We start from the raw sequence: 55,824 nt of genomic DNA, 5'->3' as shown, positions 1-55,824 counted from the left end.
GCTTTTGTTGATCAGCCGACGACTTTGGGGTCTCATCGCGACGATTGCGGTTTTGGTTGGCCCAGTCGCGTTGGCTGCAGACCCGAGCTTTGCGGCATCGACATGCGGGAAATTCCTGCAGGCGACCGACAGCTGCCCGGAGGCGAACGGGGCGATCAACAACGGCGGAGTGGATCTTTCTGCGGGGTACGAGACCGGCGGGGGACAGGGTTCCGGTAACGGGGCCGGTAACGGGGCCGGTGGCGGAGCGGGATCCGGCGCGGGAGAGTCAGGCGGCGACGAAGGAAGCGGGCCGGGTGCGGCACCCGTCGTCGATCCGCTGGCGTTCGTGCGCGACGACTTCACCGTGAACTGCATACCGGGCTCGCCGTGCGATCCGAACCTCGTGGTCCGGGTCAGTGACCTGGTCAACTTCCAGCCTGCGGCGCCGTCCCAGACGATGGAACCGGGCGGCTGGAGCGTCGCCGGATTGCCTGCCAACTTCATCGCGTCGGCATCCGTGCACAGCCGCACCGGTGCGCTGCTCGGGTATCCGGCTGAGGTTCGTTTCACCCCGGTCGGCTACCGCTGGACCTACGGCGACGGGGCCCAGGCGATCACCGATTCTGGCGGCGCCACCTGGGCGGCACTGGGTCTGCCGGAATTTTCACGCACCGCCACCAGCCACACGTTCGCCAGGCCGGGGAGCTACGCCGTGGTCGTCGCGGTGGTGTACTCAGCCGTGTACCGCTTCGCGGGCCTTGCCTGGCGCCCGGTCGAGGGTACGTTGGCAATTTCGGCCAGCCCGCTCGGCGTGATCGTGGGAGACGCCCAGACGGTGCTCGTCAACCGGGAGTGTACAGCGCATCCGGCTGGGCCGGGCTGCTGACCGAGAGGATCGAACCCGGCCCGAACAAGTCACGGCGTCGTCATTGAATGCTCCCAGCCTGCACATATCATTCGTTCAGGTTCAGGAGTCAAGGTGGGATTGCTTGGAAGGAGCACATCATGACCGACAACCCGCAGGTATCCGGCACCACTCCCGATCCCGACGACGCAGTACCATTCCAGGTGAATGCGGCCGGCGAGGCGTCGGCCCCGGCGCAGCCCGCGGCGGCCGGTTCCTCTCCGACCACCTCCGGTGACGAGCAGTCGACCGAGGTCATCCCCGACACCGTCAACGCCTCCGAGCAGCAGGCGCCGACCCAGCCCAGCGCGGCCCAGCCCACTCTCGCCTCCGCGACGGATGCTTTCGGCCGCCCGGTCGAGGGCGGCGCCACCCCCAATCCTTACGCTCCGAACACCCAGTCGCCGTCCTACGCCCAGCAGAACGGGTACGCCCCCGGCCGGCCCGGCGGCCCGACCAAGCAGCCCCGGCGCTCGGGAAATATCGCCCTGATCGCGGCGCTCGCCATCGGCGCCCTCGTCGGCGGAGCATCCGGTGCCGGTGTCACGGCGTTCGTGCTCACCAACCAGACCAGCGGCGTGCCGGCCAGCCAGGCCGAAGGCCCCAGCACGGTCGTGGTCAACAACACCGACAGCGTCAGCCAGATCACGGCGGTCGCCGCCAAGGCCACCCCCAGCGTGGTCACCATTGACGCGTCCGACGGCAGCTCCGGTGGAACCGGTTCCGGCGTCATCCTCAGCGAAGACGGCTACGTCCTCACGAACACGCACGTCGTCACCCTCGACGGCGCCGCCGCCGACGCCCGCATTCAGGTCACCGCCAGCGACGGCAAGCTCTACTCCGCCACCATCGTCGGTACCGACCCGATCTCCGACCTTGCCGTGATCAAGCTCGAGGGCGTGAGCGGCCTGACGCCGATCAAGTGGGCCGATTCCGGCAAGCTCAACGTCGGCGACAGTGCCATCGCGATCGGCGCACCTCTCGGTTTGTCGAGCAGCGTCACCGACGGCATTGTCAGCGCACTCAACCGCAGCATCTCCATCGCCTCCTCGGCCGCCCCGTCGACACCCGACAACGCCGCGCCCGACGAGGACCAGAGCCCGTTCTTCTTCGACCTTCCCGACCAGAACGGCGGCCCCGCGCAGGCTCCGTCCACCGGCAGCATCTCGCTCTCGGTCATCCAGACGGATGCCGCGATCAACCCCGGCAACTCAGGCGGAGCCCTGCTCAACGCCAAGGGTGAGCTGATCGGTATCAACGTCGCCATCGCCAGCGCCGGTGGCGACTCGGCGGCGGCCGGCAGCATCGGTGTTGGCTTCTCCATCCCGTCGAACCTGGCCAAGCGCGTCTCCGACGAACTGATCGCCACCGGCACGGCCAGCCACGGTCTGCTCGGTGCCAGCGTCACCAGTGCGGCCGGCAGCCCCGAGAGCACCACCGTCGGCGCCCTGATCAGCGAGGTATCACCGGGCGGCGCGGCCGAAAAGGCCGGACTCCGAAAAGGAGACATCGTCACCAACCTCAACGACCTGCCCATCACCGACGCCAACGACCTGACCGCCCAGGTTCGTGCTCTCGCCGCCGGCGACACGGCCGACCTCACCTATGTGCGCGACGGCAAGTCCGTCACGGTGTCCGTCACGGTCGGCGAGCTCTCGAGCTGACAACCCGCTCCTTCCAGGGCATGACAGCTGCGCCGCCGGTGATCCACCGGCGGCGCAGCTGTCGTTCGCCTCGCCGGTGCGGGCCCGAAAGACGCGGCTGATAGGCTCTAGCTCCCGTCCAGAAGAATGGAACTATGACCAGCCAGGATCCCTCTTCCGGAGAGAAGTCCCTGCTCGGGGTTTCCTACGTGATGCCGGTGCTGAATGACGTGACACATGTGCGTGCCGCCGTGACCAGCCTGCTCCGCCAGGACTATATGGGGCCCTTCGAAGTCACCCTGGCGCTCGGCCCGAGCATCGACGGCACGACCGAACTGGTCGAGGAGATGGCCGCGGTCGATCCGCGCATCCGCATCGTCGCGAACGAGATCGGTTCCACTCCGGCAGGCCTCAACGCCGCTATCCGAGCGTCGCAGTACCCGTTCGTCATCCGCGTCGACGCCCACTCGGTGCTGCCCCCGGACTATGCCCGCATCGCCGTGGAGACCCTCGAGCGCACCGGCGCCGACAATGTCGGCGGCGTCATGGACGCCCAGGGGGCAAGCCCGTTTCAGAAGGCCGTGGCCCGCGCCTACGGCACGAAGATCGGCCTCGGCGGAACGCCCCTGCACATCGGCGGCCCGGAAGGCCCCGCGGAAACCGTCTACCTGGGCTGCTTCCGTCTGGACAGCATCGTGCGCGTGGGCCTCTTCGACGAGGGCATCAAGCGAGGCCAGGACTGGGAACTCAACCGCCGCCTGCGCGACCAGGGCGGCACCGTCTGGTTCACTCCCCGGCTCCGGGTCGTCTACCGGCCCCGGCCGAGCCTGGCCCGGCTGGCCCGGCAGATGGTGTCCACCGGACTCTGGCGCGGGGAACTCGCCCGCCGGTATCCCGAGGACAACGGCATCCGTTACTTCGCCCCGCCCGTCATGGTCCTGGGTGTCCTGGGCGGAACCCTGGCCGGACTGGCCGGTCTGGTGCAGCTGTTCACCGCAGCGACCCCGTGGCTGCTGCTCGGATTCTTGATTCCCGCCGCTTACCTACTCCTCGTCGCCCTGGCCACGGCCCTGGTGACGCGTCCGGACGGGTTTCGTGCCGGGCTGTGGTTTCTCGTAGTCTTGCCCTGCATCCACTTCTGCTGGGGGATCGGCTTCCTGCTCGGCTATCTGAAGTTCACCACCAACATCACGGCCCATACCGGAAGGCACCAATGACGTCAGCGAATCCCGCGGCGACTCGACCCTCCTCAATCGCCGAGTTGCGCCGGGTGGCGCAGCCGCCGGAAGTGCGGCTGCGGGCGAACGCCGAGCACTGGACGGCGTCCCTCTACCTGCGCGACATCTCCCCGTACCTGACCTGGATGCTGCTGAAGACCCGCATCTCGGCGAACGGCGTCACCGGGCTGATGATCCTGGTCGGTTGGTCCACGGCGGCCGCGCTGCTCATTCCCGGCGTCTGGGGCGCCCTGCTCGCGCTCCTGCTCGGGCAGCTGCAGATGCTGGTCGACTGCTCCGACGGTGAGGTCGCCCGCTGGCGCCGGCAGTCCTCCCCGGCCGGGGTGTTCCTCGACAAGGTCGGGCACTACACGACCGAGGCTCTCATCCCGATCGCGTTCGGCATACGATGCGCCTACTACCCGTTCGAGGCCCCGGCCGACTTCCTCTGGACCACACTCGCACTCCTGCTCGCCCTGATCATCGTGCTCAACAAGGCACTCAATGACATGGTGCACGTGGCCCGTGCGAACGCGGGCATGACCAAGCTCGCCGATCGCAAGCACGAGCAGACACCGACGTCGAGCCTGATCGCCCGGGCCCGCAGCCTGGCCCGGTTCCTGCCGTTCCACCGGCTGTACCACTCGGTCGAGCTGACGATGCTGATCTTCGTCGCGGCGGTCGTCGGCAGTTTTCTCGGCGAGCCGACGGTCGACCGCTTCGTGCTGGCCCTGCTCGTGCCACTGGCATTCCTCTCACTGGTGGGCCACTTCGTGGCTATCATGGCGTCCAAACGTGTCCGGTCCTGACGCGGCACCGCACGGCCTCGCCCTGCCGACCGTGGGGGTCGTGCTGCTCACCCAGGGCACCCGTCCCGACGACCTGGCTCGCGGCATCCGGAGCCTGATGGTCCAGAAGGACGTGCGCCTGGACATCGTCTGCGTGGGCAACGGCTGGCAGCCATCCGACCTTCCCGCGGCGGTGAAGACCCTCGGACTGCCCGAGAACCTGGGCATTCCGGCCGGCCGCAACCGCGGGGTCTCCCGCGTCGCGGGCGAGTTCCTCTTCTTCCTCGACGACGACGCCAGCATCCCGGACCCGCATTTTCTGCGGGATGCCGTCGGCGTGCTGCGGGCGGACCCGACCATCGGCCTCCTGCAGCCCCGCGTGGTCGACCCGGCCGGGATCGCGTCTCCCCGGCGGTGGATTCCGCGCATCCGTAAAGGCGAGGCCACTCACTCCAGCAACGTCTTCTCGGTCTGGGAGGGCGCCGTGCTGCTGCCCCGGGCCGCCTTCGACGCCACCGGAGGCTGGGCCGAGCCGTTCTTCTATGCCCATGAGGGCATCGAGCTGGCCTGGCGGGTTTGGGACCTGGGCCTGCGCGCCTGGTATGCGGGTGACCTGCAAGCCAATCACCCCGTGATCGCGCCGACCCGGCACGCCGACTACTACCGCCTGAATGCGCGCAACAGGGTCTGGCTGGCCCGCCGCAACCTCCCGGCGCCGCTGGTGCCCGTCTACGCCGGGTCCTGGCTCCTGATCCAGATACTGCGCTGGGCCCGCAATCCGAGCGCCCTCCGCGCTTGGCTCGCGGGTTTCCGCGAGGGCTGGACCACCGACCCGGGGGAGCGGCGCCCGCTCAAGGCACGCACGGTGTGGCGGATGACGCTGGCTGGCCGACCACCCATCGTCTAACGATTCCGTCGTCAAGATCCCCTTCGGGGGTCAGGGGCGCTCGGGTAAGTTGCATGGTCGGTACTCTTGACGGGTGGGTATTCAACGAGACGTGAGGCTTGGGCTCAAGCTGGTCAGGGACGTCACGGCGTCGCGCAAGGCACAGCGGCTGCTGAACGGGCGGCTGTCCAAGCGGGAGCCGCTGCCTCGGAACCACTTCAAGATCGCGGTCTACTTCGCTGACGGCGACGTCAACCTGTACCAGATGCGGCAGTGGTACAAGCCGCTGGCGAAGCTCGCCGAGACCTGGCCCGTCCTGGTGCTGAGCCGCAGCGGGGCAGGTGCCCTGCCGCTGATCGACGAGTCCCCGATCCCGGTGGCCTACGTCCGTCGGGTCGTCGACCTCGAACGGGTGCTGGCGGAGCAGGACATCCGAATCGTGTTCTATGTGAACCAGAACACCCGCAACTTCCAGATGATGCGCTACGGGCGCCGCTGGCACGTTTTCATCAACCACGGTGAGAGCGACAAGATGTACATGGTCACGAACCAGATCAAGGCCTACGACTACGCCTTCGTCGCCGGAGACGCCGCGATCGCCCGCCTCGACAAGGTGCTCTGGGACTACGACTTCGACAAGCGCGCCATCGCGATCGGGCGCCCCCAGGCCGACTATTATTCGGGCGCGACGCCGTTCGCCCGGGACGGGCGCCAGGTCGTCCTCTATGCTCCGACCTGGGAAGGTGACCGGCCGGCTGCCGCATACGGCTCGATCGCGTCCCACGGCGTCGCCCTCGTGACGGCGTTGCTCGCCTCGGGCCGGCACCGGGTGATCTACCGTCCCCACCCGCGCAGCGGAGTGGTGAGCAGCGAATACGGCGCCGCGAACAAGGCCATCATCGCGGCCATCGCGACGGCGAATGCGCGGGATGCGTCGGCCCGCCACATCTACGATGCGAGCCCCGGCCTGGGCTGGCAGCTGTCGGCGGCGGATGTCGCGATCGTCGACATCTCGGCAATGGTCTACGACCGACTGGCCTCGGGCAAGGCTCTGATGGTGACCCGTCCTGTCGACCCGGAATCCCAGATCGACTCGAGCGGTTACCTCTCCGACTGCGAGTGGCTGCACGTCGAACGGGCCGGGAGCATCCTCACGGTACTCGACGACCTCAGCCATGACAGCGAGGCTCAGGACCGGCTCAACGTCTGGGTCGAGCGCTACTTCGGCGACACCGGCCCCGGGGTCGCCACGAACCGATTCCATGCGGCCGTGGCGCACCTGATGCACGAGTGGGAACGTTTCGACGCCTCCCACCCGCAGGCCGTGAGTCTCGAGGTGGTCGAGCCGGCCATCGACGCTCCGGCGGACGAGATCACCGACGTCGAGAAGCCCTAGCCGGCACGGGGCGGTGTCGGCGGCGCCGGCTCAGGTGCGTCGGGCATCCGTCGCCGAGGTGACAGCCGACCGGGCAGTCCGGTCAGGGACAGGCGGGTGATCCCGGGGATGCGGCGGGCGCGCGTTTGCTGATTGACGATTCGTACCTGCGGGTTCAGCTCCTCGCGGAAACCGATCGGGGGCGGGCCGAACGCGAGCCGGGAGGACCGCACGACCCGCGTGCCCAGGATGTGGTTGCCGGCACCGCCGATGATGGCGCCGACGCCGAACGGCAGGGCCTTTCCGATGAAGCTGGCGCCGCCCTTGGCGACGAACTGCCGGATGAAGCTGCTCTTCAACCGATCGGTCAGCGGTCCCATGATCGCCCGGGGAATGCTGGTGGTGACGAGTTCGCCCCAGTAGGCGGTGCGCGGCACGCCGGAGCCGGAGACCTGGCCGGCCAGCTGGCGCACCAGGTCCGAGCCTTCACGACCGAGCATCATCGTCATCACGAGCGCGCGCGCCCGCTCTGGGTCCTCGACCGCGATGCCGTGCACCTCGCTGACCGACTGCGTGAACAGTGCGGTGGCTTCGAGGAACCCGGCCGTCTCCACACCGGAGAGGGCCAGCGTGATACCGGTGCCGACCCCGGGAATGACCGCCGTCGCGCCGACCGCGGCACCGCCGGTGGTGACGGCGGCGAGATAGCGGCGTTCCAAGATCTGGATGACCTCCACGGGCGAGGCCTGCGGAGAACGGTGCCGCACGGAGCGGATGTGAGCGAGCACCGCAGGCCGATGGATCGCCATCACGCGGTCGAAGCCCGTGACGATCCCGGTGGGGAGTTGACCGCCCCGCGGCAGGCCGCCCGTCTCGGAGATGATCGGCTTTGCTTTTCTGGCCATCAGAGTGCCCTCCCTCAGTGTCCCGTTGAGTTTACGTGTCCCGGCTGGGTGCCACTGGCGGAATGGACGGTGCGCGCCTATACACAGAGCATGCCTGAGCCGAAGTCAGAAGCATCCCGAATCCTCGGTGTCCGCCTGCGTCGCCGGCGGCGCCAGCTGGCCCTCAATCAGGAAGCCGTCGCCCACCTGGCCGGCCTGAACGTGTCCAACTACGCGCGCATCGACCGGGGCCTCGGCAACCCCACCTTCCACACCCTGATCCGGCTCGCGACGGTGCTCGGCCTGGAGCCAGGTGACCTGATAACCGGTTTCAATTCCGCTCACCTGCCGCCCTCCCGGGACGGCCGGCCCGACCGGATGCCGTGATCGCTTCGGCCCGTCAGGCCGGCTTGATCCCGTACTGCGAGTTGTAGAGCGCCAGCACTTCGGCGATGGGGGCATCCAGAACCAGCGCACCCTTGTCAAGGTAGAGGCCCCTGGTGCAGAACCGCTTCAGGTCCCGCTCATTGTGGGACACGAAGAACAGTGTGCGCCCGCCGGCCAGGAGCTCCTCGATCCGCCGGTAGCACTTCTCCCGAAACGCCTTGTCGCCGACCGCGAGCACCTCGTCCACGAGGAGGATGGGCTCCTCGAGCCGGGAAATCACGGCGAACGCGATCCGCACCTTCATGCCACTGGACAGGTGCTTGTAGGGAGTGTCGACGAAGTCGGCGATCTCGGCGAAGGCGATGATCTCGTCGAAACGCTCGGCGATCTGCCTCTTCGTCATACCGTGCAGGCCCGCTGTCAGGTAGACGTTCTCGCGTACCGTGAGGTCGTCCACGAAGCCACCCGTGATCTCGATCAGCGGGGCCACGCCCTCGGTCACGCGCACGGTGCCCTCATCGGGCAGCACGACGCCCGTGACCAGCTTCAACAGGGTCGACTTGCCCTGACCGTTGCGACCGACCACGCCGATCGCCTCGCCGCGCTGCACTGTGAACGACACGTTCCGCAGCGCCCAGAACTCGTTGGGTCGGATGCGCCGTCGCCGGGCGGCGAAAAGGTCCTTGAACGAGCGCCGGCCGCGTCGATTGCGGCGGAAACGGATGCCGACACCCTTCAGGGTGATCACCGGTGCCGACACTAGATCTCCTTCAGAACAGCGCGCTCGGTGCGCGTGAAGACAATCAGGCCGACGGCGAGGAAGAGGACCGACATCAGCGCGCTGATCAGCACGAGAGTCCAGTCGAGCTGCTCGGGGAAGAATGCGGCCCGGTACAGGCTGAACAGGCCGCTGAGCGGGTTGAAGCCGGCCCAGAACTGCAGTTCCGTGGGCAGGTCTGCCGTGCCGTAGATGATCGGGGATGCGTAGAAGAGGAACCGGAGGATAAGTTTCACGGCACGCTCGAGGTCACGAAAGAAGACTACGAGGGGAGCCACGATCAGCCCGATCCCCGCGGTCAAGATCGTCTGGATCAGGATGGCGAGGGGGAAGAGCGCCACCCCCGCGCTCAGTTCGGCGCCGGCGATTATCGCGAACAGCAAGAGCACCGGGATGGAGGCCACGAACTCGATGCCCTTGGACAAGACGAGCCGGTTCACCCAAATCGTACGGGGAATGCGGGTGGACCGGATCAGCTTCGCCTCGCGCAGGAACGCGCGGGTGCAGTCGGACACGGTGCCGTTGAACCACATCCACGGCAGCAGCGCCGACAGCAGGAAGACGATGTACGGCTCGTTGCCGACCGTGCGCTGGAAGACTTGGGTGAAGACGAACCAGTAGATCCCGGCCATGACCAGCGGGTCGAGAATCGACCAGAAATAGCCGAGCAGCGAGGTAGAGTAGCGCACCCGTAGGTCCCGCTGTGTGAGCAACCAGAGGGAATGACGGTACCTGGCGAAAGACGTGCGCTGCTCCGGGCGCACCTCCGCATAACTACTCACGCGCTCTATCGTAGGGGCGCGACGCGCGCCCTACGCGAACGGCACCGCTAAACGAAGAGGTTCGCCCGTTCGAGATCCTCGGCGAAGTCGACCTCGACCGCGTAGAAATCGGAGATGTCGAGAGGCTCGACCAGCAGGTTGTTCTTCTCGATCGCGAGCTCGATGCCGCGCTCGAAATAGTCCTGGTCGGCGACCTTCGTCAGATGGTGGAGCAGGACGGCCTTGTACGCGCTGGAAATGTAGTTGATGCCGACGGCCTCGCCCAGTCCGCCCTTGACGGTCTTGGAGAGTTCCTTGATGTAGCCCTCGGCGCTGGTCGTGTACTTGACCTCCTCATCGGACACCTTGGAGGTGTTGACGGTGACGAACGACTGGTCGCGAGCCACCATCGCGGCGGCGCGGTCGAGAATGGCCGGGTCGAAGACGACGTCACCGTTCATCCAGAGCACACCGCCGGTGGTGGACGCCTGGAGAGCGCGCATCAGGCTCTTCGAGGTGTTCGTCTGGTCATACTCTTCGTTGTAGACGAAGGATGCCTGCGGGAACGCTTCGATGATGTGCTCGAGCTTGTATCCGACGACGATGGTCACCTTGGCCTTCTTTCCGAAGGCGTGATCAATGTTGTCGAACTGCTGCTGCATGATCGTTCGACCATCGTTGAGCTCAGTGAGCGGCTTCGGAAGCGAACGACCGAGTCGGCTTCCCATGCCTGCTGCCAAAATGACTACCTGGGTGGTCACGATTGTCTCCTCAAAAAGAATTCGAGTGACCGAGACTCCCTCATATTAGGAACGAGTTTGCCTAGGGTTCACTTGTAAGTTCACGTATAGACACATCGTTATGCCGCTTTCAGAGTACCTTATGCCCTCTGTTGGGGGGAAGGGCAGGCTTCTTTCCGTGTTGAATTCGTGACCCGGGTGCGTGTGGCCGGGCAGCGACTGACTCTGTTTGCCAGTGGCCCCCGAAACCTGCGATGTCAGACGGTCCTTGGTAGGTTAGCGAGGTGACTTCAGCGCCCCCGACATCCGAGCCCGACGATCAGAGGGCAGGCTCTTCCGCGACAGATTCTGCTGAAACACAGGCCACGATGCCGGCTGTTGTGCGCGCGACGCCGGTGCCTAAGGCTCCCGTTCCAAAGCCGCCGCCGCGCACGACGGCTACCCCCCGTGTGGCCGCTGTTCGTCCGAGCGCTGCCCGCGCGACAGCGGCTGCGGAGTCGGATCCGGGTGCCCCCGGCGAGCCCGTTCCAAAGAATCCCGCGCCCAGGGCCGCTCCGAAAAAGCCCGTGACGAGAACGGCCCCGAGGAAGCCGGCTGCACCCCCGGAGGCTGACCCCGCGGGCACCCTGCCGAGGAACGGGGCCCCGAAGGGCGGCACTGCTCGCCCGCCCGCGGCCCGCACGACAGCCACCACAACATCCGCCCGCACCACATCCGCCCGGGCCACGGCGGCACGCACGGCGGCGGCCAAGTCTGAATCCGTCGAGAAGACCGGTGCGGCCCGGTCCAGCGCGGCGAAGGCCAGCGCAGCGCGGGCTGCAGCGACTCGGGCGGCGACTCTGGCGGCTGCGGCTGCGGCTGCTGCGAACGTGTCCGAACCAGACCCGGTGCTTGTCGACCCGGTGCTTGTCGAACCTGAGCGTGTCGAACCGGAGCGTCCGGAGCCTGAGCATGCCGAATCCAAGGCTGCGGAACCCGAGTCTGAGCAAACTGAGGCTGAGCAAACTGAGGCTGAGCAATCTGAGGCTGAGCAATCTGAGGCTGACGAAATTGCGTCTGACCCTGCCACGCAGGTTCCGCCGGAGCACTTCCCGGCGGCGGTCGAGTCTGCCGAGCCGGCCATGGCGGAGACATCCGTTGCGGAATCTTCCGAGGAAGAGACGTCCGTGCTGGAGCTCGGCGCAGCCGCATCGGGTCAGCTGTCGGCAGCCGCCGAAACGGAACTGCTACCTCCCGCCGTGTCTGCCGCCACGAAGCGGCCCGGTTTCAAGCGCGTCCCGCGCAAGCGCGCCCCGGTGATCGCGCCGGCCGCGATCGATCCCGACTCTCCGGTGGTGCTCTCGGTCACCGGTCTGCAGAAGAGCTTCGGGCAGACCGTGGCGGTGTCGGGCATCGACCTCGAGGTGCGCGCCGGGTCGTTCTTCGGGATCGTCGGGCCCAACGGCGCCGGTAAGACGACGACGCTCTCCATGGTCACCGGGCTTCTTCGGCCGGATGCGGGCAGCGTCACGGTGAACGGCATCGATGTCTGGGGGAGCCCGATCGCCGCCAAGCGCATCATCGGCGTGCTTCCTGATCGCCTGCGCCTGTTCGACCGCCTGACCGGTGCCCAGCTGCTCTACTACTCGGGTGTGCTCCGAGGCCTCGACGACGTCACCGTGCGGCAACGCGCAGCCGACCTGGCGACCGCCTTCGGCCTCGAAGACGCACTCAACCGCCTCGTTGCCGACTACTCGGCCGGCATGACGAAGAAGATCGCACTCGCCTGCGCGATGATCCATTCGCCGCGCCTGCTTGTGCTCGACGAGCCGTTCGAGTCGGTCGACCCGGTCTCCGCCGTCAATGTCACCGAGATCCTGCAGAAATACGTCGCCAGCGGCGGAACGGTCGTGCTGTCGAGCCACGGCATGGACCTGATCCAGCGTGTCTGCGACCATGTCGCCATCATCGTGCAGGGCGCGGTGCTGGCATCCGGCACCATCGATGAGGTCCGTGGTGAGAAGACGCTCGAGGAACGGTTCATCGAGCTGGCCGGCGGACGCAAGGTGGCGGAGGGCATGGAGTGGTTGCACAGTTTCTCGGACTGAAGGTCCGCCTGCTCGCCAATCTGTTCCGGCGCAGTCCCTGGCAGGTCGTCGGTATCGTGATCGGCCTGCTCTACGGCCTCGCGCTGGCCGTCGGCCTCTTCGTGGTGCTCGTGGGGCTCCGCTTCACGGGCGATCCAGTGGCCCTTCGCGACGGCCTGATCGTCGCAGGGTCGCTCGTCGTGCTCGGCTTCCTGCTGTTCCCGCTCGTCTTCGGGATCGATGACACCATGGACCCGCGCAAATTCGCGACCATGGGCATCCCGACCCGGCGGCTGTCGCTCGGCCTCGCGCTGTCCTCGCTGGTGGGGGTGCCTGCGTTCGTGCTCGGGGTCGTGCTGCTCGGCACAGTCGTGACCTGGTCCCGGGGCGTCTTCGAAACGTTGCTCGCCCTCGTCTCCGCAGCCCTGCTGCTGGCCACCTGCATGCTCGCGTCACGGGTGAGCACATCGCTGGCGGCGTTCCTGCTGGCGACGCGTCGTTCCCGGGAGTTCACCGGAATCGTCGGGGTGCTGCTTCTGGTCATGACCGCCCCCATCGTGCTTCTAGCGCTCAACTTCGACTGGGGTCGCTACGGCCTCGACCTGATCGGCGGGTTGGCGGGCATCCTCGGCTGGACGCCCCTCGGCGCGGCCTGGGCCGTACCAGGGGACGCCTCAACCGGGCTCTGGGGTGCGGCAGTGCTCAAGCTGCTGATGGCCGGGACGACGACGTACCTGCTGTGGCTCGCCTGGCAGGGTCTGGTGGCCCGGATGCTCGTCACGCCCGGCCGTGAGGCTCCGGCCCGCCACTACGGCGGGCTCGGGTGGTTCGACAGCATGCCACACACCCCGATGGGTGCGATTGCAGCCCGCAGCCTCACGTACTGGCGCCGCGACTCCCGCTACTGGATGTCCGTGATCATCATCCCGGTCATCCCCCTGATCGTCATCCTGCCGCTGTCCTTCGCGGGGGTGCCGATCTCCTACCTCGCGCTGCTGCCGGTGCCGTTGATGAGCGTTTTCCTGGGCTGGACCCTGCACAACGACGTCGCCCTGGACCACACCGCGGTTTGGCTGCATGTGGCCTCCGGCACCCGCGGATTCGAGGATCGGATGGGTCGCCTGGTTCCCGCCCTCTTCGTGGGGATCCCGATGATCGCGGCGGGATCGGCGCTCAGCGTGTCGGTCTACGGGGACTGGGCGGTCATGCCGTCCATCCTCGGGGTGAGCACCAGCATCCTGCTGACCGGGCTGGGACTCTCCAGCTATTCGTCGGCACGCTTCCCCTACCCTGCGACCAAGCCGGGAGACAGCCCGTTCGTCCAGCCACAGGCGTCGGACACCGCGGCCGCGCTGATCCAGTCGTTCACCTTCGCCGGGTCGATCCTGTTGTCACTTCCGGCGCTCGCCTGTGCTCTCCTGGGCGTGTTCGTCGACCCGGTCTGGAACATCCCGGCGCTCGTTCTCGGCGTCGGCATCGGTCTGATCACGCTCGTGGGCGGGGTCTGGCAGGGTTCGCTCGCGTTCGAACGGCGCGGGCCGGAGATGATCTCCTCGGCCATCCGGGCCTAGTCGATTGCTCCCACGCCCTCGCGGCATCCGTTGCTTCAGTGTGTCCGTTCCGGTCGAGAGTGCCCGCTCCGCCAAGCACTCTCGAACGGAGCGCGCACTGTCGCCGGCCGTGATGGCGGCGGGACCAGACTCGGCATCTGCACTAGGCGGGCCTGCCCATGCGTCCGCGGGTTGTTTAGACTGGACGCATGACTGATCACTTTCGCGCGAGCATCGCAGAACCCGGAAACCCCGGCACCGGTGGCGGCACCTCGACGCTCGACCGAGAGCTCGAGGAACTCCTCAACCAGGAACAGATCGAGCCGGGCGACCACGAGCGTTTCTCGCACTACGTTCCCAAGGACAAGATCCTCGAGTCGGCCATCTCCGGCAAGCCGGTGCGCGCCCTCTGCGGCAAGAAATGGCTGCCCGGACGTGACCCGGAGAAGTTTCCGGTCTGCCCGACCTGTAAGGCCATCTACGAAAAGATGAAGGCCTGACCGACCCGTTGACGACTGCCGGTGTGACCTGCCGGTTGATACCTGCCGGTTGATACCTGCCGGTTGATGACTGCCGGTTGATATCTACCGGTACAGGGTCGGGATGACGGGGTCGCCGCGCCCGAGGCGGAAGGCCTCGATCGGTAGTTCCTGCATAACGGATGCGTGGTGCGCGCGGGCACGTGTCGTGCCGGCCGGTCCGAGATGGCGTTCGTCGATCACGCCGTCGGTGATCAGGGGCACCAGCAGAGCGCGGTCCCGACCCGAGGTGGCGGCGGACGGGATGTCAGCGGCCGGATCACCGTCGATCAGGATGACCTCGGCGCGGGCGATCCCCGCGGCGTCAAGCCGTCGCACGGCCCTCTTGCGGCCGCCGACCGACGCCTTCGCGGGCGACGTCTTGGCGACATTCACCCAGTCTCCGGCGCTGTCGCGGTGCGCGACGAGTTTGTAGACCATCCCCGCGGCGGGTGACCCCGATCCGGTCACGACCGAGGTGCCAACGCCGAAGGCGTCCACGGGCGACGCGGACAGTGCGGCGATGGAGAACTCGTCGAGGTCGCTGGTGACCGTGATGTGCGTGTTGACCGCACCAAGGGAGTCGAGCTGGGCGCGGGCTTCCGCGACCATGGTGGGCAGGTCTCCGGAGTCGATCCGGATCGACCCGAGGGCCGGGCCGGCCACCTTGACGGCCAGGTCGATGCCCTTCACGACGTCGAAGGTGTCGACGAGCAGAGTGGTCGCCGGACCGAAGGCGGCGACCTGAGCGCGGAAGGCGTCTTCCTCACTGTCGTGCAGGAGGGTGAAGGAGTGGGCGGCCGTGCCCATCGTCGGAACACCCCAGCTGCGGCCGGCCTCGAGGTTGCTGGTCGAGGCGAAACCGGCAATGTAGGCGGCCCGGGCCGCGGCGACGCCGGAGTACTCGCCCGTGCGGCGCGAACCCATTTCGGCGAGCGGGCGGCCCAGGCTGACCGACACCATCCGTGCGGCCGCGCTGGCGACGGAGCTATCGTAATTGAGCACGCTCAGGATGAGGGTCTCGAGGATTACGCACTCGGCGAAGGTGCCGTCCACCGTGATCAGGGGAGAGCCCGGGAAGTAAGCCTCGCCCTCCTGGTAGCCCCAGATGGTGCCGCGGAACGCGTAGTCGGCGAGCCAGTTGAGGGTGGGCTCGCGCACGACCCTGTTGTCCCGGAGCCAGGTGAGTTCGACATCCGTGAACCGGAAGGCCCTGATGAGATCGAGCAGGCGTCCGGTACCGGCCACGATGCCGTAGCGGCGGCCGGAGGGGAGGCGCCGGGCGAACGCCTCGAACTGGCACTCCCGACCGGCGGTTCCGCTTTGGATGGCGGCATCCACCATGGTCAGTTCGTACCGGTCGGTGCGGAATGCTGAGGATTCGGTCACCCGGAGAGCTTATCCGCCCCGACCGGTACGCGTTCTTGCCGGGGGAGAGGGCCTACAGCGCCCCGAAGGCGACGATGCAGTTCTGGCCGCCGAAGCCGAACGCGTTCGCCAGGGCGAACTTCACCGGCTTCTCCCGGGCGACCCGCGGCACGTAGTCGAGCGTGCAGTCAGGATCGGGGGTCGTGTAGTTGATCGTGGGCGGGATGATGCCGGTGCGGACCGACAGGGCGCAGAGCAGGCCGGAGAGGGCACCCGCGGCGCCGATCATGTGGCCCGTCATCGACTTGGGGGCGGTGACCGCGATGGAGTCGGCAGCGTTCCCGAGTGCCTGTCGGATGGCCGACGTCTCGGCGCGGTCGTTGGCCTGGGTGGACGTGCCGTGGGCGCAGATCATGTCGATGTCGCTCGGGTTGAGCTTCGACTTGATCAGGGCACGGGTCATGGCCAGGCTGGCGAACTTGCCGGTGGGTTCGGGCGCGACGATGCTGTGGCCGTCGCTGGTGAGGGCTCCCCCCAGCACCTCCGCATAGATCTGTGCGCCGCGGGCGCGGGCGTGGGAGAGGAGTTCCATCACAAAGACGACCGCGCCTTCGCCGAAGACGAGACCGTTGCGGTCGGCGTCGAAGGGGCGGCTGGCCTCGGCGGGGGAATCGTTGTTCTTGGACGCCGCGTGCATGGCGTTCAGGCCAGCGAACATGACGGGAGTGATCGCCGCCTCGACACCGCCGGCGATGACGACGTCCGCGTCTCCCATGACGAGCATGGTGCGTGCCTCGAGGAGCGCGTAGGCACCGCTGGCGCAGGCCAGGGCGCTCGCGTTGACCGGTCCGTGGATGCCGAGGTCGATCGCGACCTCGCAGGCGGCCATGTTCAGCAGGGCCGAGGGCACGAAGCGCGGCGGGATGCGCCGGGAGTCGCCGGCGTTGACGAGCTCGGTGGCCTCCTGGATCTCCGCGAAACCGCTGACGGCACTGTTGACGACGACCGCAGTGTCGATGCCTTCCATGGAGGCACCGAAACCGGCATCCGCCACCGCCTCGCGGGCCGCGGCGATTGCGAGCTGCGAAGCGCGTGAGGCGCGCTTGACCTGCTTCACCGTCATGTGATCGCCCGGAACAAAGTTCTTCACCTCACCTGCGAACTGTGTCGGTAGGCCGGATGGATCGAACTGGGTGATCCGGGCCACGCCGCTGCGCCCGCCGATGAGGCCAGACCAGGTGTCGCGCCAATTGTTGCCCAGAGGGGTCAGTGCGCCCAGCCCAGTGATTACGACTCGATCATTCACGGTGATCATCTCCTCAAACGACGAATGTGACGAAAATTCTGGTGCGGCATCCGTCGGTTGGCGGGGGCCATATTCCGAGTGTAGTTACGGCCATATTCCCCGATCGGAACGTGATCGAACCGCTTCGGCGAGACTGGGAATGTGCCGTCAATCTCAGAAAAAGGGGCAACACTCGGCCGCGTCGGACCGGACGTCCGGCGCACACGGGTGAGGGACAGGGATTCCGACTAAGCTCGATTGTCGTGACGGATGCACCGATTGGAATCTTCGATTCCGGAGTGGGCGGCCTGACTGTCGCCCGGGCGATCAAGGATCAGCTGCCCAATGAATCGATCCTCTATATCGGAGACACCGCGCATTCCCCGTATGGCCCGAAGAAGATCGCGGATGTGCGCGGCTTCGCCCTTGACGTTCTCGACGACCTGGTCGCCCAAGGCGTGAAAATGCTGGTCATCGCCTGCAACACGGCTTCGGCCGCGATGCTCCGCGATGCCCGAGAGCGCTACAGCGTTCCCGTCGTCGAGGTCATCCAGCCGGCGGTGCGCCGCGCCGTGCGCACCACTCGGAACAACCGCGTCGGCGTGATCGGCACCCTCGGAACGGTCAAGTCGCGCGCCTACGACGACGCGTTCGCCGCGGCCACGGACATCACGCTCCTGACCCAGGCCTGCCCGCGGTTTGTCGAATTCGTCGAGGCGGGAATCACGACGGGCGACGAACTCCTCTCGGTGGCCGAGGGCTACCTCGCTCCTCTGCGGGCCGCGGATGTCGACACTCTCGTTCTCGGCTGCACGCACTACCCGTTCCTGCGCGGGGCCATCTCCTACGTGATGGGGGACACCGTGACCCTCGTCTCCAGCGACACCGAGACGGCCAACGACGTGTACCGGCTGCTCGTGAGCCAGAGCCTGGAACGTACCGTGCAGGCGCCACCCAGCTACCGGTACGAGGCCACCGGCGACAGTGCCGAGGCTTTCCTGCATCTGGCCCACCGATTGATCGGGCCGGAAATCGGCCGTGTCGACCTGGTCGAGACCGGGGCCTTCAATTTGAGCGAGCTTGCCGAGTTCGCCGCATCGCATCCCAACCTCAAGGAGACCCCGTGACCGACACCGTGCGCGTAGACGGACGAACGAACGACCAGCTGCGTCCCGTCACGATCGAGCGCGGGTGGAGCGACCAGGCCGAGGGATCTGCCCTGATCTCGTTCGGGCGCACCAAGGTGCTCTGCACGGCCTCGTTCACCAACGGGGTGCCGCGTTGGATGGCCGGCAAGGGCAAGGGCTGGGTCACCGCCGAGTACTCCATGCTGCCGCGCTCCACCGACTCCCGGATGGACCGCGAATCGGTCAAGGGCCGCATCGGCGGCCGCACGCACGAGATCAGCCGACTGGTGGGACGCAGCCTGCGCGCCGTGGTCGATATGAAGGCCCTGGGTGAGAACACCATTGTGCTGGACTGCGACGTGCTACAGGCCGATGGCGGCACCCGCACCGCGGCGATCACTGGCGCCTACGTGGCCCTCGCCGACGCCCTCGAGTGGGGCCGGGAGAAGAAGTTCCTCGGTCAGAAGGCGCAGCCCCTGACCGACAGCGTCGCAGCGATCTCGGTGGGCATCGTGGGCGGCAAGCCCATGCTCGACCTGGCCTACACGGAGGACTCGCGCGCCGAGACCGACATGAACGTGGTCGTCACCGGCCGTGGCCTCTTCGTGGAGGTGCAGGGTACGGCCGAGGCCGCGCCCTTCGACCGCACGGAACTGAACTCGCTGCTCGACCTGGCGCTGGCCGGGACGATCTCCCTGACCGAGTTCCAGAAGAGCGCGCTGGGGCGTTAGAGCCATGCAGGTCGTTCTCGCCACCCACAACCCGCATAAGGTCGAGGAGCTGCGGCGCATCCTCGCACCGAGGCTCCCCGGCCTCGAGGTGCTGGCCTACGACGGACCCGAGCCGGTCGAAGACGGCGTCACCTTCGCCGAGAACGCTCTGATCAAGGCGCGAGCCGCCGCGGCGCACACCGGTCTGCCGGCCATCGCCGACGACTCCGGCATCTGCGTGGACGTGCTCGGCGGCTCGCCCGGTATCTTCTCGGCCCGGTGGGCCGGGCCCGCTCGGGACTCCGATCGGAACCTGCAGCTGCTGCTCTGGCAGCTGGGCGATGTCGCAGCCGAGCACCGCGGGGGACACTTCGCCTGCGTCGCCGCTTTGGCCATGCCCGACGGCACGGAATGGCACGTGACCGGAGAATGGCCCGGGCAGATCCTGACCCAGCCCAGCGGTGCCGGCGGCTTCGGCTACGACCCGATCTTCCTGCCCGACGGCTACGCGATCTCGGCCGCCGAGCTGACCGCCAACGTGAAGAACGAGCACAGCCACCGGGCGAGGGCGTTCGGCAAACTGATTCCGGTGCTGGAGACGCTGCTGGAAGCCTGAACGGCGCATCCGCCCGCCCTGCTGAGAACGGCACTCATTCCCAACTGGCGGCTGAACTGGCGGCCGGGTGCCGACGGCCATAGCGTGGAGGCATGGGTCACGATCACGCGCACACCTCGCACACGAACCGTGTGCGCCTGTCGGTCGCGATCGGGATCGTCTCCACGGTGCTCGTCGTGGAGGTCGTCGGCGCCTGGCTGACCGGCTCCCTGGCTCTGTTGGCGGACGCCGGGCACATGTTCTCCGACCTCGCAGGCCTGATCATCGCTCTGACGGCCACCGTGGTGGCGGCCCGGCCGGCCACCGACCGGCAGACTTTCGGCTACCAGCGGGCCGAGGTGTTCGGCGCCCTGCTGAACGGGCTCATCCTGGTGGGGGTGGCCATCGCCGTCGTGATCGGCGCCGTCGGCCGGCTGGTCGACGCCGGCGGCAGCGAGGTGCGGGCGGCCCCCATGCTGGCCGTGGCCGTGCTCGGCCTCCTCGCCAACATCACGGCTCTGCTCCTGCTGCGCCCGGCTGCCGGGTCGTCGATCAATATGCGCGGCGCCTACCTCGAGGTGCTCGGCGACACGCTGGGCTCAGTGGCAGTCATCGTGGCGGCCGGGGTCATCCTTCTGACGGGCTTCGTGCAGGCGGATGCGATCGCTTCGCTGGTCATCGCCGGTATGATCGCACCTCGGGCCTACGTGTTGCTGCGCGACGTGGTGCGGGTGCTGAGTGAATCGGTGCCGGCCGACACCGACGTCGCGGAGATCCGGCGGCACCTGCTCGAGACGAGGGGCGTGGTGGCGGTGCACGATGTGCACGTCTGGATGATCACCTCCGGCGCCCACGTCTTCAGCGCCCATGTCGTGGTCGAACCGGCGGTGCTGAGCTCGGGCGGCTCCGGCGCACTGCTCGATGATCTCTCCGCCTGCCTGGCAGACCACTTCGACGTGGACCACTCCACGTTCCAGCTGGAGCCGGCCGAGCATGCCGCGCACGAGGAGAACCGGCACCGGTAGCGGCCCGGGGGTTGATCGGCTCCGGTGTTGAAGAGCCCGGTGTTGAAGAGCCCGGTGTTGAAGAGTTCAGTGTTGAAGAGTTCAGAGGTCGTGCTTGTGGTCGTCGCGCTTGTGCTCGGGGATGTCCTCGAAGGTGTCGGCGTCGAGGGCAAGGCTTCCGGTTTGGACGGTCAGCCCGGCGCGCGTGTCCCGGCGGGCCTTGGACGCGGTCTGCAGATAGTGGAAGACGGTGGGGATCAAGGTGACGACGACCGCGCCGATCAGGATGAGGTCGATGTAGTTCTGCACGAAATCCGCGACGGGCGGTATGTAGCCGAGGAAGAAACCGAAGTAAGTGAGGCCGGTGCCCCAGAGAAGAGCCCCGATCAGGTTGTAGAGCGAGTATTTGCGGTAATCCATGTGGCCGACGCCGGCCGCCACCGGGGCGAAGGTGCGCACGATCGGAACGAAGCGGGCCACGATGACGGCCACGCCACCGAAACGAACGAAGAACGCGTTCGTGCGCTCGACGTTTTTGATGCTGAACAGGCCGGATTCTTTGCGCTCGAACACTCTCGGGCCGAATTTGTGACCGATCAGGTAGCCGACCTCACCGCCGAGGAAGGCCGAGAAGCCGATGGCGAGGGCCACCCACCAGATGTCGATCTGGATGACTCCGGCGAAGGTCAGCAGGCCGGTGATGACCAGCAGGGTGTCCCCGGGAAGGAGGAACCCCACCAGTAGGCCGGTCTCGGCGAAGACGATCGCGCAGACGCCCAAGAGGGCCCAGGGGCCGAAACCGTCGATTAGCATTTCCGGGTCGAGCCAGGGGATGACTGCCATGGGAAGCAGTGCGGTGTCAATCACTAAGAATCTCCTGTGGGCGTCGGTCAGATCGGCCGGGCGGCGGGATCACTGTGCTCTGTTACAGGCTAACGCGGTTTTCCGACAGTGCGCCGTGGGCCTGCCGTGGCCCTTCCGCCCTTCCTGCCTTCTGGGTCTAGGAGGTGGACGGGTCGTCGATGAGCGCGCTGCGGGCATCCAGCCGATTCTGGGCGCGATCGGCGAGTAAAGTGCGCACGCCGAAGATGATCGAGGCGGTGATGAAGACGCCGGCGATGACGTAGGCCGCGTTTTTCACACCGGGGATTGCGGCGGCGTAGTACCCGGTCAGGGTGAGGCCAACGCCCCAGGCCAGGGCGCCGACCAGATTGCTGGTCAGGAACTTGTAGTAGTTCATGCGGCCGACGCCCGCGACCACCGGCACGAAGACCCGGCCCCACGGCATGAACCGGGCGACGACCACCGACCACCAGCCGTATTTGCGGTAGAAGGCCTCCGTCTTGGTGATGGCCGTGCGGGTGCGGCGGCCGCCGTGGCGGTCCAGGTAGGAGCGGCCGTAGTGGCGGCCGAGCAGGAATCCGACCTGGTCGCCGAGGAACGCGGCGATGCCGGTGCCGACGGCCAGGACGGCGATGCTCAGGCTCGGCGTGGAGGCGGCCACCAGGCCCGAGCCGAAGAGCAGGGAGTCGCCGGTGATGAACGGGATGAAGACCCCGAGGAACACCGCCGTTCCGGCGAAGACGAGGGCCCAGATGAGCAGGTAGAAAAGCACGACGCCGGTACTCGCCAGCAGTTCGTTCAATTGGCCGTCCAGGGCCGACAGGTGACTCATGTGCGGGAGAGGGGACTTGAACCCCCACGCTCGAAAGCACAGGAACCTAAATCCTGCGTGTCTGCCAATTTCACCACTCCCGCGAGGTGCACTCCCAGTGTACTTCGCGGGAGTGGCCCGCCCGTGAACGTGCCGGTCAGCGGGTGGACGCGGCACCGAGCAGAGACTCCGTGAACGCAGACGTCCCTGCTCGGAGCGCGGCGACCACGGCCGCGACCGCCGGCTGGTGCAGGGATTCCTGACGGAGGACCATCCAGTACTGAAGCAGTTCCTGGAACTGCTCCGGCAACAGGCGCACCAGGTCGGGCTGCTGATCGCCGATGAAACAGGGCAGGAAGCCGATTCCCGCTCCGGCCGGGGTGGTCTCGACGTGCACGAACACGTTGGTGGAGCTGAGCGAGGCCCGCATGGATGGGACGAGTCGCCTGGGCCAGCTACACGAGGGACGGCGGCTGGTCGGCCCGCTGAGGCCGACGCCGCGCTGTTCCGTGGCTAACTCAGGAGATTCTCCGGGCGCGCGGTCTACTGCCGCACTGGTCCGGGCAGCAGCCGCCTGGCCGACTGGAATCTCCTGAGTTGGCCACATTCGTGCGTCGGTTGAGGGACATCCGTTCTCAGGTCTCGGCGGTACCGGCGACGGGCAGGCGCGGAAACGTCGGCCAGCAGGCAGGCTGTGGATAAGTCGGGCGTGGGCCTCGGAAGATGGGCGATCATGCAGGAATGAGCGAAGCCGTGCGCATCATCACCGAGCAGGTCCGAACCCGGGTACGGCGCGACGGCGTGGACCTGGCGTCGAACACCGGGCTCACCGAGCGGTACGTGCGCGACGAGGTGCAGCGCTACGCCGAGCGGGCGCTCGGCAACTCCCTGCCGCTGATCGCCGACGAACGGCAGGCAGCGCGCGAGGTCGTGGCCTCGCTGACCGGGTTCGGGGCGCTGCAGCCGTTCCTCGACGATCCCGGCATCGAGGAGATCTGGATCAACGCGCCGAGCCGGGTGTTCGTGGCCCGCGACGGGGTTCCCGAGCTGACCACGATGGTGCTCACCGAGCGGGAGGTGCGCGACCTGGTCGAACGGATGCTGCAGGCGTCCGGCCGCCGCGTCGACCTCTCCTCCCCGTTCGTCGATGCCTCACTCCCCGACGGCTCCCGGCTTCACGTCGTGATCCCCGACATCACGCGCGAGCATTGGGCCGTTAATATTCGCAAGTTCACCCGGCGCATCCGTGACCTGAACCAGTTGGTCGGGCTCGGGTCGCTCACCCAGCAGTCGTCCGAGTTTCTGCGGATGTGTGTGCTGGCCGGGCAGAACATCCTTGTCTCCGGGGCCACCCAGACCGGCAAGACCACCATGCTCAACGCCCTGCTCTCGGCCACACGCAAGAACGAGCGCATCGTGACGGTGGAGGAGACCTTCGAGCTCGACCTGGCGGCGCGGGACGTCGTGGCCATGCAATGCCGCCAGCCCAGCCTCGAGGGAACCGGGGAGATCACCCTGCGCCGTCTGATCAAGGAATCGCTGCGGATGCGCCCGGACCGCCTGATCGTCGGCGAGGTGCGCGAGGCCGAGAGCCTCGACCTGCTCATCGCCCTGAACAGCGGGCTGCCTAATGTCAAATTAGGGGTATGCGCCCGGCGAGCTGCTGACGTTCGCGCCCTTGACACCAGTTTACGGGCAAAGAGATGCCCCGGTCAGGGAGGAGCTGACCGGGGCGATTGTAGAGAAGGAAGCACATGGAAGGCTTGATCTACATACTCAGTATACCGTCGTTTCAGAGGCCTCGCGTTTCGGCAGTAGCTCCGAACAGGTCACCACGGGATTCCGGGTATGGCTCCGAATAGATGACATAGACCATGGTCAATTCACCGGCCAGGAGTGCGCCAGGTTGACGACCGTTCCCGTGGTGGTATAGGCCGACATGGTAGGGGGGTCCAAGACCAGCACGGTGGCCGCGGTGCCGGTATTGGCAGCCATCGCCGCCAGTTGCATGGGATAGGACGGGGCGAATCCGGCCGGTATCACGAACGCCTGGCCGGCACCCTGGGTCAGCTGGCCGACGACATAGACGATCCCATTTTTACGCCTGATTCGTGGAGTAAGGCCGTTCGATACGGTTGCTCCAGAGGCCAGCGTGATGGGCACCCAGAGCGTATCGTTCAGCTGCCCATTGATGCTGGTTAGGTTGGCCAGGATCGAGCCAACCACAGTGCTGACCGATGAGGCTAACCGGTTGAGGAAGCCGGAAAAGGTGGCCGGCACGGCTTCCGCTTCCGTGTATTGATAAATCCCGTTTGCATCGGTGGGCATGGCTTTACTCCAGGTCTCTAGTGATTACTTGCATGGTATTTTCAGGGGTGGACCAGGTAACGGCCCGGATGATACCGGCCAGGACAGGCTGGCCCGGCAGGGTGATGCTGGCGGCCATGCCAGGGCGGGCCGCATAATCGTTCACAGCGTCCACTGGAACCTCACGCCCCCGCTTCTGTAGCCGGGTCCAAATGTTCTTGGCCGCTGCCTCCACCTCGGCGTACGAGCTGAACTGATTGAACGGGGCGGCGGCATCCACGGTCAAGGTCATCACCTTGGAATAGGGGCGGCCATCCGTGGGATACGGGGACACATACCCGGTAGCCGACTCGTTATAGACAACGACCACCGCGTCAGCCCATAGGTCTTGGTCCCGGTCGATGTTGTCCTGAGCGTCAATGACTGACAAGGCACCGCTCAGGGCGATGGTGCCGGCCACCGGGGCGTCAGCGACGGTCAACTGGAATACCCCGTCCAGGTCACACCAGAGCCGGAGATTGGCCTGTTGTAAGTACGGGGTGAAGAAATCCAGGAACGTCTGGCCGGGCTTCATCGTGGGGTAGAGCGGGACATCAGCGTCAGTCGGGCCGGGGGCCAGGGTGAAGCTCCGGCCGGTTGCCAGGGTTAGCTCGGCAAACACTTCAGCTATCAGGGTTCGTAGCGTGTAGGACGAATACAGCCGGTCCGCTCCGTTCATGGAGCGTAGGTCCTCTAACAGGGCGTCATGGGTCTCCAGGTGCAGGACTGTTAGCCCGTCCTGAGTGATAGTTCTTTTCCGAACGTGCAAGACAGCCGAGATGCCCGCCGTGTCTCGGTACGGCGCGGCCGTATAAGTACCGGAGCCGTAGGCCGTAGACAGCGCTGATACCAGCTTGCCAGCCCAGGCCGTAGACAGCGCTGATACCAGCTTGCCAGCCCAGGCCGTAGACAGCTGGCTGACGGGCTTGACCGGGCCGTACTCCTGGGAATAGGTCAGGGTGACATCGGGGGTCAGCCGTGGGTCCAGTAGGGCGGTATTAGGCGGCGTCACGATGGTCAAGTCACACTGGCCGTATCGGCTCCAGGAGTCGTCAACTGTCAGGCTGGACTCTTTGATATTCAGCGCCACGCCAGCCACGGTGGCCGTCACGCTGCCGGAGGTAATCACGCGGCGACTTCCTGGAAAGGGACAGCGACGGTCCAGCAACTGCTGCCGCCCGGGTCAAGCTGAATGGTCGTCTCGTCAATGGGGACGTATTGGAACCCACCGGCGGGGAGGTCGGTGTCTGCGAAGGTGAAGACGGCTGCGGTCTTGTGTGCCAGGTCGCAGGCGCGGGCGTCAGCATGTGTCAGGAAGAGCAGGTTTAAGGCTCCAGTCATCAGTCCGCTAGACCTAAGCGTTACGGCGGGGTTGCTGCTGTCTAGTAAGGTGTGAACGATGTTCCGATTGGCGCGGTGAGCCTCGAACCCGAGGACTAGATAGGGGCGTATCGCGCCGCCAGGATAGGTGATAGTGGTTCCGGGTGCCCACTCGGGGACGAAGGTGGGCGCGTACATCATCATGATGGTTGAGTCCGTCGGGTCGGCCGTACCGTCCATAAGGGCGATGTTCGGGTCGGTGCCGTCAACGGCGGTGTCAATGTAGAGGATGTCGTCCGACACGTACGGCATGCTGGACGGGTCCGAGCCGGGCGTGGTGTAACCCATCAGTTCACCAGCTTTCCGTTGCGGTCAACAATGTTTGCGGTGATTCGGATGCTGCGGGAACGGTTCATAAACTGACTAATCTGACTTTCGGCGTCCGAGAGGGCGGCTTTAACGTTGATGGTGGCTGTCCTATCCTTGGCGGCTGCCCGGTCAATGTCGGCGCTCGCCTTCTCGGGGGTAGCTTTGGCGTCCACCTTGGCGGTGCGCGACTTGTTGGTTGCCCCGTTCAGGTCGTCCTCAACCGGTTTCACGTCGGCGGTTGCATTGACCGTGTAGTCGGTGACAAGGGTGCCGTCCAGGGCTGCGTTGCCAGCGTTCGCCGCGTCCGTGAAGGTCGTGTTGAACTGCCCGACAAGGCCGCTGCTGAGGATCGATCCGAGCATGGGCGCGAAGTCGATGCCCTGGTCCACAAGGTACTGATACGCCTCGGGGGACAGTTGCGCTTGTGCGATTGCAAGGTTGGCCGCGTAGTCGTTGGCTGCGGCCAGACGTTCGGCAACACCGGCGAGGAAAGCGGCCGGATCAATGGCCCCGGTCTCCTTGTCTTGGTAGTCGGTCCAGCTTCCTGCGGCGTCGTCAATGGAACCTTGGATGTTGTCGACGAGGGCAGCCTTAGCCTCCATTTCGGGGGCGCCCGACTGGGCATAGAGCAGCTCGGAGGCGGCAGCAGCATCAGCAATGCCGATTGCCTGCCCCAAGTAGTCCATGTATTTCTGCTGCGCCTCTGACGCCCGAAGCTTGGCTGCATACCCTGCGTCGGTGGCGTTGGTCGAGTTGGCGGCAGCGTCGGTCTCCTCGCCCATCTGCTTGAGGCGCCTATCGCCCTCCCGCCACAAGTCCTTAAGGCCGTCAGCGTTGCCCGCGTACGCCTGTGCCAAGTCCTTAAAGCTGGACCCCGACTCTTTCGCAGTCTTGGCGAGCTTGGTCAGGTTGATGCCGTCGCCTTCGGTGGCAAGGTCCTGGAGTCTACCAATCAGGTAGTCCATTGAGGCCACGCCCAGGTCACCGGTTTCGATGTACTCTTTCGCGAGGTCTTGCGTGCGGGTCTTGACTTCCTCGGTTGCGGTCGACGCGTCGCCTAGAGACTTCATGATCAGGCCGATCCCAGCCGCTGCGGCCAAGCCTGCCACCGCGCCGGCGGGACCGAATCCTGCAAAGGCGTTTGCGGCAACCTCTTGGAAAGCCCCAACGATGGAGTCAGCCGAGCCGTCGAAGCTTGCGGCGGACTCCCTCGCGGTTGAGTTGGCCTCCTGTTTAAAGTCGGTGAGCCCCTCCTGAGCTTTGCCTGAGCCCTCCCTATAGCTGTCACCGAGGGCCTTACCGCCATCCTTGGATTCGCGCCTTGCCGTGTCGGACAGCGCCTTGAAAGTCTTTTCAACCCTCTCAACCGCCTGCTCGGCGTCCTTAGCGCCATCCTCGACACCGTCACCGAGGGCTTTACCGGCCTTGTCGGCTGAGTTGGTGGTGTCGCGTGTGAGGTCATCGAGGGAGTCAGCGACTTCGGACAGTGACTTGTCAACGTCTTTGACGCCCGCCTGAAAATCGCGCGTGTTGGCGGCAATGTCAATGTTTATGCCCTTGGCCATTACTTACCTTCTAATGCTTCGTGGAACGTGCGAACAGTGGTTTGCACCCACAGGGACGCGATGCGGGGGATGAGCGAAGTAACGGCCGGGTAGAAGACGTACCCCTTGCGGTTCAGCGGGCGGAGCTGCTGGCGCGTGTGGCGGGTGACCTTGTGTGTTCCGCCCTTGCGTGAGCGGCGGTCATAGGTACGGACAAGGTCGCGCTTCGTGCCGAACTCGATGGCGGCGGCGTTCTCCGAAGGCTTCAGACCGCCCGACAGAGCCCGAGTGGATGCACCAGAACTGAGCTTGATGTTCTGGTTGGACACGGCGACGGTGCCCGTTTGGACCAGCACGCGGTGTTCTAGCCGGGTCTCCGCACTTTCGGCCATGGCCTTCCTGTATTCGGGGGCGGCCATCGCCTTTGTGTGCTTCCTAATTTGCGCCTGAATCTCTTTCGGTGCCCGCCGGATTGACAGGATGGTGGCCTGTAGTTCCCGGCTGTTGTACACGTCAAGGCGAATCAATGGGCGCTCCTAGCAAAGGGTGTCCCCGCCGGGCTTGTACATGGAACCCGGCGGGGTGGTCTTGTGGCTGTTACGCGTACGTGTACGCGGCGGAGGTCGCGGACACGCCAACGGCGTTAGTCACGGTGACCGGCTTGGAGCCAGCGGCTGCGGCCGGTGCGACCACGTAGAGGATGCCGTCGGTCTCGACAGTGAAGCTTGTGGCGGTGATCGTGCCGAACTTGACCACGGTTGCACCGGTGAAGCGTGAGCCGGTCACCTTGACGAGCGTCCCGCCGGCGATACCACCGGTAGCGGGTGCGGCAAGGGTGACGGTCGGGACGGTGGCAACGGCGGCGACGAGTGCGGGCTTGCCCTTGGAACCGAGCGATACCGAGGTTTCACCGAAGCTGTCCACGGCCCCGCCGATTGCGCCGGGCGTGACGATCAGGATTGCGGTGAACGACGGGCCGGAACCGGAGCGCGGCTTGAAGGTCGCGGCAACCTCGGCGCCCTCATTGTCGAAGAGGAAACGCGACAGGCTGTTGACGGTCTCCCAGTCCTGCACGTAGGTGAGGTCTGCTGCCCATGTTGCGGCGGTGGCCGCGCTGTACACGGCGGCCGGGGTAAGGCCCTTCCATGTGATGGTGGAGGCGCTCGGCGTGAACGTCACGTTCGACACGGCGGCCTCATAGGAGTCGGTGCCGAAGGAGATAACAACATCCTTGAGTACGAGCGGGTTGACAGCGATCTGAGCCATTATTCGGCCTTCCGGGTGATGACCTCAACGGTTACGTCGTAGGCCATATTGGTGTCTGAAAACTGCACTTTTTCGGCACGGCTCCAAGTGAGCCACTGGATGCCGTCAAGTTTGAAGAGGAGGTCATCGACGGAAGCGTCCAAGGCGATTTCCGCCTTCTGAGCGTCTAGCGCCGGGTCAATGAGCGTGAGGACGTACGAGACGATATGCGCGCCCTGTGGGGCCGCTGGTGCCTTCTCAATGGCGGACTGCTTGAGCATCAGCGTCACCTTGTCGAGCGTGTCAAGTCCGTCCTGGTAAGCAACGATCTTCCACGTCTTGGGTACGAGCTTCCGGAGTTCCGCCTCCAGTTGCTGGCGGGCGGTCATGCGACCACCGGAACCGGGTTCTTCGGGCGGATGATGTTCTTCACGGTCCAGTCCATCGGGAAGACATGGACGGTAAACCCGTCCGCGCCCATCTGATTTGACGTGTCAGACTTGGCCGCGTTCCACACGTTGCGCGCTTGCATAAGCTGAGCCTGCTTGTAGCGGAGCGGCACGGCACCGGCGACGGTTACCGGGGCGAACTGCTGGACCTGCACGCGGGCCGTGTCCAAGAGGACGTACAGCCCGGCGTCGGAATCGGGCGCGTCACGCCAGTCACGGCGGGCCGTGTCGAGGGAGTGCCAACCGCTGCGTGACTGAACGACGAACTCGACCGGCTCGACCGTCACCGAACCTGTGGCGGTGGTCAGCTTCAACTCAAGCGAGCTGATGCCTTCCACCGCGAACAGGCTGACGAGGGGCCAAACAATAACGATGGTGTCAGCAACCACGGAGGCCGTGAGACTGACAGCGCCAACCTGAGCGGTTACGCCGGTGACGGGCGCAAGGTCTACGGCGTTGCCGTCCTGGTCCGTCAGGCTCAGCGTGGTGGCCGTTAGCGGCACGTCACCGACCCAGAAGGGGCCGATCTGTTCATCTACGGTGTAGGCCATGACCGGCCCCCTTTCTTAAGGTTGGTTAGATGACGACAGCGGGAGTGACGAGGGCGAGCGCGGCGGCCTTGTGGACCGGGACGGCGACGTAACCGAACAGGGCCGGGTCGATGCCACCCTTGACAAGGTCGAGACCTTCAACACGGATGGGCGAGCCGCCGAGTTCGTGAACGGCAGCCGCGTTACGGTCACCGACGAGCACCTTGCCAGCGGTCAGGCCCGAGTGCGGAACAACCTTGAACGAGGCAATGGAACCCTCTTCAAGCCCGAGGCTGGCGTTAAGGAAGGCCAGCTTGTCCTGGTCCTGCGTGAACAGGAGCGAGCGCCACACGTCGGGGGCGACGAGCGCGAAGGACGGGGTGCCGTCAGCGTTGAGCACACTGAGCGCACCGTCAACGATGCTCACCATGCCCTTATCCGCACCGGACGGCACAGCGCCGGCGGTGACTGCGGTGCTGGCGGTAACGAGGGAGTCGAAGGCGTACTTGTCGGAGACCTTGGCGTAAGACTCGGTCATGGCGGCAAAGTAGGACGCCCAGAACTCGGCAACGCCGAAGTCGCGGAACTCGCGGGCGATGTCGTGCGCGCCAGCGATGCGCTGCACAGCAACCGAGTAAGCCTCGGTAGCCGGGGTGTTCGACGACACGAGGGCCTTGTTACCGGCCCAGAGTGCAACCTCGGGTTCGGTGGTCCAGCGCCAGCCCTTGACCTCGGGGGAGGTGAGCACGCCACCGGAGAGCAGCGGAATAACCTTGCGCTGGTAAGCCCGGCCGGACCACAGCTCGCCAAGGAACTGCGGCTGAACAATGTTGGTGCCGACCGTTCCAGCGCCCGTCATCTTCACGTCAGACAGCGCGGCGAACAGGGATTCGGCCCCGTCAATTTCGCGCTCGATGGTGGCAAGAAGGGTCTTGTCGCCGGTCTTGATGCTGTTGGCAAGGATCGAAAACAGGTTCGGCAGGCTGGTCGCGACGGGCTCGGCCTTCGTCGCGGTCAGGGTTGCGGGGGCAGTAGCTTCGGGCACGTTTGCGCCTTTCTGAGGGTTTGCGTCTTCGGGCTTGAAGATCGACTTGGTACCCTCAGCCGTCACTGTGACGGTCTCGGGGAGTGCGGTAGCTTCAACGGCAATGTCGCCGCTGTCGTCAGGAGTGAGTGCGTCGGGGGCGGGCACCGCATCGACGGGCACGGCCGGGTCGATGGTGTCGGGTGCTGCGGCCAGGAGTGTTGCGGAGGGGAACGCGGGTGCGGCGACAAGCGCGGCAGCAAACAGGCGGCCAGCGATGCCCTTGCCGTCTTTGATCTTCACGCCCGACACTTCAGCGGACAGGTGCTTACGCTTGCCGCTGGCAATGTCCTCAAGCGCTGCGTCGCCCTCTGCGGTCTTGGCGATGGAGAACGAGGCGACGATGCCCGCCGGGGTTTCTACGGCTGTCACACCCCGGCCAATGGCGTTCTCGCGGGCATGCTCAACGTTGAAGGACAGGGTGCCCGCAACATCCGTGGGGATCTGCACGGCACCCGCCTCGAAGGTGAACTTGCCGAGGTTGGAGCGGCACTCCTCGCCGTACGGCAGGAGCAGACCGGTTACGATCCGGTCCTCTTTGTTGGCCGTGAGCGTACCGGCGTCAATGGTAATGGTCGTCATAGTTAGTCTTCCTGCGTCGCGCCGATAGGCGAGTTGACCGGGGTGAGAAGGTCGGAAAAATCGAAGCGCACGCGCTCACCCTTGGGGACCACGTCGTCCTGTGACAGGCGGCCCTCAATGGCACCGGCCCAGTACGGCACGGCGTAGTCGAGTAGTTCGTTCCGCTTGCCCTCCTGCGTGCTGTAGGTCAGGGATGCGGTCGAGAGGGAACCGTCAAGGAGCGCGGCGGGCAGGGCGAAGAAGTTGGCCACGTCGAGCTTGGTGAAGTTGCGGCCCTCAACGAACAGGTCGGCGCTGGATGAGCCGAGCGCGTTGGCCTGGATGGAGTACGGGGTGAACGCGATAGCACCGTTAGGGTCCTTGCGTGCCTGCGCCCATGCGGCGACAACGTCCTTAGCTTCGTCAGCGGTGACGCCAGACTCGACCGTTTCGTGCAACTCAATCGCCGGAATGGGCGACTGTGCGCGGGCAATCCACGCGGTCTCTAGTGCGGCAGCGCCACGGAGCGAACGGGACGCCATGGTGAGCAGCCCCTCAGACGGGCCGGGAATGTAGATGACGGATTCGGAATCAACGGCTTTGTCATTGACAAGGATTCGCCCGGACGCGTCCGTCTTCCACAGCTCAATAGGGCAGCGTTCGGCGGCTGTGATGTTGCCGTCCGCGTCACGCTCCACACCCCACAGGGAGGCGCCGTGAAAGAAGATGTCATCGAGGGTCCACGCCATACGGTGGAACGGAGAGATGGACCCGTCAGTACGGCTGAGCCATTCGGGTTGCGTGGCAACCTCGACCTCTGCGTCGAATGAGCGCAGAGGCCGAGTTGCGATCAGGGCCACGAAGATCGACCGGGCTTTAACCACGGCCGGGATCGTCATAGCTTCTGCGCGGGTTATGAATTGCGCCGTAGTTCCGAACACGTCGGACCAAACAATTTTGCCAAGTTCGCCATCGGACCACGGCGAGACAATGCCGGTGTTCGCGTAAGACGCGGACAGGTCGGGCAGTGTCAGGCCGTTCGGCTTCGTGAGCCAATCAAAGAATCCCATTGTACCAACAATTGTACCACGGTATTCAGGTACTACTCAGGAAACATCCAGTCAGCTCCCAGACGCGGTGATGAGCATGACCTTCGATCTGACCGGCGTTCCGTCGTACACGCGTAGTGCCATGGACGCCGCCTCGATGGAAGTGATGTCGTCGTCCGGTTCGCCACGCCCGAAGCCCCAAGCGGTCGGGCCGATCTTGCGTTTCTTCACAATGGCAGCGGCCTCGCTCAGGTCGTCCTGCCCGTAATGCCCGACGTTGCCCGTATCAATCTCCTTCACCAGCAGCCCGGCGGCCGTGGTCACCTGCCGGGTGGTCTGTGGTTCCAACCTTGGGCGCGGCTTGGCACGCTGCAACGCCTCCACCTCGACAAGGATGACGCCGAAGTTGTCGTACACCAGAGGCACCTTATACTTGCGGGCCAGCTCCAAGGCGCGCGGGGCGAGCCATCGGACACCGTCGCGGTGGTCCAGTAGGAGGATGCGGCCCGCCCCGTTCTCCCGCCATGCGGCAACGATGGACGCTGACGCCTGGTTGGGTGCGGCGCTGATGCCAATGGCGAAGTGGCCGGGAGGCTCGGGCATGTCGCCGTCTATCTCGGCGGCCTTCCACTTCTCGGGTCGGATAATGCCCAGTGTTGCGCCGACATCGTCAAACACGCTCAAATATTCGCGGATGAACTGCGCCCGTGGCAGCTTGCGGTAGTTGCGTTCGATGGCCTCAATGGTGGTGAGCGTGTCAATGCCGGGATGCGCAGCCCGAACGACAGGCTCGGTCAGCTCCCACGTCTCAACGTCGTCAGCGGTCAGGTAATCGGGCGCCGAGTATTCCACTATCCCGGTGCCTGGTACGCCGTCCCTGCCGTCTTTGAGCGTGTCCCAGAGCAGGTTGCCGGTGCGGAACTTGGCGGCCGTGCCACAGATCAGCACCTGTGATGCGGGCCGCGTGTCGAGGGTGGGCAGTAGACCGGCGAGCAAGTCCTCGCCCATGCCAACATCAGCCTCGCCCGCTTCGTCCAAAAGGACGCAATCGAAGGCTTCGCTTCGGAACGACTCGGACTGTGGCGGCACCACGACGAAGCGTGAACCGTTCTTCCACTCGATGCGTTCCGACCCTGCCGACCGGTGCACCTTGAACGGGCGGGTGTCTTCGTCCGGGTAGGCGCGTTCCAGCGCGGGCACAATGTCCGAATGGAACCTCTTGCGCGCCATCAGGCCGGTGGTGCAGAGGGTGAACGCGGCAAGGTAGCCGGGTCGGACGAAGCAACGCCCGAGGACGATGGCTAACGCCGTGGTCGTCTTGGAGCTACGACGGGGAACAAGGGTTCCCATGAACGGGTTGAGCGGATACCCGAGGTCGTTGAGCGCGTTGGCGGCGTCGGCCATGACGAGCTGTTGCGGCTTCAACTTCGAGCCGCTGCCGTCGGTGCCGATCAGGCCGAGGGAGTGCGCGCCCGCCAAGAACTCGACCCGGCCCGGCTCCGCACCGGTGAACGCCGAGACGTAGCGGGGCGGAATGTGCGAATCCCGGAGAATTTCCCAGTTCTCGGGAAGAAAGAGATTGCTGTTAGAGCCTATGGCGGGGGTGGTGGTCACTTTCTCAAAAACTTTCTGTTCGGTCACCATCTCGGCACTTGCGTCTTACGTTTGCGTTTCGCGTTGACAATCGCGGCGCCCATCGAACCGCCGGCACTCCGGTTGCACTTGACATGGCTTGGTCCCACGTTCCACTGCTCGTCGATACCGGGGATGATGTGCCCGATGTCCCACCGTTGGCCGACCATGACGGGCTGACCGCAGCCATCCACGCATGGGGCGGGCAGGGTGGCGGTGAGTAGTGGCCGCATGCGCCGTGCGAAGGCCGCATACTCCTTAGTCCGGTGATGCCCGCTCATGCTGCCGCCTTGCGCGCCTGCTGGTCGTGGCGCGCACACATGCTGAGTGTGATGGCGGGCTGGTCGCAGCCGTCAACGGTGCAGTACCCGAGGCGGGTCTCGATGTGCTCGGTCGTGATGTGCCGTTGCGCTGCCCGCCTAGTGTCCTGCCGGGTGGAGTACAGCTCGGCGAACGTGCGGCAGGTCGGCAACGTGCAACGCACCACACCTGACAGGCCCGACCAGTCCCACACGACAGGACCCATCAGGTAGACCCCGTCGTCCGGGGCCTCGTTGGCAGCCTGGTCGCGGCGCTTGATGTAAGCGGCGTGCTTCCGCTCTGCCGTGCGTGCGAGTGCGGCAGTGGCAGCGTCGGCGCACGACTGACAGACCCGAGTAGACGGGCCGGTCCGTTCGCCTCGTGGCTGACCGCAGGTCGCGCACGGCTTGGCCCTGCTGGCCGCCTGCCTCACTTCGTTCTGTCGGGCGTTAGCAACGAGCCGTTCGGCAGGGCCGAGGGGTGGGTACACGCGGCGGGCTTTCGTCGTGCTGACCTCGGCGTCCATGAGTCCTAACGGCTAGTGATTGGTCAGGTTTTGTAGCAACCTTTGTACCAGTCTAACAGCTCCCAGACAACTCCCAGCGGGCACACAGGTACAAGGCCCGAGGCATGCGAAAGGCCGCCCCCTCCACGAAGGAGAGGACGGCCTGGTGTTGCAGTGTGCGGTGTGCTTACCGGTAGACCATGAACGCCCCGGCAATGAACAGCGTTACGAACGCGTACAAGCCCGAGATGGTGGCGGCGTCGATGCGCAGGAGCGCGGTGGTGAGTCTTGCTGCGTTCAGGTTCATCTGTTGGTGAACTCCACTTTGTTCATGGAGGCTCGCAGACGCATAAGTTCTACCTCGTCCTTGATGTTGCGTTCAAGAAACGCGGTCCGATCCTGGTAATCGAGGCCGTCCATGTCCCCTCCGTCCATGCATGCGCCACAGGCTGTGTCATCGCTGTTAGTGCCCACGTGGCGACCGTCCTTATGGGCAACGAGTGCGCGTTCCACCTGTGTGATGAAATCACTGTGAAGACGGTTCTTGAGTGCTGTTTTCGAGATTGCCATTTTGGCTCCTTCTGTGTGACGTTGCTGGAGTGGATGATTTAAGTATTCGATGGAGGTCAGTTAGTGCGAAAGTCCCTCTACGAGTCCCTCTACTGCCTTGACCTCCTGACCTGACCCCTTGCATCCCAGTCATAGCCCGGAAGTCGAGGTCAGTTTGGGGCCGAGGTCACCTGACCTACCTGACCTGCTGACCTAGTAGGCCCTGACGTACTCCGTCGCTGACCCTGACAGAGCCTCGGAGGAGGTTACGAAACGGGACTTCTGGAGGTGCTGCCGAATGGTGTTTTTGGACTGGCCGAGCCGGTCCACGAGCTGGGGCACGGTGACAACTTCCCCGACGGTCAGGTTCGCGGTGACCCACTGGTCGGACGTGTTGAGCGCGTCGCCCGTGTGGTAGTCGAGCACGGCACCGCCGCCGCCGGACATGATGCGGATGCCGTGGATTGTTTCGCGCTCGTCGCCTTTCTGCTTCCCTGCGTGCTCGTCCTCAGTTGAAATGCCAATCCACTTCTCACTGGGCATCCCGGCGACCGCGTGTCGGGTGTCATACCACATGGTGATGACGGTTTCAACGTTGGACGGGATCGTGCTGCCACCGCGTGAGCTGGGCTTGGTGGTGTTCTCGGTCTCGGCGTTCGGGTGGTGAAGGATCAGCTTGGTTGCGTCCGGGGCGATGGAGCCGATGCGCTGTACAGCATCGCGATTTTCGGCCGGGGCGACTTCGTCCTTCACGCCGGAGAGGCTGGAGTAGGTGTCAACGATGACGAGTGACGGGTCGAACTTTGCGGCTACGGCTTTCATGTCGTTGATGCTGGTGTCGTTGGACATGTTGCCACCCTTGTAAACGAGCAGGCGGTCACGGAGCACTTCGGGGTCCACATGGTTGACGTTGCACCATGCGTTTAGCCGCTTGATAAAGTCGCGTGTTCCTTCGCCCAGAACCAGCATGACGCGGCCCGGCTTGGCGGGACGCCCGAGGAAGTCCATGCCCATTGCGACGCTGAAACCCATGGTGAACGCAAACATGGATTTACCGATGTTGCGCTTTGAGATGAGCAGCACGGTTTCACCCGCAGGAACAAGGCCGGGGATGAGCCACGGGGTTGCGGCAAGGTCGTTGAGTTCTTCCCACGAGATGACCCCGCCGAGGCCGTCGTAAGCTTCGGAGTTGAAACGGCGCTGCCCTTCGGCGCGCTGCTTCAACTGGTTGTAATGGGCGTCAGCGCCCCGCTCGAACTCGGTGTCGGCGGTGATCTGCTTGAGGATGTCCTGGTCTGCTTGCGTCTCGGTCGGGATCGGGCCGCCGTGCCATGGCGCGAGGGGCGCCACAATCTCGATGAACTCGCCCAACTTCCGTGCCCTCATGGCGGCTGTCTCCTCGGCTATGGCGCGCGGACCCGCGTTCTCTGGACCCTTTAGCGCGGTGAAAGTTGCCTTGGGGTGTTCGGCGTGAATGCGCGCGATAGCGGCCGGGTCGGCGCTGGTGAAGAAGATGTCGAACTCTTCGTCCCAAAGGTCCGTGTCGAGTGTCAGGTGCACTGCGGTGTACAGCTCGCCGCCGATGGTTCGCCAGAACTTCATATGCTCAATAGCGGACTGGAACGACTTCTCGGCCTCGGCAAGTGCGGCATGGTGCTGTTCCAGCTTGTGCTCATAGTTCTTGCAGTCGCCGCAGGTCGCCCAGCCGCATGCGTCGTGCATCCTGACTGGTGGTTCGGGCTCGGTCTCGGGTCGGTAGTTGTCAATGAGCGGGCCGAATGATGTGCGCCAAGTCTCGGCAGCGGCTTCCTGCTCGGGTGTGGTGGTCCAGATTTCCATGTTCTACTCTCTCGTGTGTGGCCCGCCGTCCTCGCGGGTATACTGTGCTTCCAGTCTACAGGTAATCCACAGGGTTCTTTCAGGTGAGCATCAGCTAGCGCCCAGCCTCGATCCGGGTGAACTCGATTCGCTTACGGCCCGCCCGGATAACCTCGGGTTCGATCGACGGGTGCCGAAACGGGGCTACCTTCTCGGCGGTGGCGGCAGGGTTCACCGTGATTGCGAGGGTCGTTCGGATGAGGGCGCGGCGGTCCTCAATGCCCAGCCCTGCCCACTGGTCCAGGAACAGTCGTCCCGAACCGAATTGGAGCGCCCATTCGTCACTGGTCGGCGCCCTTCCTTCGTCGTCAATCGCGGAGAAGATGGCGACCATGCCCGCGACGTTCTCAATGACGGCCGCTTGGGCGGTCGAGCGCATCGCGGCGGTGAGCTTGGCGTCGATAGCCTCGACCTGTTGTTCGATGGTCGCAAGGGTTTTGCGGAGGGTGGCAAGGTTAGCGCCGGGCATGAGGGCAATCTCTTGCGCCACGGTGCGCTGACGGTCCAGCTCGGCACGCCCGGCACGCAAAGGCCCGAGGGTGGCTGCCTTCTCGGTGCTCAGGTTCCCGCCGTTCCGTGCGAGCGCCTGGAGGGCAAAGTAGACCTCTGCCGGTATGGCTGCTTCGAGAATGTCCCTCTGAATGGTCGGGTGGGTTTCACCGTGGCCTTGTACTGCCATCTTCCGCGAACACTTATAGATGGGCAGCACGCGTCCGCGACTGCGCGCCGACGCGGAGCGCATGGGCGAACCGCACACCCCGCAGGTGACAAGCCCGGTTGCAAAATGCTTGGTGACCTTCGGGCCGGGCGTGGTCTCGCGGGTCGGGTTCGCAAGTATCGCGGTCACCTGCTCCAGCTCGTCAGCGGTGACGATGGCGGGCAGACCCTCGGCCATTAGTTCGCCCTTGGACACGAGCAGCCCGGCGTTACGCGGACGGAGCACCATTTGACGGACCGTCTGGTACGACCACTTGTTGCCGCGCGTGGTGAGCACGCCCGAGTCGTTCAGCGCCTTCTGGACGGAGTACAGGGTTCCGCCGTTGAGCAGCACGTCGAACGCGGCGCGGACGTGGGCGGCCTCGGTCTCTTCTGCCTCGATGCGGTCGAGCTTGAACCCGAACGGTCGGACACCCCACAACGGTTTACCTTCGGCCAGCCGGTCAGCGAAGCGGGCGCGGAGCCGCTCAACCTTGATTGCGGACTCGTATTCTGCGATTGCCCCGGTGATGGTCGAGAGCATCCCGCCTGACGCTGTTGACGGGTCCACGGGTCCACCTGCGAGCGTGTGCCAGGTAACACCGTGACGGACGCAGTCGGACATGAGCCCGACCTTCTCGCCAGAGTTGCGGGCAAACCGGTCTTCAGCGACCGCAAGGATGATGTCGAACTTGTCGAGTTTGAGTGCATCCAGTAGGCGAAGGAACGCGGGCCGCGACTTGCCGGAGTAGGCGCTGATACCGTCGTCGGAGTACACCTCGACAACGGAATAGCCCTCTGTGGTGGCCAGTGCGCGGAGGCGGCGCTCTTGAATGTCGACCTTGTCAACCTTTTCGTCGCGCTCGCTGATCCGCGTGTAAACCGCTGCCCGTAGTGTCATGCTCTTATTGTAATGTCCGGGCTGCCCGGAATGTGCTCGATCCACGCCAACAGTGCGCGGGATGCGCTCGGCAAGCTGTCGACCCTGCCGCTGCTGGCGGGCCGCAACATCGACTCCTCGTTCGTTCTGCCGACCGTGGCGGGCTGCATCGACATCGTCGTGCACTGCGAGATCGACCGGCACGGGCGGCGCCGGGTGACGGAGATCCTCGCGCCGAGCGGGCAGCTGTCGGGGGCGATGATCGAGGCGAGCCCGATCTTCCTCGCGCAGCGGGGCCTGCTCGAGCCGACCGGGGGCTACCCGACGAAGCTCGCCAAGTTCCACGCGGCGGGGCTCGATCCGGCCATCGTGCTGCGGGCCGGGGCCGCATGACTCTCGCACTCGGAGGACTGCTCGGTGCCGGGCTGCTCCTGCTCGCCGCTCCGTTCCTCTGGCCGCGCACCAGAGGCAGGACCCGGTCCCGCACAACGGGAAGACTGCGGGCGCACCTCGCCCAGGCCGGGCTCGGCAACCTTCCCCTGCCGGCCTTCGTTGCCCTCTCCCTGGTTCTGGGGCTGGCCGTGTCGGCGCTGACCCAGGCCCTCCTGGGCATCGCGGCCCTGTCGATCGGCACCGCGCTCGGTGGGCTGGCCCTGCCGACCCTGATGGTCACCTGGCGAGTGCGCGCCCGGCGGAGGGCGAACCGCGCCGTGTGGCCCGACGTCGTCGATCACCTTGTGTCGGCGGTGCGGTCGGGGCTCGCGCTGCCCGACAGCGTGGGCAGCCTGGCCGGCGCCGGCCCGCTGTCGACCCGGCCCGCCTTCGCCGAATTCGCCCGGGAGTACCAGGCGACCGGCAACTTCGGTTCCGCCGTCGACGGGCTCAAGGTGTCCCTCGCCGACCCGGTGGCCGACCGCATCCTGGAGACGCTTCGGATGGCCCGGGAAGTCGGTGGCAGCGACCTCACTGTCGTGCTGCGCAGCCTCTCCGCCTGGCTTCGCCAGGACGCCGCCATCCGCTCCGAGGTCGAGGCCCGCCAGTCCTGGATCGTCAACGCGGCGCGGCTGGGCGTGGCCGCACCATGGATCGTGCTGCTGCTCCTGGCCTCCCGGCCGGAAGCGGCGGTCGCCTACAACACCTCCGCCGGCGTGGTCGTGATCGTCGGCGGACTCGGGGTATCTGTGGTCGCCTACCGCCTGATGGTGGCGCTGGGGCGGCTGCCCGAGGAACGCCGGTGGTTCAAGTGAGCACCGCGCAGGCCTGGGCGCTGGTCTGCGGCACCGCGCTGGGCCTGGGGCTCTGGTCGCTCGCCAGCCTGGTGCCCCGGCTGAGCCGCCCGCGCCTCGCGCAGCGGCTGGCGCCGTACATCCTCGACGTATCGGCGGAGGCGCGGCTGTTCGTGGGGCGCACGACGGTGCATCCTCTGCCGGTGCTCGGCACCCTGTTCGCGCCCCTGTTCGGGGCCCTCCAACGCGCATTCGGCGCCGTTCTCGGCGGCACGGAGACGATCGAGCGGCGACTGCGACAGTCGGGGTCGGTCCGCAGCACCGACGAGTTCCGGTCGGAGCAAGTGGTTTGGGCGCTCGTGGGCCTGGCCGCCGGAGCCGGGGCGGTCGTGGCGCTGCCCGCGTTCCGGTCGCTGCCGCTGTTCGTGCAGCTCTGCCTGCCGGTGGTCACCGCGGCGGGTGGCGCGTTGGTCCGCGATTGGATGCTCAGCCGCACCGCTACGGCTCGGCTGGCGCGCATGCAGAGCGAATTTCCGACCGTGCTCGAGTTCATGACGCTGTCCTTGTCGGCGGGGGAGGGAATCCTGGACGGGCTCGCCCGGGTCTCGCGCACGAGCACGGGCGAGCTGTCGCGGGAGCTGGCGGGCGTGGTGGCGGATGTGCGCACGGGGGTGCCGCTCGCCGTAGCCCTGCAGTCGCTGTCACGCAGGATCGCTCTGCCCGCGGTGACCCGTCTGGTCGACCAGGTCACGGGTGCGCTCGACCGCGGCACCCCGCTCGCGGAGGTGCTGCGCGCCCAGGCGCAGGACGCTCGCGACGAGGCGAAGCGGGGGCTGATCGAGGTTGCAGGCAAGAAAGAGGTGGCCATGCTGGTGCCGCTCGTGTTCTTGATCCTGCCGATGACTATTTTGTTCGCGATCTTTCCCGGTCTGTTCATCCTGCAGAGCGGGTTCTGAACCACTGCCCTTTGCACCCATCGAGAGAACCACTGTCCCCACAAGAGAAAGTGAGCCCATCATGAAGACACTGCAGAGACGGTTGCGCGACCGGTGGGGCAATGCCGGGGGTGACGAACGCGGCGATGTGCCCGGTTGGGTGCTGATCACCTTGATGACGGCCGGGTTGGTCATGATCATCTGGGGTCTGGCCGGGCCTGCCCTGAGCGGCGTGTTCCAGCAGGCGATCGACCGGGTCAGCGGAATGTGACCGGCTGTGACGCGCACGCGGGGGAGCAAGGCCCGATTGCTCGGTGCTGAAGACGGTTCGGCGGCCGCCGAATTCGTGATGGTTGGGGCGCTGCTGACCGTGCTGACGCTCGGGGTCATGCAGCTGGGGCTGGCGCTGCTCGTGCGCAACACCGTTCTCGACGCCGCCGCCGAGGGCGCACGGTACGCCGCGCTCGCCGACAGTGGGCTGGGCGAGGGGGCGGCCCGCACCCGTGAGCTGATCACGATGTCGATCGGCTCGGCGTATGCGACCGATGTGGAGGCCAGCTACGCGGATTACGGCGGATTCCCGAGCGTGCAGGTGCGCGTCGTGGCGCCGCTGCCATTGCTGGCCCTGTTCGGCGTCGATCGCGGGCTGGAGGTGGTGGGGCATGCGGCCGCCGAGAACCTGCGGTAATCGCAACCAGCGTGGTCGTTGGCGTATGCGCGCGGTGCACAGCGAGCGGGGCTCGGCTTCTTTGGAGTTCATCACGGCCGGGCTGATACTGCTGGTGCCGCTCGTCTACCTGGTGTTGACGATGGCGACCCTGCAGGGCGGCGCCCTGGCCGTGGAGGGAGCGGCGCGCCAGGCTGCCCGCGTCTACGTACAGGCGCCCGATGAGGCCGCGGCGAAGGCCCGGGCCGATCGGGCCGTGCAATTCGGGCTCACGGACTATGGCATCGACCCGGCGGGCGCCCAGGTGGAGGTGGCCTGCGAGGACGGGGTGAACGGATGCCTGACCAGGCAGGGCACGGTCACGGTGACCGTGCGCATCCGGGTGGCCTTGCCGCTCCTGCCTGACCTACTCGCGTTGCGCGACTCGGCCAGCGTGCCTCTGCAGGCGCAGGCCACGCAGACGGTGTCGCGATTTTGGCGGGCCGGATGAACGGCGGTGGCGCGGGCTCGGCGGTCACGGGTGCGCTTGCTGGATCACGTGTGGCACGTTCACAGGGGCGGCTGCCGTTTCGGCCCGGCGACGAGGAGGGCTCGACGCTGATCCTGACGATCTTCTATGGTTTCCTGTCCCTGCTGTTGATCCTCGTCGTCGTGGCCGCGACCTCTCTCTACCTGGAGCGGAAACGTCTGCTGACCCTCGCGGACGGCGCAGCGCTCGCCGGGGCTGAAGCGTTCGACCTGGGCGCGATGGCCGTCACGGCCGACGGCTCGGGCGCGGGACTGCGACCTTCCCTGTCGTCTGTCGGCGTGCGGGCGGCCGCGGAGGAGTATCTCGCAGCCGCCCCGCACGGCCGGATGGAGGAAGTGACGGTGAACGGGGCGGCATCCGTTGACGGGGTCAGCGCCACGGTGTCGCTGAGCGCCTACTGGCGTCCGCCGGTGCTGGCCGTACTGCTGCTTTCCGGGGTGCCGCTGGAGGTCACGGCGGTGGCGCGGTCGGTGTTCCGCTAGCGTTGGCGAGACGCGCCTGCCCAGGCGCCGGGGGAGGAGAATCGTGACGGCCAAGCGCGACCGCCTCACCGGTGCCGGCGCTCAGGTCGTCACCGAGGTGAGCATCAACTTCGGCTCGTCATTGGCCGGACTGGCCATTCCGCTGGTCGGCTCGCCCGTCGTGGTGGCGGTGCGGCAGCTGGTGATGGCCGCGACTGTGCTGCCGTTCTATCGGCCGAAACTGGCCGGACTCAGCTGGCGGCGCCTGTGGCCTGCCCTGGCCCTCGGTGTCGTGCTCGCGGTGATGAACCTCACCTTCTACGAAGCCGTCGACCTGCTCGGTCTCGGCATCGCCGCCACGATCGAGTTCCTCGGGCCGTTCGCACTGGCGCTTGCCTCGTCGCGGCGCCTGCTCGACTTCGTCTACGCCACCGCCGCGGCGGGCGGAGTGTTCCTGCTGACCTGGTCTGACGGGGCGCTGAACGTGCTCGGAATTGTCTACGCCCTGACCGCGGCGGCGTCCTGGGCGGCGTACATTCTGCTGACCCGCAAGGTGGCGGTGTCGTTCCCCGGGCTCGAGGGCATCTCCGTGGCCAGCGTCGTGAGCCTGACGCTGCTGGTGCCGTTTGCGCTGCTCACAGTGGACTGGACCACCCTGAACTGGAGTGTGATCGGGCTGCTGCTGGCCATCGGCGTGCTTTCGTCGGCGTTCCCGTACACGCTGGACACCTACATCCTGCGGCGCATCACCCCGCGCCTCTACGCGATCATCACCAGCTTCGGCCCGGTGATCGCGGCCCTGTTCGGCGCGCTGGTGCTGGGGGAGACGTTCCTGTTGCAGCAGCAGATCGCCATCGTTGTGGTGTGCGTGGCGGCCGGCGCGGCAATCGCCAGCCAGCGCGATAAACCGAAGTCTGAACTCGAGATCATCGCGGGCGCGATTCCCTGATCGGGGCGTGATCCCGCGGCGCCCCGGCTCTGAGAACTCAGGTGACCATGACGCCCTGGTGCGCGGCGAGAACGGGTGCGAGGAGGCCGAGCCGGGCGTCGTCGATGGTGGCGCCGCACAGTCCTTCGAGGCCGTGGATGGCGCGGAGGACGCTGCCGTCGTCATCGCGCAGGCCGGCCAGCATGGTGCGGTCAAGCTGCGGTCCACGGGTCTTCGCGCGTGCCACCGCTAGGAGGCGGGGGCTGTGGCGGCAACGGGTTCAAGCACGAACACCGGGATGACCCGGTCGGTCTTCCTCTCGTAGTCGCCGTAGTCGGGGAATGCGGCCACGGCCCGTTCCCACCACGTGGCGCGCTCGGTGCCGGTGACCTCGCGCGCCAGCATGTCCTGGCGAACCGGGCCATCCTGCAGCTCTACGAAGGGGTGGGCCGCCACATTGCCGTACCAAACGGGGTTCCTCGGGCTGCCGCCGAGGGAGGCGATCGCGGCGTAGACACCGTCATGCTCGACGCGCATCAGTGGGGTTTTGCGCAACTTGCCCGACTTGGCCCCACGGGTGGTCAACACGATGACGGGCATCCCACGGAGGGTGGTGCCCTCCGTTCCGCCGGAACGTTCATAGAGATCGACCTGGTCGCGCACCCACTTCTGGGTGCCGGGCTCGTATTCTCCGATGAGAGGCATGGAACCATACAACGCCCACGGTCGGACGCCTATTCCCCGGATTCAGTGCGGGCGGTACCGAGCCGACTCAGGGTTACAGGCGCGGGCGGCGGGGCGCGTAACGGGGAATGTAGCGGCCCAGGATCACGGCGCCGAACAGGCCGAACACACCCATCACGCCGCTGGCGATCGAGATGGTGGCGACCGCGGTCAGGCCGGCCACGGCCAGCGGAGCGACCGCGCCACCCAGGTCGGCGGTGAAGCGCCACGCACCCAGGAACGGGGCAGGGCTGGTGTTCTTCGGGGCCAGGTCTGCGCCGAGCGTCATCAGGAGGCCGCTGCCGATGCCATTGGCGAGGGACAGGATCATGGCCACGGCGATGAACCACGCCACGTTGCTGGGCTGGTCGTGTGTGAACGCCAGGATGAGATGCCCGGCACCCAGGCCGATCATCGATGGGATGGCGGTCCACATCCGGCCGAAGCGGTCCATGACCTGGCCACTGACGTAAAAGAGGGCGAAGTCGACAGCGCCGGCGATGCCGATGATCAGCGCGATGTCGGGCACGCTGATGCCGATGCTGACCGCCCAGAGCGGGAGCAGCACCGTGCGGGAGGCGCGCATCGCCCCGATCAGGCCCGCGCCCGTGCCGAGGCGCAGCAGCACCGCCCGGTAGCCCCAGATGGTGCGGAACAGGCCCTGGGATTCCTCGGCCGCGAGCTCCCGGCCGGCCGGAACGACGGAGCCGTCGGGCGCCTTCACCAGTTGCGGGCCTCCGAAGGTGCTCTCGGGATCGGGCAGCAGCAGCAGCATCGCGGCCGCGCCAAGGCAGCAGACCACGAACACCCAGAACACCGACTCGGTGCTGCCGGTGAGGCTGAGCAGGGCGGCTGCGATGAACGGGCCGATGAACCAGCCGGCGCGGAAGATGCCGCCGAGGGTCGAGAGCGCACGGGCCCGGTAGGCGAGTGGCACGTAGCTGGTCATGAAAGCGTGCCGGGCCAGGGCGAACACTGCAGTGGCCAATCCGATCAAGAAGATTCCGATGCCCAGCACGAGGGGGTTGGTGGCGACGATGCAGATCAGCACGGCGATGATCGCGAGCAGGGATGCCCAGATCATGGCGTTGCGCTCGCCGATGCGGGAAACTACCCAGCCGCTGGGGATATCCCCGGCCAGTTCGCCCACCATGATCATGGCGGCGATGAACCCGGCTATCGCGAGCGTGGCTCCGAGATCATTGGCCACGATCGGGATCAGCGGGATGATCGCACCCTCCCCGATCGAGAACAGGAGGGTCGGCAAGAACGCGGCGAGTGCGACTGAGCGCATTTGGAACGGACGCTCGGCGTTACTCATGGCTCCTCGATGCTATCCCCGGCCGGGCACAACGACCGTCCGGATGCTCAGCGGGCCCGAGAACGGATGCGGTGACGGGGCGGCCCGGTAGGCTGGGGTCCGACATGATTGAGCTGGAATTCTCGGAGCAGATCGCCGCACTGCGGGCCACGTTTGACGACATCCGGTCGGTGATCGATATCGATCGACTCCGCACCGATATCGCCGACCTGAATGAACAGGCCGGTGCGCCCGACCTGTGGGATGACTCCGACCATGCGCAGAAGGTGACCAGCGAGCTGAGCCACCGCCAGTCGGAGCTGGCCCGCATCGTGAGCATCGAGTCTCGCCTCGACGACCTCGAGGTACTGGTGGAGCTTGCCAACGCCGAGGGTGACCAGGAATCGGCCGACGAGGCCACCGCGGAACTCGCGAGCATCACGAAGGTGCTCGGCGACCTCGAGGTGCACACGCTGCTGAACGGCGAATTCGATGTGCGCCCGGCGGTCATCACCATCCGTTCCGGCGCCGGCGGCGTCGATGCGGCCGACTTCGCCGAGATGCTGCTGCGCATGTACCTGCGCTGGGCCGAGCAGCACAACTATCCCGTGCAGGTGCTCGACGTGGGCTACGCCGAAGAGGCCGGCATCAAGAGCGCGACCATCCAGGTGGATGCGCCGTACGCCTTCGGCACGTTGAGCGTCGAGGCCGGCACCCACCGCCTCGTGCGGATGAGCCCGTTCAACTCCGCCGGCAAGCGCCAGACCTCCTTCGCCGCCGTCGAGGTGGTGCCGTTGATCGAGCAGACCGAGTCGATCGAGGTGCCCGAGAACGATATCCGCGTCGACGTCTTCCGCTCCAGCGGCCCCGGCGGCCAGTCCGTGAACACCACCGACTCCGCCGTGCGCATCACCCACCTGCCCACGGGCACAGTCGTGAGTTGCCAGAACGAGAAGAGCCAGATCCAGAACAGGGCCGCCGCCATGCGCGTGCTGCAGTCCCGGCTCCTGCTGTTGCAGCGCGAACAGGAAGCCGCCACCAAAAAGGAATTGGCCGGGGTCATCACGGCCAGCTGGGGCGACCAGATGCGCAGCTACGTGCTCGCGCCTTACCAGATGGTCAAGGACCTGCGCACCAACTACGAGGTCAACAATCCCAGCCAGGTGTTCGACGGCGACCTCGACGGTTTCATCGCCGCGGGCATCCGCTGGCGCAAGCAGGCACCGCAGGATTAGAGCCTCGATCTGCGACTCCTATCGCCGGTTCGGTATGTCGGAGTAGGAATTATCAGGATGCCTGCTTAGGCTCAAGGGGCCATGATTCGTTTTGACACCATCACCAAGAAGTATCCGGGAACGAACCGACCGGCATTGGACGCCATCAGCGTCGAGGTGCTGCGCGGAGAGTTCGTCTTTCTGGTCGGTGCTTCCGGCTCGGGGAAATCGACCTGCCTCCGCCTCGTGCTGAAGGAAGATCGGCCCACCAGCGGCAGCATTCACGTGCTCGGACAGGACCTGCGGTCGATCTCCAACCGCAAAGTGCCGTACTTCCGCCGCAACATGGGGGTCGTCTTTCAGGACTTTCGCCTGCTGCCGAACAAGAGCGTCTTCGACAACGTCGCCTTCAGCCTGCAGGTGATCGGCAAATCGCGCGGGTTCATCCAGGAAGCCGTGCCCGACACCCTCGAGATGGTCGGATTGGCCGAGAAGGCCCAGCGGCTGCCCCACGAACTCTCCGGCGGTGAGCAGCAGCGCGTGGCCATCGCGCGCGCCATCGTCAACAAGCCGCAGATCCTGCTGGCCGACGAGCCCACCGGAAACCTCGACCCCACCACCAGCGCCGGCATCATGGCACTGCTCGAGCGCATCAACGCCGGCGGCACCACCGTGATCATGGCCACCCACGAGGCCGGCATCGTCGACCAGATGCAGCGCCGCGTGATCGAACTCGTCGGCGGCCGGATCGTGCGCGACGAGCGCCAGGGCGGCTACGCCACCGCGGCCATCCCGACCACCACGGCCGGCACCGGCCGTCGCTCGGCCCCGTCGGCGCCCAGCGGAACGTCAGGCATCGCGCGTCCGGCTGCGGCCCCGGCCCCGGCATCGGCGTTCGCCCCGGCTGCGGACGTGCCCGCTTCCGAGGTTCTGCCCGTCGAGCACCCGCCCCTGACCTTCCCCGCGGTGCCCGTGCGCGCCTCTGTGCCGGTTGCAGTGCCGGTCGAGGCGCCCGCCGCAGTGCCGGTTGCAGTGCCGGTCGAGGAGCCCACCGCAGTGCCGGTCGAGGAGCCCGCCGCAGCATCGTTCTCAGCCGCGGAGAGCCCGGCCGAGCTGCTGCCCCGTGACGACGGATCGCTCCGGGAAGCGAATGCGGAAGCGGACGCGCAAGCAGAAGCAGAAGCAGAAACGGATGCCGTCGACGGCGCTCCCACGACCGACCTCAGCCGGGCCATGACCCGGCCGGCCCTTCCGATCACCCACCACGACGTGCCGGAACAGCTGACCCTGGCCGAGAAGCTCGGGCTGCGTGCGCCGGGCGAGAAACCGGACCAGACCGGCGAACAGAATGTAGGGCCCACCCGATGAGACTCGGACTCGTGCTCTCCGAAGCCGCCAACGGCCTGCGCCGCAACGCCTCCATGGTCGTCTCCGTGGTGCTCGTGACCTTCATCTCGCTGACCTTCGTCGGCGCCGCGATTTTGATGCAGATGCAGATCGGCCAGATGAAGAACTTCTGGTACGACCGTGCCCAGGTGGGCATCTACATGTGCACCGCCATCTCCTCGGGGGAAACGTGCACGGCCGGTGAGGCCACGCCCGAACAGATCGACACGGTCAAGGCGCAGCTCGAATCGCCCACCCTGTCCCCGTTCATCGACAAGTACTACTTCGAGACCCACGACCAGGCCTTCGAGAACTTCAAGAAGCAGTTCGCCGACAACCCGGTTGTCGACTACGTCACCGCGGACCAGCTGAACGAGACCTTCTGGGTCAACCTCGACGACCCCTCACAGTCGGATGTGCTCGTGGAAGGCCTGTCCGGCATCGCCGGAGTGGAGAACGTCGCGGACCAACGCAAGTACCTGGACCAGATCTTCTCCGTGCTCAACGTGGCCAGTTACACCGCGATCGGCATCGCCGCCCTGATGCTCGTGGCGGCGGCGCTGTTGATTGCCACGACCATCCGTCTGTCCGCGTTCTCCAGGCGGCGCGAGCTGGGCATCATGAGGCTGGTCGGGGCATCCAACCGGTTCATTCAAACGCCCTTCATCCTGGAGGGCGTGTTCGCGGCCCTGTTGGGATCGCTGTTGGCGGGAGGTGCCGTGCTCGGCCTCGTGTACTGGTTCGTGCAGGGCTACCTGGGCGCCCGACTCACCAACTTCTCGCTCGTCGGCATGCAAGACGCCCTGGTGGTGGTTCCGATCCTGTTAGTCGTCGGCGCGGTGCTGGCGGCGTTTTCCGCGCAATTCGCCATCACGCGCTATCTGAAGGTCTGACCTACCCTCACCCAGTCCCCTCACCCGCCCCAGTGCGCGCTAGACTGATGGGCTGGTCGGCACCGCGTCGAACCCACACCGAGTTGAGGAGCATGCCGTGCCCAGGGAAATTGGCGAGAAGGTCGTTTCGACCAATCGCAAGGCACGCCACGACTACCTCATCGAGGAGACGTACGAGGCCGGAATGGTGCTCAGCGGCACCGAGGTGAAATCACTCCGGGCCGGCCGGGCCTCGCTCGTGGACGGCTACGCCTTCATCGAGAACGGCGAGATCTGGCTCGACGCCGTGCATATCCAGGAGTACGTCGCCGGCACGTGGACGAACCACCCGCCGCGGCGCAAGCGCAAACTGCTGATGCACAAGCAGGAGATCATCAAGATCAGCCACAAGACCAAAGAGGGCGGCTACACGCTCGTTCCGCTGAGGCTCTATTTCAAGAACGGCAACGCCAAGGTGGAGATCGCGGTCGCCAAGGGCAAGAAAGAGTACGACAAGCGCCAGACGTTGCGCGAGCGTCAAGACAAGCGCGAGTCCGACCGGGCCATCTCCGCCCGTAATAACCTGGGCGACTAGCCATCCGCCCCTGCGTGTTGTAAGCTAAAGGGCTGTACGAAACGGTCGATCTGATCGGGATGTGCAGAACTCGATGCAGCAGATTGACAATTCAACAGCGTGTGACAGTAACCCACTCGAATGCCGGCATGCCGGCAGTGAGTGCACAGGGGGATGATCGGTTTCGACATTGCCTGCGCAATTATGAGAAGCGGGTCGAGGATGCAGGGTTATCTCGTAAACGATCTCTGCAAAACAATAAGTGCCAAATCAAACCGCACTGACTTCGCCCTCGCTGCCTAAGCGAGCGCACTAAGAAGTCCGCCAGACCGGGAATGCTCTCTACCCGGATCCTGACGTCATTTAGAGAGATTGCTCCTACTCTGAGCCGCGGGGTGTAGGGGGACTTAAACGAGGGCTGGGCTCGTCGGATCAGATGCCAGTGGCAAGTTCCGGGGCCGAGTAGAACGATTTCACTGGATACACCCGTAGAAGGCATATGACCACAGCAGTGGACCGGGGTTCAATTCCCCGCATCTCCACCATCGGTTGCTGTCACACGTTGACGAGCGGCAAGGCCCGAACCCTCACGGGGGTTCGGGCCTTTTTGCGCGTGGTTATGGGGGAAGATGGGGCCGGGAGGAACTGCATGGCGGCTGCGTGGGTGAGGAAATGGGTGCCGGGCGTCGACACCGCACTCAACTACCGGCGCGCGTGGCTGCTCCCCGACTTGAGGGCAGGTCTCGTGCTCACCGCCCTGCTCATCCCGGTGGGTATCGGCTATGCCGAGGTGGCGGGCCTCCCACCGGAGACGGGCCTGTACGCCACGATCATTCCCCTCGCGGCCTACGCCGTGTTCGGGCCGTCGCGGGTGCTGGTGCTCGGTCCCGACTCGGCCCTGGCGCCGATCATCGCGGCCGTGATCCTACCGCTCGCACTCGGCGACGACGACCGCGCCGTGGCCCTGGCCGGGCTGCTCGCGATCATGGTCGGCCTGATACTCCTGCTGGGTGGACTCCTGCGTCTCGGGTTCGTGACCGACCTGCTCTCCAAGCCCATCCGGGTCGGCTACCTGAACGCCCTGGGACTGCTGGTGATCGTTTCCCAGCTGCCGGCGCTGCTCGGGTTCTCGATCGAGTCGGGTCCACTGATCGCCGACGTGATCGCCATCGGAAGCGGCATCGCCGGGGGAGAGGTCAACCCCACCGCGTTGCTTTTCGGCCTCGGATCGCTGTTCATCATTGTCGGTCTGTCCTGGGGCAAGTCGAAAATTCCCGGTGTTCTCGTGGCCGTTGTGCTGGCGACCGTGCTGACCGCCGTGCTGGGGCTCCAGAACACCATTCCCGTCGTCGGCGCGATGCCGCAGGGCCTGCCCTCGCCGGCGCTCGGCGGTCTGGTCTGGGCGGATGTTGCGGCACTGGCGCTACCCGCCCTCGGCGTCGCCCTGATTGCGTTCGCCGACACCGCCGTGCTGTCGCGCACGTTCGCCGCGCGCCGGGGCGAGAATGTCGACGGTAGCCAGGAGATGGCGGCGATCGGCCTGTCGAACATCGCGGGCGGCCTGTCCGGCGGCTTCGCCATCTCGGCGTCGTCGTCGCGCACGCCCGTCGCGGAGAGCGCGGGCTCGCGCACGCAGCTCACCGGGGTCGTCGGGGCCATGTTGATCGTGGTGTTCATGCTGCTCGCACCCGGCCTCACCGACTTCCTGCCGTCGGCGAGCATCGCCGCAGTCGTCATCGTCGCCGCGGCGGGGCTGATCGACATGAATGGCCTCATCGCTCTCGTGCGGATGAACAAGGTGGATGCCGCGCTATCGATCGCGTCGATCCTCGGCGTTCTGGTGGTGGGCGTGATCGAGGGCATCGGGGTGGCGATCGCGCTCTCGCTCGGAGCATTCGTGAGCCACGCCTGGCGACCGTACCGGGCTGAGCTCGGACGCATCCATGGGCAGCGCGGGTACCACGACCTGTCCCGGCACCCCGAGGGTGAGCGGTTGCCCGGCATCGTCATCGTGCGCTTCGACGCACCGCTGTTCTTCGCCAACGGCGGGATCTTCGACGACTACGTGCGTCGCGTCGTCACCGAGGCAGGCAGCGGCGTGCGCACGGTCATCCTGGCGGCCGAGCCGATCACCGACATCGACACGACCGCCCTGGAAGAGCTGCTCGAGCTCGACGATTTCCTCGCGTCACGCGGGGTCACTCTGATCTTCGCCGAGATGAAGGGTCCGGTGAAGGACCACCTGCGCGACTACGGCCTCAGCCGACGGTTCCCGCCGGAGCGGTTCGCGGACACCGTCGGCGAGGCGGTCGACGAGGCCACCGGAACCCTGCGTGGGGACCTCGAGGGCACCGAATGGGACAGCGAACCCTGAGGCCCCGCCGACGCTTTACGTGGGTCGGGTACTGCGCTTGGGTCAGACGCCGGCGAGCCAGAGGTCAGGGCCGAAGATCTCGTAGTGGATGCGGTCGGCTGGCACGCCGGACTCCAGCGCCTGTGAGCGGAGGCTGCGCATGAACGGGAGCGGACCGCAGAGGTAGACCGAGGCATCCTCGGGGATCGTCACATTCTCCAGAGTCATGAAGCCCTCGTGGTGGCCCTCGCTCGGGATTTCCAGCCAGAGTTCCAGCTCGGCGGCTTCGAGCAGTGCGATGTCTTCGCTCATCTGGTCGCGCAGTGCCCAGCGCTCGAGGTTGCTCTCCGCGTGCAGAACGAGTACCTCGCGCTTCGAGCCTGAGTCGACCAAGGAGCGCAGGATCGACGCACTGGGCGTGCAGCCGATTCCGGCCGAGGCCAGGATCAGCGGGCCGGTGCCCTGATCGAGGGTGATGTCGCCGCAGGGCACCGAGAGGATGAGCGTGTCACCGACCTGAACGTCACGGTGCAGCACGGGGGAGACCTCGCCGTCGGCGTCGAGCTTGGTGGTGAAGACGCGGGTCGTTGCCGTGCCGGCCGACAGCGAGTACTGGCGTACCTGGCGGATGCCGTCGGGCATGGTGGCCGTGACACTGACGTACTGGCCCGGCAGGGCGGGCGTCACGGGGGTGTCGTCGGCCGGCTCGAGGGTGAACGTGACGGCGTCGGTGCCGGCTACTTCCTTCTTCACGACGGTCCAGGGGGCGAGCGGCTTGTCGCTGGCGAGGCCGGCGTAAAGGCCCTTCTCCATCTTGATCAGGGCGTGGGCCATCAGCCAGTAGACCTCGGTCCAGGCGCCGGCGATCTCGGCCGTGATGACGTCGCTGAGCTCTTCGGCGATGGCCTCGAAGAGGTACTTGTAGACGATGTCGTACTGCTCGGGCTGGATATCGAGGGAGATGTGCTTGTGGGCGATGCGGGAGAGCATGGCCTCCGGGGTGGTGTCGGGGTTCTGCACCAGGTAGGTCGCGAAGACGGCGATGCTGCCGGCCAGGGCCTGCTGCTGTGAGCCGTTCTTTTGGTTGGAACGGCTGAACAGACCGTCGAACAGTTCGGGGTGAGCGGTCAGCATCCGGCTGTAGAAGTTCTTCGCTATCTCGGGCATGCGCTCGCCTACCAGGGGCAGAGTCGCTTCGATCAGGGGTGTTGACTGGGTGGATAGCATACTGACTCCAAGCAATTGAGGGATTACCTCAAAAGTATCATTTCAAATGCTGAATAACTGGTCCGGGCCTATTACCCCTGATCGGCGCGGCGCGGCGGCGTAGGTGCCTGCGCGGGGTTGCCAACTCACACTCGGGGGCGTCGCCAGGAATATTAGGGCCCGCAGCGAGACGACCGCAGGTCAACGTGCCGCGCCGGCCAGGGTGCCGGTCAGGGCGCCGGCCGGATCGGTGATCAGGCAGGACACCTCGCGGCCGCCAGGGGCGGTCCGGTCGTCGAGGTCGTTCAGGTCATCGACTCCGGCCCAGCTCTGCTCCGTCGGGGTGAGGTAGGCGAAGTCCAGGCTCGACACCCGATACTCGAGCAGCACGAACTCCGCGAACCGCGACCCGCAGCCGGATTCCGCTGCCGCGGTCACGGCGTTGTCGCCGGGGAAGGTTTCTCCTGCGACGGGGAACCGGGCGTACACCTCGAACTCGTGCCGCTCGCTGCAGGGCACGAGTGGAAGGGCCGAGGCGTTCACGTCCAGCCCCTCCACGACTTCGCGTAGGCAGTCTCCGACACGAAGATCGGTCACCTCGGTGACCTCCCCGAGAGCGGATGCCGGCACGGAGGCCACGCTGCGGACGGGGGTCGGCAGCATGTCGCCGATCACGCTGCAACCGGTGAGGCTGCCGGTCAGGACGCAGGCCGCCGCGATCAGCAGGGGCAGGTTTCCGGGGTGCGTGCGCGGCGGGATCATCGGTTAGCGGGCCGACGTGTTCGGGGACGCGGGGGCATCCGTTCTGGTGGTTGTGGTGCCGAGAGCCAGCAGTGTCGGCTCGTGCAGCAGACCGTTGGTGGCCAGCGCGCTGCCGTGCCAGGGACCGGGCCGGCCGTCGGCGGAGGTGAACCGGCCGCCGGCCTCCTGCACGATGGGAGCAAGGGCCGCCATGTCGTAGGGTTGCAAATCGTATTCTGCGACGATGTCGAGGACACCCTCGGCCAGAAGCATGTACGACCACATGTCGCCGTAAGCGCGGGTGCGCCAGACCTGGCGGGACAGCCTGACCAGTTCGTCGAGGTGCCCGGTCTGGTCCCACTGCTGGATGCTGTTGTAGCTGAGTGAGGCGTCGGCCAACTCGGCCACGCCGGAGACCCGCAGCCGCACGGGGCCGGCTCCGGGGGTGCGTTCGTCGGTCATCCAGGCGCCGCCGCCGGTGCGCGCCCACCAGCGCCTGCCGAGAGCTGGGGAGCTGACCATGCCCACCACGGGAACGTTATCGACGGCCAGGGCGATGAGGGTGCCCCAGATCGGGATGCCGCGCAGGAAACCGGCCGTGCCGTCGATCGGGTCGATGATCCACTGCCGCTCGCTGGAGCCCTCGGTGCCGAATTCCTCGCCGAGGATGCCGTCGGTCGGACGCCGCACGGACAGTGCGTCACGGATGGCGCGCTCCACGGCCTGGTCGGCATCCGTCACCGGGGTGCGGTCGGGTTTGGTCGTGACAACGAGGTCCATCGCGGTGAACCGGTCGCGCGAGATCGCATCGGCCAGATCGGCGAGCTCGGTTGCGAGCAGGAGGTCGTCATCGAGGGCGTAGTTCTGGGGCATGGTCACAGACCAAGACTAGTTATTTTGGCGCGACTCACCGGTTTGCGGTTCGATTGGCGCCCGGAGCAATAGGGCTGTTAGTATCTAGAGTCGGTTCGGGTCGCCCCGGGTCGGAGAGTAACGGAATATGCACCTCTAGCTCAATTGGCAGAGCAACTGACTCTTAATCAGTGGGTTCCCGGTTCAAGTCCGGGGGGGTGCACCAACAGATCCCCTTCATCAGGTTTCCACCGGATGGAGGGGTTTTTTCGTCCCGACGCGGTGGTCTGGAATGTCGGTGGTCGAGCTCGCCTCGGTGGTCGAGCCCAACCGGTGGTCGAGCCTGTCGAGACCCGGCGACCCAACCTTCGAATGCTCCCGCCCGGCCGACCTGCCCCCTCGTGGCGCTCCTCACGGAAGCAGGCGCACGTTAGATGATCCGCCGCGAGCTGCAACCTGCGCCGCGGAACCGCCCCCGGCCCCCCCGGGTGGGCCGTCGAGCCAACGCCACAGTCCGTAGAAGAAAACTACGAAAATACTTCGCCACAACATGACATACTCTCGACTACGTGTGCCCATTAAGGTATCCTTGGAACATGATGAACCTCGCGGAAGACCTCAGGCAGGCGGCCGAGGCTGTGGCCCTGTTGGGCTCCTCGAGTACGGACTATGAGGCTCTGCCCGATGCCGCCCTGTTG

Annotated in this window: 59 protein-coding genes, 2 tRNA genes and 1 other RNA gene (1 of these 62 only partly in view); 31 read left to right on the top strand and 31 right to left on the bottom strand. The window is 66.0% G+C overall.

The annotated features are described in order from the left end of the window. The 7 genes from E3T28_RS14980 to E3T28_RS14950 form a co-directional block, all read left to right on the top strand. Positions 1-11 carry the 3' portion of a hypothetical protein gene (locus E3T28_RS14980; protein WP_134432773.1) on the top strand. 547 nt of this gene lie to the left of the window's left edge, so the window shows 11 of its 558 coding nt (coding positions 548-558); the start codon falls outside the window, past its left edge; its stop codon occupies positions 9-11. Positions 12-169: 158 nt separating this feature from the next. Then, complete coding sequence (locus E3T28_RS14975) at positions 170-868, top strand: hypothetical protein (RefSeq protein WP_134432771.1); 699 nt, start codon at positions 170-172, stop codon at positions 866-868. A gap of 119 nt (positions 869-987) precedes the next feature. Then, positions 988-2,550 (top strand): S1C family serine protease, encoded by a 1,563-nt coding sequence (locus tag E3T28_RS14970; protein WP_134432769.1) that lies wholly within the window; start codon positions 988-990, stop codon positions 2,548-2,550. 134 nt (positions 2,551-2,684) lie between these two features. Further along, positions 2,685-3,746, top strand: a complete 1,062-nt coding sequence (locus tag E3T28_RS14965; RefSeq protein ID WP_241979380.1) for a glycosyltransferase family 2 protein — start codon at positions 2,685-2,687, stop codon at positions 3,744-3,746. Beyond that, a complete protein-coding gene (locus E3T28_RS14960; protein WP_134432767.1) occupies positions 3,743-4,555 on the top strand; it encodes a CDP-alcohol phosphatidyltransferase family protein in 813 nt (270 codons plus the stop codon). Before E3T28_RS14965 ends, E3T28_RS14960 begins: the two co-directional genes overlap by 4 nt. Next, positions 4,542-5,441 carry a glycosyltransferase family 2 protein gene (locus E3T28_RS14955; protein ID WP_241979379.1) on the top strand — a complete coding sequence of 300 codons (900 nt, stop codon included), beginning with the start codon at positions 4,542-4,544 and terminating at the stop codon, positions 5,439-5,441. Before E3T28_RS14960 ends, E3T28_RS14955 begins: the two co-directional genes overlap by 14 nt. Before the next feature lie 73 nt (positions 5,442-5,514). After that, positions 5,515-6,816, top strand: coding sequence for a hypothetical protein (locus E3T28_RS14950; protein WP_134432765.1), 1,302 nt, complete (start codon positions 5,515-5,517; stop codon positions 6,814-6,816). On the opposite strand, the gene E3T28_RS14945 is transcribed toward E3T28_RS14950, so the two are convergent. Further along, complete coding sequence (locus tag E3T28_RS14945) at positions 6,813-7,700, bottom strand: hypothetical protein (RefSeq protein WP_241979378.1); 888 nt, start codon at positions 7,698-7,700, stop codon at positions 6,813-6,815. The two genes, E3T28_RS14950 and E3T28_RS14945, sit on opposite strands and share 4 nt — an antisense overlap. Before the next feature lie 90 nt (positions 7,701-7,790). On the opposite strand from E3T28_RS14945, the gene E3T28_RS16990 reads away from it, so the two are divergent. Then, entirely contained in the window at positions 7,791-8,066 is a 276-nt protein-coding gene (locus tag E3T28_RS16990; RefSeq protein ID WP_166787053.1) for a helix-turn-helix domain-containing protein, read from the top strand. A 13-nt stretch (positions 8,067-8,079) separates the two neighbouring features. Here the strand turns inward: E3T28_RS16990 and E3T28_RS14935 are convergent, their stop codons facing one another. From E3T28_RS14935 to E3T28_RS14925, 3 genes are read right to left on the bottom strand one after another with little or no spacing between them, the layout of a single operon-like run. Further along, entirely contained in the window at positions 8,080-8,826 is a 747-nt protein-coding gene (locus tag E3T28_RS14935) for an ABC transporter ATP-binding protein (protein ID WP_134432761.1), read from the bottom strand. Continuing rightward, a complete protein-coding gene (locus tag E3T28_RS14930) occupies positions 8,826-9,626 on the bottom strand; it encodes an ABC transporter permease (RefSeq protein WP_241979377.1) in 801 nt (266 codons plus the stop codon). The genes E3T28_RS14935 and E3T28_RS14930 overlap by 1 nt, the downstream gene beginning before the upstream one ends. 47 nt (positions 9,627-9,673) lie before the next feature. Then, complete coding sequence (locus tag E3T28_RS14925) at positions 9,674-10,366, bottom strand: phosphocholine cytidylyltransferase family protein (RefSeq protein WP_134369621.1); 693 nt, start codon at positions 10,364-10,366, stop codon at positions 9,674-9,676. Between the two features lie 545 nt (positions 10,367-10,911). Between E3T28_RS14925 and E3T28_RS17085 the strand changes: the two genes are divergently transcribed. From E3T28_RS17085 to E3T28_RS14910, 3 genes are all read left to right on the top strand, one after another. Continuing rightward, a complete protein-coding gene (locus E3T28_RS17085) occupies positions 10,912-12,432 on the top strand; it encodes an ABC transporter ATP-binding protein (protein ID WP_241979376.1) in 1,521 nt (506 codons plus the stop codon). Further along, positions 12,408-13,982, top strand: coding sequence for a PAM68 family protein (locus tag E3T28_RS14915; RefSeq protein WP_241979375.1), 1,575 nt, complete (start codon positions 12,408-12,410; stop codon positions 13,980-13,982). The genes E3T28_RS17085 and E3T28_RS14915 overlap by 25 nt, the downstream gene beginning before the upstream one ends. A 188-nt stretch (positions 13,983-14,170) precedes the next feature. Next, positions 14,171-14,461 carry a DUF3039 domain-containing protein gene (locus E3T28_RS14910; protein ID WP_134432759.1) on the top strand — a complete coding sequence of 97 codons (291 nt, stop codon included), beginning with the start codon at positions 14,171-14,173 and terminating at the stop codon, positions 14,459-14,461. 84 nt (positions 14,462-14,545) lie between these two features. Here the strand turns inward: E3T28_RS14910 and E3T28_RS14905 are convergent, their stop codons facing one another. Both E3T28_RS14905 and E3T28_RS14900 read right to left on the bottom strand, forming a co-directional pair. After that, positions 14,546-15,868 (bottom strand): nicotinate phosphoribosyltransferase, encoded by a 1,323-nt coding sequence (locus E3T28_RS14905; protein WP_134432757.1) that lies wholly within the window; start codon positions 15,866-15,868, stop codon positions 14,546-14,548. Positions 15,869-15,920: 52 nt separating this feature from the next. Further along, positions 15,921-17,153: a beta-ketoacyl-[acyl-carrier-protein] synthase family protein gene (locus E3T28_RS14900; protein WP_198417213.1), complete on the bottom strand. Its 1,233-nt coding sequence runs from the start codon at positions 17,151-17,153 to the stop codon at positions 15,921-15,923. A 242-nt stretch (positions 17,154-17,395) separates the two neighbouring features. Here E3T28_RS14900 and murI point away from each other — a divergent pair, with 242 nt between their 5' ends. From murI to E3T28_RS14880, 4 genes are all read left to right on the top strand, one after another. After that, positions 17,396-18,259, top strand: coding sequence for a glutamate racemase (gene murI, locus E3T28_RS14895; RefSeq protein WP_134432753.1), 864 nt, complete (start codon positions 17,396-17,398; stop codon positions 18,257-18,259). Next, positions 18,256-18,990: a ribonuclease PH gene (rph, locus tag E3T28_RS14890; RefSeq protein ID WP_134432751.1), complete on the top strand. Its 735-nt coding sequence runs from the start codon at positions 18,256-18,258 to the stop codon at positions 18,988-18,990. Before murI ends, rph begins: the two co-directional genes overlap by 4 nt. Before the next feature lie 4 nt (positions 18,991-18,994). Beyond that, on the top strand, positions 18,995-19,585 hold the full coding sequence (gene rdgB, locus E3T28_RS14885) for an RdgB/HAM1 family non-canonical purine NTP pyrophosphatase (RefSeq protein WP_134432749.1): 591 nt from the start codon (positions 18,995-18,997) through the stop codon (positions 19,583-19,585). A gap of 92 nt (positions 19,586-19,677) precedes the next feature. Then, positions 19,678-20,589, top strand: a complete 912-nt coding sequence (locus tag E3T28_RS14880; RefSeq protein WP_134432747.1) for a cation diffusion facilitator family transporter — start codon at positions 19,678-19,680, stop codon at positions 20,587-20,589. Between the two features lie 81 nt (positions 20,590-20,670). Here E3T28_RS14880 and E3T28_RS14875 read toward each other — a convergent pair whose 3' ends face one another. The 4 genes from E3T28_RS14875 to E3T28_RS14860 form a co-directional block, all read right to left on the bottom strand. Beyond that, positions 20,671-21,381, bottom strand: coding sequence for a DedA family protein (locus tag E3T28_RS14875; protein ID WP_174776845.1), 711 nt, complete (start codon positions 21,379-21,381; stop codon positions 20,671-20,673). Positions 21,382-21,568: 187 nt separating this feature from the next. After that, entirely contained in the window at positions 21,569-22,243 is a 675-nt protein-coding gene (locus tag E3T28_RS14870) for a DedA family protein (protein WP_134432745.1), read from the bottom strand. Between the two features lies 1 nt (position 22,244). Continuing rightward, a tRNA-Leu gene (locus tag E3T28_RS14865) sits at positions 22,245-22,326 on the bottom strand. A 53-nt stretch (positions 22,327-22,379) separates the two neighbouring features. Then, a complete protein-coding gene (locus E3T28_RS14860; protein WP_134432743.1) occupies positions 22,380-22,829 on the bottom strand; it encodes a LysR substrate-binding domain-containing protein in 450 nt (149 codons plus the stop codon). A gap of 134 nt (positions 22,830-22,963) precedes the next feature. Here E3T28_RS14860 and E3T28_RS14855 point away from each other — a divergent pair, with 134 nt between their 5' ends. Continuing rightward, complete coding sequence (locus E3T28_RS14855) at positions 22,964-23,989, top strand: TadA family conjugal transfer-associated ATPase (RefSeq protein ID WP_134432741.1); 1,026 nt, start codon at positions 22,964-22,966, stop codon at positions 23,987-23,989. 111 nt (positions 23,990-24,100) lie between these two features. Here E3T28_RS14855 and E3T28_RS14850 read toward each other — a convergent pair whose 3' ends face one another. The 15 genes from E3T28_RS14850 to E3T28_RS14780 form a co-directional block, all read right to left on the bottom strand. Then, complete coding sequence (locus E3T28_RS14850) at positions 24,101-24,550, bottom strand: hypothetical protein (RefSeq protein WP_134432739.1); 450 nt, start codon at positions 24,548-24,550, stop codon at positions 24,101-24,103. Between the two features lie 4 nt (positions 24,551-24,554). Then, entirely contained in the window at positions 24,555-25,697 is a 1,143-nt protein-coding gene (locus E3T28_RS14845) for a hypothetical protein (RefSeq protein WP_134432737.1), read from the bottom strand. Beyond that, positions 25,694-26,191 carry a hypothetical protein gene (locus E3T28_RS14840; protein WP_134432735.1) on the bottom strand — a complete coding sequence of 166 codons (498 nt, stop codon included), beginning with the start codon at positions 26,189-26,191 and terminating at the stop codon, positions 25,694-25,696. The genes E3T28_RS14845 and E3T28_RS14840 overlap by 4 nt, the downstream gene beginning before the upstream one ends. A 44-nt stretch (positions 26,192-26,235) precedes the next feature. Beyond that, complete coding sequence (locus E3T28_RS14835; RefSeq protein ID WP_134432733.1) at positions 26,236-27,822, bottom strand: hypothetical protein; 1,587 nt, start codon at positions 27,820-27,822, stop codon at positions 26,236-26,238. Next, the gene (locus E3T28_RS14830) at positions 27,822-28,328 is read right to left on the bottom strand and encodes a hypothetical protein (protein WP_134432731.1); all 507 of its coding nucleotides are present in this window, start codon (positions 28,326-28,328) and stop codon (positions 27,822-27,824) included. The genes E3T28_RS14835 and E3T28_RS14830 overlap by 1 nt, the downstream gene beginning before the upstream one ends. Positions 28,329-28,398: 70 nt before the next feature. Continuing rightward, the gene (locus E3T28_RS14825; protein WP_134432729.1) at positions 28,399-29,067 is read right to left on the bottom strand and encodes an IPT/TIG domain-containing protein; all 669 of its coding nucleotides are present in this window, start codon (positions 29,065-29,067) and stop codon (positions 28,399-28,401) included. Next, a complete protein-coding gene (locus E3T28_RS14820; protein ID WP_134432727.1) occupies positions 29,067-29,435 on the bottom strand; it encodes a hypothetical protein in 369 nt (122 codons plus the stop codon). Before E3T28_RS14820 ends, E3T28_RS14825 begins: the two co-directional genes overlap by 1 nt. Then, positions 29,432-30,046 (bottom strand): hypothetical protein, encoded by a 615-nt coding sequence (locus E3T28_RS14815; protein WP_134432725.1) that lies wholly within the window; start codon positions 30,044-30,046, stop codon positions 29,432-29,434. The genes E3T28_RS14820 and E3T28_RS14815 overlap by 4 nt, the downstream gene beginning before the upstream one ends. Positions 30,047-30,071: 25 nt before the next feature. After that, positions 30,072-31,691 carry a phage major capsid protein gene (locus E3T28_RS14810; RefSeq protein ID WP_134432723.1) on the bottom strand — a complete coding sequence of 540 codons (1,620 nt, stop codon included), beginning with the start codon at positions 31,689-31,691 and terminating at the stop codon, positions 30,072-30,074. A 2-nt stretch (positions 31,692-31,693) separates the two neighbouring features. Next, positions 31,694-32,740 (bottom strand): phage portal protein, encoded by a 1,047-nt coding sequence (locus E3T28_RS14805; RefSeq protein WP_134432721.1) that lies wholly within the window; start codon positions 32,738-32,740, stop codon positions 31,694-31,696. A 51-nt stretch (positions 32,741-32,791) separates the two neighbouring features. Next, complete coding sequence (locus E3T28_RS14800) at positions 32,792-34,363, bottom strand: hypothetical protein (RefSeq protein ID WP_134432719.1); 1,572 nt, start codon at positions 34,361-34,363, stop codon at positions 32,792-32,794. A gap of 265 nt (positions 34,364-34,628) precedes the next feature. After that, positions 34,629-35,177 (bottom strand): hypothetical protein, encoded by a 549-nt coding sequence (locus E3T28_RS14795; RefSeq protein ID WP_134432717.1) that lies wholly within the window; start codon positions 35,175-35,177, stop codon positions 34,629-34,631. 282 nt (positions 35,178-35,459) lie between these two features. Then, complete coding sequence (locus E3T28_RS14790; protein ID WP_134432715.1) at positions 35,460-35,726, bottom strand: hypothetical protein; 267 nt, start codon at positions 35,724-35,726, stop codon at positions 35,460-35,462. Between the two features lie 192 nt (positions 35,727-35,918). After that, positions 35,919-37,544 carry an AAA family ATPase gene (locus E3T28_RS14785; RefSeq protein ID WP_134432713.1) on the bottom strand — a complete coding sequence of 542 codons (1,626 nt, stop codon included), beginning with the start codon at positions 37,542-37,544 and terminating at the stop codon, positions 35,919-35,921. 94 nt (positions 37,545-37,638) lie between these two features. Next, on the bottom strand, positions 37,639-39,180 hold the full coding sequence (locus tag E3T28_RS14780; RefSeq protein WP_134432711.1) for a recombinase family protein: 1,542 nt from the start codon (positions 39,178-39,180) through the stop codon (positions 37,639-37,641). Between the two features lie 12 nt (positions 39,181-39,192). On the opposite strand from E3T28_RS14780, the gene E3T28_RS14775 reads away from it, so the two are divergent. The 8 genes from E3T28_RS14775 to E3T28_RS14740 all read left to right on the top strand — a co-directional run bounded on the left by E3T28_RS14775 (position 39,193) and on the right by E3T28_RS14740 (position 43,926). Beyond that, positions 39,193-39,552: a P-loop NTPase family protein gene (locus E3T28_RS14775; protein ID WP_134432709.1), complete on the top strand. Its 360-nt coding sequence runs from the start codon at positions 39,193-39,195 to the stop codon at positions 39,550-39,552. Beyond that, entirely contained in the window at positions 39,549-40,406 is an 858-nt protein-coding gene (locus E3T28_RS14770) for a type II secretion system F family protein (RefSeq protein ID WP_134432707.1), read from the top strand. Before E3T28_RS14775 ends, E3T28_RS14770 begins: the two co-directional genes overlap by 4 nt. Beyond that, entirely contained in the window at positions 40,394-41,341 is a 948-nt protein-coding gene (locus E3T28_RS14765) for a type II secretion system F family protein (protein WP_241979374.1), read from the top strand. Before E3T28_RS14770 ends, E3T28_RS14765 begins: the two co-directional genes overlap by 13 nt. Positions 41,342-41,402: 61 nt before the next feature. Beyond that, complete coding sequence (locus E3T28_RS14760; RefSeq protein WP_134432705.1) at positions 41,403-41,591, top strand: hypothetical protein; 189 nt, start codon at positions 41,403-41,405, stop codon at positions 41,589-41,591. Between the two features lie 36 nt (positions 41,592-41,627). After that, positions 41,628-42,008, top strand: a complete 381-nt coding sequence (locus E3T28_RS14755) for a TadE/TadG family type IV pilus assembly protein (RefSeq protein ID WP_241979373.1) — start codon at positions 41,628-41,630, stop codon at positions 42,006-42,008. A 61-nt stretch (positions 42,009-42,069) separates the two neighbouring features. Then, complete coding sequence (locus tag E3T28_RS14750) at positions 42,070-42,477, top strand: hypothetical protein (protein WP_241979372.1); 408 nt, start codon at positions 42,070-42,072, stop codon at positions 42,475-42,477. Between the two features lie 50 nt (positions 42,478-42,527). Further along, positions 42,528-42,998, top strand: a complete 471-nt coding sequence (locus E3T28_RS14745) for a pilus assembly protein TadG-related protein (protein ID WP_241979371.1) — start codon at positions 42,528-42,530, stop codon at positions 42,996-42,998. Positions 42,999-43,041: 43 nt separating this feature from the next. Continuing rightward, the gene (locus E3T28_RS14740; RefSeq protein WP_241979370.1) at positions 43,042-43,926 is read left to right on the top strand and encodes an EamA family transporter; all 885 of its coding nucleotides are present in this window, start codon (positions 43,042-43,044) and stop codon (positions 43,924-43,926) included. A 37-nt stretch (positions 43,927-43,963) separates the two neighbouring features. Here E3T28_RS14740 and E3T28_RS14735 read toward each other — a convergent pair whose 3' ends face one another. From E3T28_RS14735 to E3T28_RS14725, 3 genes are all read right to left on the bottom strand, one after another. After that, the gene (locus tag E3T28_RS14735; RefSeq protein WP_134432697.1) at positions 43,964-44,152 is read right to left on the bottom strand and encodes a hypothetical protein; all 189 of its coding nucleotides are present in this window, start codon (positions 44,150-44,152) and stop codon (positions 43,964-43,966) included. Between the two features lie 2 nt (positions 44,153-44,154). Beyond that, the gene (locus tag E3T28_RS14730; protein WP_134432695.1) at positions 44,155-44,610 is read right to left on the bottom strand and encodes a nitroreductase family deazaflavin-dependent oxidoreductase; all 456 of its coding nucleotides are present in this window, start codon (positions 44,608-44,610) and stop codon (positions 44,155-44,157) included. Between the two features lie 73 nt (positions 44,611-44,683). Then, complete coding sequence (locus E3T28_RS14725; protein WP_134432693.1) at positions 44,684-45,949, bottom strand: MFS transporter; 1,266 nt, start codon at positions 45,947-45,949, stop codon at positions 44,684-44,686. A gap of 104 nt (positions 45,950-46,053) precedes the next feature. On the opposite strand from E3T28_RS14725, the gene prfB reads away from it, so the two are divergent. From prfB to E3T28_RS14695, 6 genes are all read left to right on the top strand, one after another. Then, positions 46,054-47,163 carry a peptide chain release factor 2 gene (gene prfB / locus E3T28_RS14720; RefSeq protein ID WP_134424968.1) on the top strand — a complete coding sequence of 370 codons (1,110 nt, stop codon included), beginning with the start codon at positions 46,054-46,056 and terminating at the stop codon, positions 47,161-47,163. An 81-nt stretch (positions 47,164-47,244) separates the two neighbouring features. Continuing rightward, positions 47,245-48,510, top strand: coding sequence for a cell division ATP-binding protein FtsE (gene ftsE, locus E3T28_RS14715; RefSeq protein WP_134432691.1), 1,266 nt, complete (start codon positions 47,245-47,247; stop codon positions 48,508-48,510). Further along, positions 48,507-49,421, top strand: coding sequence for a permease-like cell division protein FtsX (ftsX, locus tag E3T28_RS14710; protein ID WP_134432689.1), 915 nt, complete (start codon positions 48,507-48,509; stop codon positions 49,419-49,421). The genes ftsE and ftsX overlap by 4 nt, the downstream gene beginning before the upstream one ends. 97 nt (positions 49,422-49,518) lie before the next feature. Beyond that, positions 49,519-49,995, top strand: coding sequence for an SsrA-binding protein SmpB (gene smpB / locus E3T28_RS14705; RefSeq protein ID WP_134432687.1), 477 nt, complete (start codon positions 49,519-49,521; stop codon positions 49,993-49,995). 149 nt (positions 49,996-50,144) lie between these two features. Beyond that, positions 50,145-50,519: a transfer-messenger RNA gene (gene ssrA, locus E3T28_RS14700) on the top strand. 104 nt (positions 50,520-50,623) lie between these two features. After that, on the top strand, positions 50,624-52,348 hold the full coding sequence (locus E3T28_RS14695) for a SulP family inorganic anion transporter (RefSeq protein ID WP_134432685.1): 1,725 nt from the start codon (positions 50,624-50,626) through the stop codon (positions 52,346-52,348). Between the two features lie 42 nt (positions 52,349-52,390). Here E3T28_RS14695 and E3T28_RS14690 read toward each other — a convergent pair whose 3' ends face one another. From E3T28_RS14690 to hisN, 3 genes are all read right to left on the bottom strand, one after another. Next, the gene (locus E3T28_RS14690) at positions 52,391-53,554 is read right to left on the bottom strand and encodes a globin domain-containing protein (RefSeq protein ID WP_134432683.1); all 1,164 of its coding nucleotides are present in this window, start codon (positions 53,552-53,554) and stop codon (positions 52,391-52,393) included. A gap of 180 nt (positions 53,555-53,734) precedes the next feature. Continuing rightward, complete coding sequence (locus tag E3T28_RS14685; RefSeq protein ID WP_134432681.1) at positions 53,735-54,295, bottom strand: hypothetical protein; 561 nt, start codon at positions 54,293-54,295, stop codon at positions 53,735-53,737. Between the two features lie 3 nt (positions 54,296-54,298). Then, positions 54,299-55,147, bottom strand: coding sequence for a histidinol-phosphatase (gene hisN, locus E3T28_RS14680; protein WP_134432801.1), 849 nt, complete (start codon positions 55,145-55,147; stop codon positions 54,299-54,301). A gap of 129 nt (positions 55,148-55,276) precedes the next feature. On the opposite strand from hisN, the gene E3T28_RS14675 reads away from it, so the two are divergent. Further along, positions 55,277-55,352: transfer RNA gene (locus tag E3T28_RS14675), tRNA-Lys, on the top strand. The last annotated feature ends 472 nt before the right edge of the window (positions 55,353-55,824 follow it).

The organism is Cryobacterium sinapicolor (assembly GCF_004403465.1).
GTDB lineage: Bacteria > Actinomycetota > Actinomycetes > Actinomycetales > Microbacteriaceae > Cryobacterium > Cryobacterium sinapicolor.
The sequence above is the reverse complement of the archived record's forward strand: the minus strand, read 5'-3'. Positions and strand labels throughout refer to the sequence as shown.

Coding starts and splice junctions, on each gene's coding strand:
- E3T28_RS14970 (WP_134432769.1), top strand. CDS start 988: ATGACCGACAACCCGCAGGTATCCGGCACCACTCCCGATCCCGACGAC.
- E3T28_RS14965 (WP_241979380.1), top strand. CDS start 2,685: ATGACCAGCCAGGATCCCTCTTCCGGAGAGAAGTCCCTGCTCGGGGTT.
- E3T28_RS14960 (WP_134432767.1), top strand. CDS start 3,743: ATGACGTCAGCGAATCCCGCGGCGACTCGACCCTCCTCAATCGCCGAG.
- E3T28_RS14945 (WP_241979378.1), bottom strand. CDS start 7,700: ATGGCCAGAAAAGCAAAGCCGATCATCTCCGAGACGGGCGGCCTGCCG.
- E3T28_RS16990 (WP_166787053.1), top strand. CDS start 7,791: ATGCCTGAGCCGAAGTCAGAAGCATCCCGAATCCTCGGTGTCCGCCTG.
- E3T28_RS14910 (WP_134432759.1), top strand. CDS start 14,171: ATGACTGATCACTTTCGCGCGAGCATCGCAGAACCCGGAAACCCCGGC.
- rdgB (WP_134432749.1), top strand. CDS start 18,995: ATGCAGGTCGTTCTCGCCACCCACAACCCGCATAAGGTCGAGGAGCTG.
- E3T28_RS14880 (WP_134432747.1), top strand. CDS start 19,678: ATGGGTCACGATCACGCGCACACCTCGCACACGAACCGTGTGCGCCTG.
- E3T28_RS14875 (WP_174776845.1), bottom strand. CDS start 21,381: ATGCTAATCGACGGTTTCGGCCCCTGGGCCCTCTTGGGCGTCTGCGCG.
- E3T28_RS14870 (WP_134432745.1), bottom strand. CDS start 22,243: ATGAGTCACCTGTCGGCCCTGGACGGCCAATTGAACGAACTGCTGGCG.
- E3T28_RS14860 (WP_134432743.1), bottom strand. CDS start 22,829: ATGTGGCCAACTCAGGAGATTCCAGTCGGCCAGGCGGCTGCTGCCCGG.
- E3T28_RS14855 (WP_134432741.1), top strand. CDS start 22,964: ATGAGCGAAGCCGTGCGCATCATCACCGAGCAGGTCCGAACCCGGGTA.
- E3T28_RS14850 (WP_134432739.1), bottom strand. CDS start 24,550: ATGCCCACCGATGCAAACGGGATTTATCAATACACGGAAGCGGAAGCC.
- E3T28_RS14835 (WP_134432733.1), bottom strand. CDS start 27,822: ATGGCCAAGGGCATAAACATTGACATTGCCGCCAACACGCGCGATTTT.
- E3T28_RS14825 (WP_134432729.1), bottom strand. CDS start 29,067: ATGGCTCAGATCGCTGTCAACCCGCTCGTACTCAAGGATGTTGTTATC.
- E3T28_RS14820 (WP_134432727.1), bottom strand. CDS start 29,435: ATGACCGCCCGCCAGCAACTGGAGGCGGAACTCCGGAAGCTCGTACCC.
- E3T28_RS14815 (WP_134432725.1), bottom strand. CDS start 30,046: ATGGCCTACACCGTAGATGAACAGATCGGCCCCTTCTGGGTCGGTGAC.
- E3T28_RS14810 (WP_134432723.1), bottom strand. CDS start 31,691: ATGACGACCATTACCATTGACGCCGGTACGCTCACGGCCAACAAAGAG.
- E3T28_RS14805 (WP_134432721.1), bottom strand. CDS start 32,740: ATGGGATTCTTTGATTGGCTCACGAAGCCGAACGGCCTGACACTGCCC.
- E3T28_RS14800 (WP_134432719.1), bottom strand. CDS start 34,363: ATGGTGACCGAACAGAAAGTTTTTGAGAAAGTGACCACCACCCCCGCC.
- E3T28_RS14795 (WP_134432717.1), bottom strand. CDS start 35,177: ATGGACGCCGAGGTCAGCACGACGAAAGCCCGCCGCGTGTACCCACCC.
- E3T28_RS14790 (WP_134432715.1), bottom strand. CDS start 35,726: ATGGCAATCTCGAAAACAGCACTCAAGAACCGTCTTCACAGTGATTTC.
- E3T28_RS14785 (WP_134432713.1), bottom strand. CDS start 37,544: ATGGAAATCTGGACCACCACACCCGAGCAGGAAGCCGCTGCCGAGACT.
- E3T28_RS14780 (WP_134432711.1), bottom strand. CDS start 39,180: ATGACACTACGGGCAGCGGTTTACACGCGGATCAGCGAGCGCGACGAA.
- E3T28_RS14775 (WP_134432709.1), top strand. CDS start 39,193: ATGTCCGGGCTGCCCGGAATGTGCTCGATCCACGCCAACAGTGCGCGG.
- E3T28_RS14770 (WP_134432707.1), top strand. CDS start 39,549: ATGACTCTCGCACTCGGAGGACTGCTCGGTGCCGGGCTGCTCCTGCTC.
- E3T28_RS14760 (WP_134432705.1), top strand. CDS start 41,403: ATGAAGACACTGCAGAGACGGTTGCGCGACCGGTGGGGCAATGCCGGG.
- E3T28_RS14730 (WP_134432695.1), bottom strand. CDS start 44,610: ATGCCTCTCATCGGAGAATACGAGCCCGGCACCCAGAAGTGGGTGCGC.
- E3T28_RS14725 (WP_134432693.1), bottom strand. CDS start 45,949: ATGAGTAACGCCGAGCGTCCGTTCCAAATGCGCTCAGTCGCACTCGCC.
- prfB (WP_134424968.1), top strand. CDS start 46,054: ATGATTGAGCTGGAATTCTCGGAGCAGATCGCCGCACTGCGGGCCACG.
- ftsE (WP_134432691.1), top strand. CDS start 47,245: ATGATTCGTTTTGACACCATCACCAAGAAGTATCCGGGAACGAACCGA.
- ftsX (WP_134432689.1), top strand. CDS start 48,507: ATGAGACTCGGACTCGTGCTCTCCGAAGCCGCCAACGGCCTGCGCCGC.
- E3T28_RS14695 (WP_134432685.1), top strand. CDS start 50,624: ATGGCGGCTGCGTGGGTGAGGAAATGGGTGCCGGGCGTCGACACCGCA.
- E3T28_RS14690 (WP_134432683.1), bottom strand. CDS start 53,554: ATGCTATCCACCCAGTCAACACCCCTGATCGAAGCGACTCTGCCCCTG.
- E3T28_RS14685 (WP_134432681.1), bottom strand. CDS start 54,295: ATGATCCCGCCGCGCACGCACCCCGGAAACCTGCCCCTGCTGATCGCG.
- hisN (WP_134432801.1), bottom strand. CDS start 55,147: ATGCCCCAGAACTACGCCCTCGATGACGACCTCCTGCTCGCAACCGAG.